At 32.5% G+C, this 57,671-nt stretch carries 49 protein-coding genes (2 of these 49 cut by a window edge); 18 read left to right on the top strand and 31 right to left on the bottom strand.

Going from position 1 to position 57,671, the window contains the following annotated elements:
* A protein-coding gene (locus tag DK442_RS14215) for an ATP-binding protein (RefSeq protein ID WP_109436562.1) crosses the window boundary here: on the bottom strand, positions 1-2,107 show its 5' portion. Its footprint begins 602 nt before the window's first position; 2,107 of the gene's 2,709 nt are visible here — the first part of the coding sequence; its start codon is at positions 2,105-2,107; the stop codon falls past the left edge of the window.
* 259 nt (positions 2,108-2,366) lie between these two features.
* On the opposite strand from DK442_RS14215, the gene DK442_RS14210 reads away from it, so the two are divergent.
* Positions 2,367-4,004 carry an ABC-F family ATP-binding cassette domain-containing protein gene (locus tag DK442_RS14210; RefSeq protein WP_109436561.1) on the top strand — a complete coding sequence of 546 codons (1,638 nt, stop codon included), beginning with the start codon at positions 2,367-2,369 and terminating at the stop codon, positions 4,002-4,004.
* Between the two features lie 329 nt (positions 4,005-4,333).
* Here the strand turns inward: DK442_RS14210 and DK442_RS14205 are convergent, their stop codons facing one another.
* Positions 4,334-5,227, bottom strand: coding sequence for a PD40 domain-containing protein (locus DK442_RS14205; protein WP_160114188.1), 894 nt, complete (start codon positions 5,225-5,227; stop codon positions 4,334-4,336).
* Positions 5,228-5,373: 146 nt separating this feature from the next.
* Entirely contained in the window at positions 5,374-6,003 is a 630-nt protein-coding gene (locus tag DK442_RS14200) for a GyrI-like domain-containing protein (RefSeq protein ID WP_109436559.1), read from the bottom strand.
* A gap of 173 nt (positions 6,004-6,176) precedes the next feature.
* Here DK442_RS14200 and DK442_RS14195 point away from each other — a divergent pair, with 173 nt between their 5' ends.
* Positions 6,177-6,587 carry a hypothetical protein gene (locus DK442_RS14195; protein WP_109436558.1) on the top strand — a complete coding sequence of 137 codons (411 nt, stop codon included), beginning with the start codon at positions 6,177-6,179 and terminating at the stop codon, positions 6,585-6,587.
* A gap of 73 nt (positions 6,588-6,660) precedes the next feature.
* Here the strand turns inward: DK442_RS14195 and DK442_RS14190 are convergent, their stop codons facing one another.
* The 10 genes from DK442_RS14190 to DK442_RS14145 form a co-directional block, all read right to left on the bottom strand.
* Positions 6,661-7,215 (bottom strand): STM3941 family protein, encoded by a 555-nt coding sequence (locus tag DK442_RS14190; protein WP_109436557.1) that lies wholly within the window; start codon positions 7,213-7,215, stop codon positions 6,661-6,663.
* A 59-nt stretch (positions 7,216-7,274) separates the two neighbouring features.
* Complete coding sequence (locus tag DK442_RS14185) at positions 7,275-8,027, bottom strand: hypothetical protein (RefSeq protein ID WP_109436556.1); 753 nt, start codon at positions 8,025-8,027, stop codon at positions 7,275-7,277.
* Between the two features lie 169 nt (positions 8,028-8,196).
* On the bottom strand, positions 8,197-8,871 hold the full coding sequence (locus DK442_RS14180) for a hypothetical protein (protein WP_109436555.1): 675 nt from the start codon (positions 8,869-8,871) through the stop codon (positions 8,197-8,199).
* Positions 8,872-8,947: 76 nt separating this feature from the next.
* Positions 8,948-9,523: a Crp/Fnr family transcriptional regulator gene (locus DK442_RS14175; RefSeq protein ID WP_109436554.1), complete on the bottom strand. Its 576-nt coding sequence runs from the start codon at positions 9,521-9,523 to the stop codon at positions 8,948-8,950.
* 75 nt (positions 9,524-9,598) lie between these two features.
* Entirely contained in the window at positions 9,599-10,717 is a 1,119-nt protein-coding gene (locus DK442_RS14170) for a DUF418 domain-containing protein (protein ID WP_235010961.1), read from the bottom strand.
* A 224-nt stretch (positions 10,718-10,941) separates the two neighbouring features.
* Positions 10,942-11,484, bottom strand: coding sequence for a GNAT family N-acetyltransferase (locus DK442_RS14165; RefSeq protein WP_160114187.1), 543 nt, complete (start codon positions 11,482-11,484; stop codon positions 10,942-10,944).
* A 10-nt stretch (positions 11,485-11,494) separates the two neighbouring features.
* A complete protein-coding gene (locus DK442_RS14160; protein WP_109436551.1) occupies positions 11,495-12,175 on the bottom strand; it encodes a mutarotase in 681 nt (226 codons plus the stop codon).
* Positions 12,176-12,276: 101 nt separating this feature from the next.
* Positions 12,277-13,221 (bottom strand): hypothetical protein, encoded by a 945-nt coding sequence (locus DK442_RS14155; RefSeq protein ID WP_160114186.1) that lies wholly within the window; start codon positions 13,219-13,221, stop codon positions 12,277-12,279.
* A gap of 18 nt (positions 13,222-13,239) precedes the next feature.
* Positions 13,240-13,980 carry a DUF6503 family protein gene (locus tag DK442_RS14150; RefSeq protein WP_160114185.1) on the bottom strand — a complete coding sequence of 247 codons (741 nt, stop codon included), beginning with the start codon at positions 13,978-13,980 and terminating at the stop codon, positions 13,240-13,242.
* Between the two features lie 388 nt (positions 13,981-14,368).
* Positions 14,369-17,671 carry a chondroitinase-B domain-containing protein gene (locus tag DK442_RS14145; RefSeq protein ID WP_109436548.1) on the bottom strand — a complete coding sequence of 1,101 codons (3,303 nt, stop codon included), beginning with the start codon at positions 17,669-17,671 and terminating at the stop codon, positions 14,369-14,371.
* A 352-nt stretch (positions 17,672-18,023) separates the two neighbouring features.
* On the opposite strand from DK442_RS14145, the gene DK442_RS14140 reads away from it, so the two are divergent.
* Positions 18,024-18,386 (top strand): hypothetical protein, encoded by a 363-nt coding sequence (locus DK442_RS14140; protein WP_109436547.1) that lies wholly within the window; start codon positions 18,024-18,026, stop codon positions 18,384-18,386.
* Positions 18,387-18,395: 9 nt separating this feature from the next.
* Here DK442_RS14140 and DK442_RS14135 read toward each other — a convergent pair whose 3' ends face one another.
* From DK442_RS14135 to DK442_RS14075, 13 genes are all read right to left on the bottom strand, one after another.
* On the bottom strand, positions 18,396-19,289 hold the full coding sequence (locus DK442_RS14135) for a hydroxypyruvate isomerase family protein (protein WP_109436546.1): 894 nt from the start codon (positions 19,287-19,289) through the stop codon (positions 18,396-18,398).
* 70 nt (positions 19,290-19,359) lie between these two features.
* The gene (locus DK442_RS14130) at positions 19,360-20,250 is read right to left on the bottom strand and encodes a carbohydrate kinase (RefSeq protein ID WP_109436545.1); all 891 of its coding nucleotides are present in this window, start codon (positions 20,248-20,250) and stop codon (positions 19,360-19,362) included.
* 192 nt (positions 20,251-20,442) lie between these two features.
* A complete protein-coding gene (gene argH, locus DK442_RS14125; RefSeq protein WP_109436544.1) occupies positions 20,443-21,720 on the bottom strand; it encodes an argininosuccinate lyase in 1,278 nt (425 codons plus the stop codon).
* A 106-nt stretch (positions 21,721-21,826) separates the two neighbouring features.
* On the bottom strand, positions 21,827-22,891 hold the full coding sequence (locus DK442_RS14120; protein ID WP_109436543.1) for a M20 family metallo-hydrolase: 1,065 nt from the start codon (positions 22,889-22,891) through the stop codon (positions 21,827-21,829).
* A 3-nt stretch (positions 22,892-22,894) separates the two neighbouring features.
* On the bottom strand, positions 22,895-23,677 hold the full coding sequence (gene argB, locus DK442_RS14115; protein WP_109436700.1) for an acetylglutamate kinase: 783 nt from the start codon (positions 23,675-23,677) through the stop codon (positions 22,895-22,897).
* A gap of 46 nt (positions 23,678-23,723) precedes the next feature.
* On the bottom strand, positions 23,724-24,671 hold the full coding sequence (locus DK442_RS14110; RefSeq protein WP_109436542.1) for an N-acetylornithine carbamoyltransferase: 948 nt from the start codon (positions 24,669-24,671) through the stop codon (positions 23,724-23,726).
* Entirely contained in the window at positions 24,664-25,452 is a 789-nt protein-coding gene (gene proB / locus DK442_RS14105; RefSeq protein ID WP_109436541.1) for a glutamate 5-kinase, read from the bottom strand. Before proB ends, DK442_RS14110 begins: the two co-directional genes overlap by 8 nt.
* A complete protein-coding gene (locus DK442_RS14100; protein WP_109436540.1) occupies positions 25,436-26,635 on the bottom strand; it encodes a glutamate-5-semialdehyde dehydrogenase in 1,200 nt (399 codons plus the stop codon). Before DK442_RS14100 ends, proB begins: the two co-directional genes overlap by 17 nt.
* Positions 26,632-27,777, bottom strand: coding sequence for an aspartate aminotransferase family protein (locus DK442_RS14095; RefSeq protein ID WP_109436539.1), 1,146 nt, complete (start codon positions 27,775-27,777; stop codon positions 26,632-26,634). The genes DK442_RS14100 and DK442_RS14095 overlap by 4 nt, the downstream gene beginning before the upstream one ends.
* Before the next feature lie 5 nt (positions 27,778-27,782).
* Positions 27,783-28,577, bottom strand: a complete 795-nt coding sequence (gene proC, locus DK442_RS14090; protein WP_109436538.1) for a pyrroline-5-carboxylate reductase — start codon at positions 28,575-28,577, stop codon at positions 27,783-27,785.
* Positions 28,578-28,579: 2 nt separating this feature from the next.
* Positions 28,580-29,557 carry an N-acetyl-gamma-glutamyl-phosphate reductase gene (gene argC / locus DK442_RS14085; protein WP_109436537.1) on the bottom strand — a complete coding sequence of 326 codons (978 nt, stop codon included), beginning with the start codon at positions 29,555-29,557 and terminating at the stop codon, positions 28,580-28,582.
* Entirely contained in the window at positions 29,554-30,744 is a 1,191-nt protein-coding gene (locus DK442_RS14080; RefSeq protein WP_109436536.1) for an argininosuccinate synthase, read from the bottom strand. Before DK442_RS14080 ends, argC begins: the two co-directional genes overlap by 4 nt.
* Positions 30,732-31,373: a GNAT family N-acetyltransferase gene (locus tag DK442_RS14075; protein WP_109436699.1), complete on the bottom strand. Its 642-nt coding sequence runs from the start codon at positions 31,371-31,373 to the stop codon at positions 30,732-30,734. Before DK442_RS14075 ends, DK442_RS14080 begins: the two co-directional genes overlap by 13 nt.
* A gap of 719 nt (positions 31,374-32,092) precedes the next feature.
* On the opposite strand from DK442_RS14075, the gene DK442_RS14070 reads away from it, so the two are divergent.
* The 15 genes from DK442_RS14070 to DK442_RS14000 all read left to right on the top strand — a co-directional run bounded on the left by DK442_RS14070 (position 32,093) and on the right by DK442_RS14000 (position 52,561).
* The gene (locus DK442_RS14070; protein WP_109436535.1) at positions 32,093-33,370 is read left to right on the top strand and encodes a polysaccharide lyase family 7 protein; all 1,278 of its coding nucleotides are present in this window, start codon (positions 32,093-32,095) and stop codon (positions 33,368-33,370) included.
* 166 nt (positions 33,371-33,536) lie between these two features.
* Positions 33,537-34,253: a FadR/GntR family transcriptional regulator gene (locus tag DK442_RS14065; protein WP_109436698.1), complete on the top strand. Its 717-nt coding sequence runs from the start codon at positions 33,537-33,539 to the stop codon at positions 34,251-34,253.
* Positions 34,254-34,498: 245 nt separating this feature from the next.
* Positions 34,499-36,835 (top strand): polysaccharide lyase 6 family protein, encoded by a 2,337-nt coding sequence (locus DK442_RS14060; protein ID WP_109436534.1) that lies wholly within the window; start codon positions 34,499-34,501, stop codon positions 36,833-36,835.
* 2 nt (positions 36,836-36,837) lie between these two features.
* Positions 36,838-39,111, top strand: a complete 2,274-nt coding sequence (locus tag DK442_RS14055; RefSeq protein WP_109436533.1) for a heparinase II/III family protein — start codon at positions 36,838-36,840, stop codon at positions 39,109-39,111.
* A 24-nt stretch (positions 39,112-39,135) separates the two neighbouring features.
* Positions 39,136-39,483 (top strand): cupin domain-containing protein, encoded by a 348-nt coding sequence (locus DK442_RS14050; protein WP_109436532.1) that lies wholly within the window; start codon positions 39,136-39,138, stop codon positions 39,481-39,483.
* A 477-nt stretch (positions 39,484-39,960) separates the two neighbouring features.
* A complete protein-coding gene (locus DK442_RS14045) occupies positions 39,961-43,086 on the top strand; it encodes a TonB-dependent receptor (RefSeq protein WP_109436531.1) in 3,126 nt (1,041 codons plus the stop codon).
* A 19-nt stretch (positions 43,087-43,105) separates the two neighbouring features.
* Positions 43,106-44,548 (top strand): RagB/SusD family nutrient uptake outer membrane protein, encoded by a 1,443-nt coding sequence (locus DK442_RS14040; protein WP_109436697.1) that lies wholly within the window; start codon positions 43,106-43,108, stop codon positions 44,546-44,548.
* Positions 44,549-44,566: 18 nt separating this feature from the next.
* Positions 44,567-45,571, top strand: a complete 1,005-nt coding sequence (locus DK442_RS14035) for a PKD domain-containing protein (RefSeq protein WP_200825113.1) — start codon at positions 44,567-44,569, stop codon at positions 45,569-45,571.
* A gap of 8 nt (positions 45,572-45,579) precedes the next feature.
* The gene (locus DK442_RS14030; RefSeq protein ID WP_109436529.1) at positions 45,580-46,476 is read left to right on the top strand and encodes a polysaccharide lyase family 7 protein; all 897 of its coding nucleotides are present in this window, start codon (positions 45,580-45,582) and stop codon (positions 46,474-46,476) included.
* A gap of 3 nt (positions 46,477-46,479) precedes the next feature.
* Positions 46,480-47,448 carry a polysaccharide lyase family 7 protein gene (locus tag DK442_RS14025; protein ID WP_109436528.1) on the top strand — a complete coding sequence of 323 codons (969 nt, stop codon included), beginning with the start codon at positions 46,480-46,482 and terminating at the stop codon, positions 47,446-47,448.
* 249 nt (positions 47,449-47,697) lie between these two features.
* The gene (locus DK442_RS14020; RefSeq protein ID WP_109436527.1) at positions 47,698-48,405 is read left to right on the top strand and encodes a FadR/GntR family transcriptional regulator; all 708 of its coding nucleotides are present in this window, start codon (positions 47,698-47,700) and stop codon (positions 48,403-48,405) included.
* A gap of 244 nt (positions 48,406-48,649) precedes the next feature.
* Entirely contained in the window at positions 48,650-49,951 is a 1,302-nt protein-coding gene (locus DK442_RS14015; RefSeq protein ID WP_109436526.1) for an MFS transporter, read from the top strand.
* Between the two features lie 45 nt (positions 49,952-49,996).
* Positions 49,997-50,758, top strand: coding sequence for an SDR family NAD(P)-dependent oxidoreductase (locus tag DK442_RS14010; protein WP_109436525.1), 762 nt, complete (start codon positions 49,997-49,999; stop codon positions 50,756-50,758).
* A 118-nt stretch (positions 50,759-50,876) separates the two neighbouring features.
* Positions 50,877-51,881, top strand: a complete 1,005-nt coding sequence (locus tag DK442_RS14005) for a sugar kinase (RefSeq protein WP_109436524.1) — start codon at positions 50,877-50,879, stop codon at positions 51,879-51,881.
* The gene (locus tag DK442_RS14000) at positions 51,881-52,561 is read left to right on the top strand and encodes a bifunctional 4-hydroxy-2-oxoglutarate aldolase/2-dehydro-3-deoxy-phosphogluconate aldolase (protein ID WP_109436523.1); all 681 of its coding nucleotides are present in this window, start codon (positions 51,881-51,883) and stop codon (positions 52,559-52,561) included. Before DK442_RS14005 ends, DK442_RS14000 begins: the two co-directional genes overlap by 1 nt.
* Positions 52,562-52,639: 78 nt before the next feature.
* On the opposite strand, the gene DK442_RS13995 is transcribed toward DK442_RS14000, so the two are convergent.
* The 5 genes from DK442_RS13995 to ilvN form a co-directional block, all read right to left on the bottom strand.
* Positions 52,640-53,215, bottom strand: coding sequence for an outer membrane beta-barrel protein (locus DK442_RS13995; RefSeq protein ID WP_109436522.1), 576 nt, complete (start codon positions 53,213-53,215; stop codon positions 52,640-52,642).
* 218 nt (positions 53,216-53,433) lie between these two features.
* Positions 53,434-54,009, bottom strand: a complete 576-nt coding sequence (locus tag DK442_RS13990; RefSeq protein WP_109436521.1) for a hypothetical protein — start codon at positions 54,007-54,009, stop codon at positions 53,434-53,436.
* Between the two features lie 168 nt (positions 54,010-54,177).
* The gene (gene ilvA / locus DK442_RS13985; protein WP_109436520.1) at positions 54,178-55,443 is read right to left on the bottom strand and encodes a threonine ammonia-lyase IlvA; all 1,266 of its coding nucleotides are present in this window, start codon (positions 55,441-55,443) and stop codon (positions 54,178-54,180) included.
* A 107-nt stretch (positions 55,444-55,550) separates the two neighbouring features.
* Positions 55,551-57,026 carry a ketol-acid reductoisomerase gene (ilvC, locus tag DK442_RS13980; protein WP_109436519.1) on the bottom strand — a complete coding sequence of 492 codons (1,476 nt, stop codon included), beginning with the start codon at positions 57,024-57,026 and terminating at the stop codon, positions 55,551-55,553.
* Positions 57,027-57,166: 140 nt separating this feature from the next.
* A protein-coding gene (gene ilvN, locus DK442_RS13975) for an acetolactate synthase small subunit (RefSeq protein ID WP_109436518.1) crosses the window boundary here: on the bottom strand, positions 57,167-57,671 show its 3' portion. 29 nt of this gene lie beyond the right edge of the window; 505 of the gene's 534 nt are visible here — the last part of the coding sequence; its start codon lies beyond the right edge, outside the window; the stop codon is at positions 57,167-57,169.

The raw sequence follows: 57,671 nt of genomic DNA, 5'->3' as shown, positions 1-57,671 counted from the left end.
CACGTTCTTTATGCTCTCCTGTTATAGAAGCTTTGATCAGTTTTAATTCTTGATTTTTGATTAGAGAAGTTACTTTTTGTTGATTTATCTCTTCTTGCTTATCACGTAGTTTATGTTGTGCTCTTAGTTTTTGGAAGTATACATATAGTAAAACAATGATGGGGATCAAAATGATGATAAATGCGATTAAGATTGTTTTCTTTACAGCACGTTGCCGGGCTATTTCATTTTCTTTAAGCGATTGTTCTTTTCTAAGCGATAATATCTCATTTTCTTTAACCAACTGTTCTTTTCTAAGGGATAATATTTCATTTTCCTTGAGCAATTGTGTCTGTTTTAGCGATAGTACTTCATTTTTTAATGTTTCTAACACATCACCCTCATTAATAATCGGATTGTAGGTTCCCTTTCCTAGTTTAGCAAGATCTGTAAGTGTATTGGTTCCTGGTTGTTTTTTTGTGGTGTAGTGTAGTGTTGATAGATAAACTCCTTTATCTACTTGTTTCTGGATTTCGTTTTTAAACTCAGTACTCGCTTCAAAAGCCCCGTCAGATAAAATAACAATCCTATTGCTCCCTTTTTCAATAAAACTATCTAAACTCTCCTTATAAGCAAGCATTAACCCTGATTTTGCACTTGTTTTTTTATTAGTATTTGTAGTAAACGTTAACCCAGAAATTATCTGTCTTAGTGTTTTTTTATCATAATCTGTACCTGTTTTTATTATTTTATTTACTGCTATAGCGGTATAGGTAACTATGGTGAGTTGATCTTCTGGTTGTAATGTTTCAATGAGACCAATTACAGTACTTTTTAGCTTATCTAACTTTCTTTTTTCTTTTTTTGATGTAGATAAATCTATAAGCACCACTAGGTTATTAGTGACTTCTTTTTTTGGTGTAGTCCCTTTTTGTTTGGTTACAAGATCTTCTCTACTGGTTATCTTGGTTGGAAGATTTTCTCTACTGGTTACCTTTTTTCCATTAATAAAGACATTTCCTTTAATATGCAAACCATCTTCATCCCATCGCATTACAGCAGCATATTCTTCTTCTGGTATAGCCGTTGGAAAACATACTCTAAAAGGCGTTAATTCTTTAACAATGTGCAACATAGGGACCTTAGGATTAAAATCATTATATTTTCTTAATAAAATGCTATTAAACCTATCTATCATTCTTATCTCATACCCTAATCCTTTATACCCCTCACAATCAATACCCCCCATTTTTGTTATTGGTTCATGTTTTTCTTTAAGATAATTTATTGATTGATTAATAATATCATCACTCCAACTTTTTATATTGTTGCAGCGAAGTTTTACACCAAGATGATGCTCTTCAAAAAAAACTTCTAATTCCTCATATTGCTTATCTTTAAATGTATTATGAGTTCTTATACTTTTTTTATAGATGTTTATAAACTTTTGAAGCTGTTTCTTATCTTTTTTACGTACTGAATGAATCATACCTTGAGCTGAGGATATAATATCTTTAGTTAGTTGTAAAACTATTGGCAATTCTTCTTCTCCGAATATTTTTTGTGTTGTTTGTCTAAATTGGTAATTTATTAGAATCAGCTCTTTGTACTTTAATTCGTATTTTGTTAGTAAGCCATAGGAGTTTTCGAATGTTAAAGACTCAAAAAACAACATTTTATTATTTGATAATTTAACTAATTGGTTTTCTAAATCTTTTAATTCATTAAACTTACTCTGATATGTATTGATTACTTCTTTTAATATCCTACTAACTTCTGAAGGGTTCTTTTTTCTAAATTCACCTAATTGTATAAATTCTTGTTGTAGTTTTCCCGGAGACCAATCCCATTTTTCATATCTATTTATTATTGGTAAAGGTTCATGAGCATTTTTTATTTCAATCAGATCATCATTATCTATATGTCCTTCAATATAATTATCTGCGTTTGTCTTAATATACCCATTCAATTCATCTAACTCTTCAATTACTTCTAAAAGGTATTCATTACAATGATTCACATAATCAATATGCTGATTAATGAGTTTTCTATCCTCATCGGTGGGTTTTACCTGACTAAAGCAAACATTGCAAAGAATAAAAAGTACATATATTATCTTCTTAGTCATATTCTTGATATCCGATTTTTTAATAGAGGAAATATTGTCATAAAATTACAACAAAAAAATTCTGTCTAATACCCTATAAATAGGGTGAGATTTATAATAGCCATTATATTTTATTTTGTATTACTATTTCTTCAAAAAAAAATGTATCCTGCATGGATAATGGGTTAATGTATAGTATCAACTCTCAAACACTAAAACCCAAATATTTCCTTTGTCATCACTCGCTTTTTTTTAGTTTTGCATCTTTAAAGAAAATGATATGATTTCTGTAGATAATATCGCTGTAGAGTTTAGTGGTGCAACCTTGTTTAACAATGTTTCTTTTGTCATTAATGAAAATGATAAGATTGCTCTCATGGGTAAAAATGGTGCTGGTAAATCTACTATGATGAAGATCATTGCCGGAGTACAAAATGCTACCAAAGGGAATATACGATATCCAAAAGAAGCTGTTATTGCCTATCTACCTCAACATCTTTTAACCGATGACAACTGTACTGTATTCGAAGAAGCGTCTAAAGCTTTTGGACATATCGCTGCGATGCAACAAGAGATGGATCAACTTAATACTGCACTCGAGACTCGAACCGATTATGAATCAGAAGAGTATATGAATATTATCCAAAAGGTAACTGACCTAGGCGAAAAATTCTATGCTATAGAAGAAGTAAATTATGACGCAGAAATCGAAAAAGCCCTACAAGGTTTAGGGTTTAAAAGAGAAGATTTCACAAGACCCACCAGCGAGTTTAGTGGTGGTTGGCGTATGCGCATCGAACTTGCTAAAATCTTATTGCAAAAACCAGATTTAATCCTCCTTGACGAACCTACTAATCATGTTGATATTGAATCTGTAATCTGGCTTGAAGATTTCTTGATTAATAAAGCAAAAGCAGTGATTGTAATTTCACATGATAAGGCTTTTATAGATAATATCACTAATCGTACGATCGAAGTTACTATGGGTAGGATCTATGATTACAAGGCCAACTACTCACACTATCTTCAATTACGAGAAGATCGACGAGCACATCAAATTAAAGCGTATCAGGAACAACAAAAATTTATTGCCGACACTAAAGATTTTATAGAACGATTTAAAGGCACTTACTCTAAAACTAATCAAGTCAATTCGCGAGAGCGCATGCTTGAAAAATTGCAAATTATAGAGATTGATGAAATTGACAATTCTGCTTTAAAATTACGTTTCCCTCCTTCAATGAGATCAGGAGATTATCCTGTTCTGGCAAAAGGTTTATCAAAAAGCTACGGAGAACATATTGTATTTAAAGATGCAGACCTATCAATATCCAGAGGAGAAAAAGTGTCTTTTGTAGGTCGTAATGGTGAAGGAAAATCAACTATGATCAAAGCCATAATGGGTGAAATAGATTTTGAAGGAGAATGTGCTTTAGGTCATAATGCCAAAGTTGGATATTTTGCTCAAAATCAAGCTTCACTGCTAGATCCTGGTCTTACTGTTTTTCAAACAGTAGATGAAGTGGCTCAAGGAGATATCAGAACACAAATTAAAAATATATTAGGGCAGTTTATGTTTAGTGGAGATGATATTGATAAAAAAGTATCGGTACTTTCTGGTGGAGAAAAGACTCGACTGGCTATGGTAAAACTTTTACTGGAACCTGTAAATGTCCTTATACTTGATGAACCAACCAACCATTTGGATATTAGATCAAAAGATGTATTAAAAGAAGCTCTTTTAGCATTTGATGGCACACTAATATTAGTTTCTCACGATCGTGATTTCTTACAAGGATTATCCCAAAAAGTATTTGAATTTAAAGACAAAAGAGTAATCGAACATTTTGAAACTATAGATGAATTCTTAATCAGAAATAGAATCGAAAACTTAAAACAAATTGATTTAAAATCATAAAACGCCATTACACTTGTAGTGAAGTAATCTGTTAGCAATGAAAAAAATTATCTTCTTACTATAGTAATGACGTTTTGATTCTAGTTGGCTAATTTTAAAACATCTTGACACCACTTTTTAAAATTGTGACACTCAAAATAACGCTAAAAGCCTAAATCTTACTATTGTATGGGACAAAAATTTCATCATTAACCCCATAAAGAAGTTATGATTTATTATCGCTAACTTTTCGACAAAATGTGTTTGATCTAGTCTCTATGTATCACTTTGAGTATTTTTTTATGTTTTAACTCATAAAATATATCAAGATGTTTTATTCATTTTTAATTCTATAAATTAGATTTTGATTTCTTTCTCAATACTTCTATAAAATCTGTTTTTACCCAATAAATATCTCCATCTTTTCCAAAGAAAAAATATTTACCATCCGGAGAAACGTAAGGCCCATAACCAGTTATAGGGTTTTTAGTAAAATAGCTTTGGTTTAATTTAAGGGGCAAGGACCATTTTCCTTGATCATTTTTAAAACTTATATGAAATGGATTTGACCAATGTAAAGGCTTAAAAATGATATAGTCATCATTTGGTGAAATAAAAAACTCTGCACAAGGGTTAATTCTATACGGAAGTAATTTTGGTTTTGAGTACTTTCCATTTTTAAACTTTGAAGAATATGCATTGTAAAGATGCCTATCGTAAAAATAAAAAGTATTGTTTTTAGTAAGCTGAGCTAAACCAAAACCTTTTTTAGCTTTTATATTTGGAATTATTGAATCAACTTCAGACCAAGTATTATTTTCTTTTTCTGAAAAGACGATACGAGCAATCGCTCCATTATGTATAGGTTGTTCCATAAATATTTTTTTTCCATCTGCACTAAATAAAGGATAACCTATAATTTTGTTATCAGTGAATTTGGCAATTTTAGGAGTAGACCATTTTCCATTTTCAAATATGGAGTGCATCAATTTTGGTTTAAAGTAATTGTTTCCTCCATCAGGATGTCTCCCAAAAAAACATTCTTTCCCATCTGGAGAAAAAGTAATTTTTTCTTCCCATCGATTTTTTAATGAAATTATGCCTTCTGCAAAAAGAACTGCCGCATCTGCAGGAGGTGGTTCGCTATCAAAATAATTAATTTGGGGTTGTTGTTGGGCACATATATTATAGCTGAAAAACATAAAACAACAAATGATAAGAATACAAGATGCTTTTTTTTTCATGACCATGTGAAATGTGATGATTGATATACAAAAATAAAATCTTATACCTTATTTTTCAACCACTTACATCCAAAATCATATAACAAATCACCTAAATCTATGGACCAATATATCATATGTCACCAAGAGTAAAACAAAATAATCAGCTATAAAAATGCTACTTTAAAACGTAATACCGTTTTTAATTTTTCTGCGGCAACTCTTCTAAAATCTGTTAAGTAAATTTCTCGATGTACTTTAGAAAGTCTTGTAAGACCTTTCTTTTGAGCAAAAGTCTCCATGATTCTAAAGCTTTTATGTTCATTATCATAACTCCCTATATGCATCATTTGTATACATTTCCCCTCCTTTATACACTCAAATTTTATATGGTCAAATAATCGATGAGGTTTTTTGTTTTTTGTTTGTATCATCATTTTTTGTACAAATTCTTCTTCAACAAAATCAGGCTGCCTAATCATCAATGTAAAAATCAAATCATTCTTATCTAATGTACCATCATAAGTTTTCTTTGCCTCCTCATTAATATCCCAGACGCCTTCAAGGGGATATACTGTATAATCTACATATCCATTGATTTCGGGTTCTTTTTTTAGATTCATTTTAATGGCATACGACAAAGAATATAAAACACTAATATATTCTGAAAAAATATCACTATTAGGATTTCCTTCTCCTTTAATAGTTAGAAATTTAAATTCGGGGATATCAATAACTTCAGGTTCATTTTTAGGGAGGTAGACTATTTTTTCCCTTTTTCTCCATTCCTGTTTCATAACGAATTGTTTTATAATAAAAAATAAAGGTAAAGAGTAAGTATGACAACCCTATGTCAAGTATATAAATTTCCTTCTCAAAACTAACAATTATTTGATCATAAGATAATTTTGGTTTATCATTCCTCTATTCGTCTCATTGTATTTTTAAAGTAACTTAAAACCTAAATATTATGAGAAAAATTATTTCCTTATTCGTAATCACCTTGATGTTATCCTGTAGTGTAGAAGAAAATAGTACCCCAGAAGAAAAAAACAGTTCACTTAAATCTTCGTGCCCAGGAGAACTTAATGGGGTTGTAGGTCTATGTGGATTTGATCGACATGGCGATCCTATTGAATATAATGTTTGGCTTACTAATGTAGGTCAAATTAGTGGATTTCCTACATGGGAAATCAGCACTAGTGAAATAGAAATTGTAAGTACAAGCAGATACTCATGTAAAGTAAAACTTAGAAGACCAGAAGGACAGGTACAGCATTATAATACTATTGGGACCGTAGATGTATCATATAATGGTAATTGTGTTAAGTCAAAACCTATTAATATTACCAATTGTAGAGACTATTCATATACGGATTAATGCAACAAAATAAATCTACACTAAAAAAGGGTATTTGAACATAAAGATTCAAGTATCCTTTTTTAATACCATATCAGATATTATTGTGATCTTCTATTTTTTTTCGTTTTTTAAGTTCACTACTAATCAATTTTTCTAAATCATCATACTTTATTTTTAAAGAATTGGATGTTATTGATAATGGAGAGCCATACATTTTATGATTGGCTTTCAATGCTCGTTTAGACAGCATATTTTTTCCACGTTCAATATATTTATCTGGTTGATCTGTTAGTAACATTAAAATTTTGGTCGAAGCAATTTGTACAGTCTCAATTCCTGTGATATCGTTCCACTCTATTAACCCGACACTTGTTGCATTGGTATGGTCTGTGATTCCATTTTGGTCAATTATCAAACCCATTTTATTATCAAAAAGTTTTTTAACAGCAAATCCCAAACAAAGTCCAAAAAATCCAACAGCTACAATCCCAATAATTCTAACAATTTCTGAATTACGAAAAAATCCTGACGCAAACAAACCAGGACTCATTATGAACAACACCCCTAATATTACAAATACTAATGCTCCAATTAATAATAGAAATATTTTTTTCTTACTTAATTCTATTTCGATTTTATCTTTCATATGCTAAAAATAAATATGGTAAAAGAGAATTGGCTTATTTATATTTTGTCAAGAATTATTCATTGATAATTGTTTTGTGCCCAAGTTATTGCATTTCTTATAGCGTGAACTAATCTTTGATGCACCATATCCAAATCATATTGGTAAGGCCCATCATGATTTCCTTTAGATAAATTAGTAAGGTTAGCTGAAAGGCTTTTTAATTGACCAATCATTTTTATTGGTGCATTAATTGAATCAGATTTCACTTCTGCAAGGGTGCTTATCGATTCATCAATCAAATCAATAGCACTTTGAAGATCTACTTTGGTATTTTGTGATAGTTTGATTGGTGCCCTTCCTTCAACATTTTTTCTTGACTCACCAAGTGTCTTTTCATGTTTCATGAACTTTTCTCTTGCTTCCAAAACTTTTTCAATTTCTACTCGAATTATTGGATCAAGTTTCAATTTAGGATCTTTAAGTAGATTATGCATTGATGGTACTTTTAAAATTGTACCATTCTTAATATCGTTAACATTTTCGATTTCATTATATATTGACAAAATCGAAGAATAATGTCTGTTTCCATAATATGTCCTGCATAAATACCACAAAGTTTCTCCTGATTTAAAAACATGGGTTGGTATAGTATCTTTTACTATCGGTTCATTAGTAACCTCAGGTTTTTGAAGGTTCTTTTGTACATCATCAGATAGACTATCATTAACTACTTCAATTTCTTTATTTAGTTTGTCATCTTCAACAGGTTTTTCACTCTTACATGAAAAGAAGATCAGACTAACTGCAGTCAAATACATTATTTTTCTCATGTTTTTTTTATTACAGTTTTAGAAATACCTGAAAAACAAAATGATAGATCAACAATATGTTTAAAATCGATACTAAGTCAAATATAAATATTTTGTTTTATATACTGGGTAGACGAATAAAAGCTTAGCATAAACCTTCAAATCTAAAACTATACTCCCTAACCTTCTTTTATTTTCTTGAAGATAACAATTGCCTTATGCTTGCCAAATGAGAAAACAAAACAATAGGTACAATTACTGCTGGAAGCCATATAAAAGGGAAGTAAGTTACTCCTATATTTGGTTGGTCAAATGCCATCATTTGTAAAGGAGTTTGGGCACTTAACACTGCTATCGTTAGAATGTTTATGAGTAACCCTAAACAGATAAAATTCCAAATCAAAAGTCCTTTGTTACCCATCCATTTTTTTATAAAAACCAAATAATATATAATCGGAGCAGAAATCCCTGAAAGAATATCAAAATTTAATCCTTCAAATGTCATGAGATCAGGTATTAATCCTTCTACAAAAATGTAGAAAAGAATAATCTCTACCGGAATTCTTATCGTATGTAATAATGTAAGCCATTTTAAATTAAGATTATCAGAAAACCTTCTCCCTTTACGAGTAAAAAAAACGATCAGTACGAAAAAAATACCTGGTCCTAATAAAAATAGTAATCGAGGAGGAATTGCATTCGCGTTTTTATAAAACCCTGATATTCCCAGAATGCTCAGAACGACCATCCACAAAATAATTCCTATAATTATTTTTTTATTTTTGGAAGCTTTAAAAAAGCTCCATAAAGTAATTACTGTTGTTAAAACAAAACCTATTATTATAAAATTTGATATATCTGCCATTTGTTATGTATTTATAAATGTAAATTTCTGATGAAATCAATACATATTACTTGACAAAAGGCAAGAAATGGAACGATTATATTTTTTTTCTTAATCTGCTTAATGTACTATCTGTAACTCCTAGATAGGATGCAATATATTTCAGCGGAGAATATTGTAAAATTTGTGGTTTTGCAGTTAACAAATTTTGATAGCGCTCTTCTGCTGTCCGATTAATCATTCCATAATTGCGTTTTTTTGAAGCCATAAATTCTTTAACTAAAATGGCACGCCCAAAATCCCTAAAGGCCGGTTTGTCATGAAAAAGAGTATTTAATTCTTCATAAGATATAGAAAAACCATAGCAGTCGGTAATTGCATGGATATTGGCTTCAGAACGTACACGATTAAAAAAAGAAGTAACTTCGAATACAATATTATCTTCCGTGAAAAAATCAGTTGTTATTTCATTCCCTTCTAAATCAAATAAAAAAGTACGCATCAATCCTTTTTCCAAATAAAAATAGTCATCATTTGTTTGATTCTCTCGAAGAAGAAACTCTCCTTTTTTCAATTTAATTGGATGAAAGGTATTAGCAATTTCCTGAGCCTCGTTCCTTGCTATAGGAACTATACTAAGTATAAATTTTATGAGTAGATCTCTGGTATTCATTTAATATATAACAATTAACGGTTTGTATATAATGTAAATAATACTACATTTTACGCTTATCGTAGAACCTGATTTTTATGTTTTATTAGATACATTATTTTTCTTTATTGGTAATAACTCTTTATAAGTTAAGCATCTCCAAATCCATTCTAATGGTCCAAATCGGTAATAATTTAACCAAACCTTACTCAATATTAGCTGAAAAATAAAAACCACAATCGCAGTTAATATCGCTACTGAAGGGCTTAACGTCTCATACAGTTTAAATCCAATCGATGAAAATAGAATTAAACCTATAAGGCTTTGCATAAGGTAATTTGTAAGAGCCATTCTACCCACATATTTTAATGGGGATAAAATAAATTTCCATTTGGTATTATACCAAAGCCAACCAATACCCCACAGATAAAATAAGCCCATTGCAATATCTGAAAGCACCATTAATTTTATGAATACAGGTCGAAAAGTCGTTGTAGAATACATCTCATAATCTGGAAGTACAAATAAAAATAAAACTCTGTAAATATTGGTCACAACTGCAATTATCAACATTGGTTTTTTTATTTGTTGTATGAATATATCTAAAGAATCATAAATTTTGTTTTTGCCCAGATAAAGTCCCAGAAGAAACATTGAAATAGCAACTGGCGCTAAAAACCCAAATAACATAGGTATGTTTGACAGATACTCTAGTAACCTCATTTGTAGGCCTTCAAGATAAGTTCCATTTTTTATTATTTGATTGACTGTTTCTCCTGTATACTCACTCAAATAAATTTCTGGTTTAAAATTTAAAAGGTTGAATAGATATTCAAAAAGTTGGTCATAAAAGGGAAAAAATAGAAAAATTACAGATAGAATAAGAATTAATTGGTTTGACTTTTTCAACATAAGTGTGGTTAAAAGCCCTAGTAATGCATACAGATTTAACACATCCCCCGACCATAAAAATACAATATGTAAAACGCCAAAAAGAAAAAGTATAAACATTCTTCTTGCAAAAAATGAAAATGAGAGTTTATTTTTCTTCAACATTTTTAAGGCTTGCATTGAAATTCCTAATCCAAAAAGCAATGAGAAAATAGGAAAGAATTTTGTGTAAAAAAACAGTTGTAAGATTTTATTGGAAATTTGGTCGATACCTGAAGTCCATTGCTTCGCAAATTCATCTTGATTAAGAAAAGTTGAATTCATTATTACAATATTGACAACAAAAATTCCGAGAATTGCGAATCCTCGGAAAACATCTAATACATCAATTCTTTTTTTTACTTTGATGGGTTGTTCGTTCAATTTTGATAAAGTTTTGTATTGTATCTAATAGAAACATAAATCTGATTCGGTTTATTTCTACTATAATTGTTTACAATTATACGTTAAAAAAACTTCTTCAAGATATAAATCTACGTATTACAGATTCACATAAATTTTTCCTTAAAAACGGGTTTTGTCAATTTCCATCGATGTACTTTTAATTCAAAGTTCCATCCGGAAGGCTTGGATACATAACATTTTTCAAATTGGAAGCCTAGTTTTACCAAGGTTTTATTAGGAGCACTATTTAAATAATATGGTTCACTTATAAGATTTTTTATTTCTAGGTTCTTAAAGAAATAAGGTATCGATCTTTTAACCATTTGACTACCCAAACCTTTCTGTCTTCTATCCGAATTCCAAATGTGCAAATGCATATGTGCTTCTTTTCTGAATTTTATACTATTCACATAACAATGCCCATAAGGTTCCCCATCTATTAGCCCTATCATAAACAAGGCAGATTTTTGTTCGTATGGAAGGCTAATTTGTTTTTCTATATACTCACCTAGATTCGCATAGATATATAATTCTTCCCTTTTTATACCCATAGATTCTAAATGGGATGTAGAAATAGTACTCCAATACTGCACTATATGTTGAATATCTTTTTTCTCAATTTCTTTAACTGCGAATAGATTTTCCATATTTCTTAAATCAGATCTCAAATTTATATAAAACCTTAGTGCTCTTTTTAGTTTGGTACCAATCATTATATACCAGTTCGTAGGTATCAATTTCGAAAGATCCAAAATCAACATCTCTGTATTTTTGTAATACTTTAATGAATTCTTTTGGATCTGTAATTTCTGATTTAAATCGTACTATTGTAGCATGTGCTGTTCTTATTTTATATCGAGTATCTATAGAATGTTCTAAGGTTGTTTTCTTAAAATTTGACCTCAAGTTCATTCTCGTAGTGTCCAAACTATTATTTTTAGTAAACCCTTTTAACATAATACAGGAACTAGAAGCAGTAATCCCTTTAAAAGTAATGTTATCTCTTAATGTTGTTTGAAGACTATCTGTTATCTGGTCTATATATTTTGAAATATCTATAGCGTTGATATCAAACCCTTGATAGCAGGAGATTATTGACATCACCGTAACATGTATATCTGTAGACGGATAATAATATTGGTTAGGATCTATATGTTTAAGTTCTTCAATAAATTCCGAAATTAATCTTTTGACCTTATTATTAGGTCGTACCAATAAAGTGATTCCTCTTCTTAAATCAGATGTTGATTCGATTAACGGATCAATATTAAATTCATTTTGATTGAACTTTGCTAAAGATTCTGACCACAAATTATCATAATGAATATTCAATTCCATTCTTATTTTTTAATACCAGATGTTAGCTAAGATATGAAGGTATAAAATTAGGTGACATATCGTTTATGATCAATGTTTCCTTCTTTATGACATTTCTAATACTATAATTTTATACTTCTAATGATTATTTTTTCTAAACTATCGATTGGTTTTATCGTTTTTTCCTTTTGATTGATTCCGCTTTTAATTTGAGAATTAACAATGAAGTGATAATATCCATTTCCAATTTCTCCTGTAGTACTTGAATCAAATTCTTCTCCAGAGTCTAAAACTTCTACTTTTGCTATTTCTGAAATATCTTCATTAAAATAAAACTTAGAGACCTTAGAGCTTTGATGTCCTATAAAATAATTATCATAAATAGCCAATCCATCAATCCCTTTAGTATCAATATTAGTAGTATTGAGTAATGTGATCATCTTGCTTTGCAACTCTATTTTTAGGATTCCCTCGTCTGTAGCTACAAACAGGCAGTTAAGAGGATTGTAATAAACAATTCCGTTAGGAAACGTATACTTTTCCAGATCAATAAAGATATCTAATGTGTCTGTATTTTTATCTATTTTATAAATTTTACCATTCATTGTCTCAGTAGCGTATACATCTCCATTTGTTGCTACTGTAATATCATTAAAAAATGATCTTGTTTCCCCTTTTTCAATAGTGTATGTTTTTTTAATCTTCTGATTCACTATATCAAAGGCCATAATAGCAGTTTCCCAATTTTTAACATTAGATTGATTTACTATAGGTGCAGCTGCCATATTGATCCATAATATTTTATTAGATACCTTCATCTCCATACCTATTGGACTTAATCTTCCGAATGATTCTTGACCTATCATATCGCGAATTTTTCCTTTTGAAGTAATTCCAATTACTTTCTGCCTATAAATACTACCAATATAAATCATATTCGTTTCAGTATTAAATGCAGTACCTTCTGGTATAAGATCTTTTTCTTTTAGAATGTAATCTCTCTTGTTTACATTACAACCAAACAAAAGAAACAGTATCATTAATACTATTATACAAGGATATTTCATGTGTTTATTATACATATTCTAATCCATAATTGTTTTCACAATAATATCTGAACCCAAGTAAGCATTATCAGAATATTCATGCCAATGTCTTATTCTGGGGATATTTATGTTTTTTATTTCGATATTTCCATCAAAATATAATCGTTCTCCTTTGGTAGTATCATCTGGAAAAATAACTTCTATTCCTTTAAGTTCATAATCCATTTTAGAAATAAAGACATACCAGTGTTTTGAAAATAGTTTTTCTTTTAATTTTATTTCTATTTTAAAACAATCAATTTTATTAAAGGTTTCTATACTCACCTTACCTATACTTTCTATCGTTTCAGAAGTAAGGCTCATTGGTAATCCATACATAATCCTATAAAAATCTTGGTATCCTTTATTTCTTTTAGGATTCAGTCTATATTTTTCGATTAATTCTTCATCTATATCTTTTATCCCATCCAATGCTACTTGAGCATTTCCTTTGTCATCAATACTATACTCTGCAAGGTGCGTATCTCTATTTCTTATCAATTTAAACGCATTGGTGGCATTATTTATACTTACTATCGAATATCTCCCGGGGTTTGATAATCTAGGCTCCTGAATATGAATTTTTAAATCTATCGTATCCCATGAAGCATTGGGGTCATGTTTAGTAATACTTTGCTCAATTATACTTTGACCAGATAAGCTTTCCTCTTTAACTTTGCATGAAAGTAATACTATGGGTATACACAATACATAGATGATGCTTTTTGTCTTTCTGAGCATATCGAAAATTTTAGAATAGAAAAATAGAATACATAAAACTAACAAAATTCCCTCAATCATTGTTATTTCAGATATCATAAAGAAAACCTAATTAACTCATTTTTAGCAAGTGATACTTTACTTTAAATTACAATCAATTTACATTGATCAGCATTGATGTATTTATTTTTCTACAAATTCATTTTGAATAGGTTCTCCCCTTTCGGTCCATTTATCATTTGTATAATAATTTAAAAATTGATTAGGTAAACCCTCTTCATTAAAAGGGCTTCAAGCGCAATTCTCTTTTTGATTGCATGTAAATGGGTTAAATACAAAAACCCCAATTGTAATTGAGGTTTTTTGTAATCTTAAACATGAATTATTATTTGTAATAGAAAAGATTATATCATCTTTTCACTACCACTTTCCTAGTGATATTCGATACATTATCTCCGGTTATTTTAATAATATAGATACCTTGTTTTAGGTTACTCATTGGTATTACTTCCTTATCATTATCTACTTTGTACTCATACATGATCTGCCCGGTCAAATTAAAAATAATAACTTTATCATATCCTTTTGTAATTCCTTTTACTTGCAGCATATCTTTTACTGGCAAAGGATATAGCATTATTTCTTGGTTATTATTAAGAGTTAACACTTCACCTAAAGATCGATTAACTGCATTAGTAGCTGTTATCATAAGCTTTGGTTGGTAGGAAATAGTAGAGTTTTCTCTAGAGGCAAATTTAACATATGTCTTACTTGCATCTCCTCCATTTGATCTCACATGAATTGAGATTTGATTTAAACTATTCAAAACACCATCATTAACAAGGTCTGTAATATCATACACGCTTGGTTCTCCAACTACATATCCACCAGTTTTAGTATCTAAAAGCTTTGATATTCCTGGAGTTTGACTATATGTTACATTTGAATTAAAATCATCAGATTCATATACATGAGTTGTTAAATCTGAAGCTGTACTTCCCACTTGAACAGGAGTTAACATTAATTTTGCAGAAGTTATGTTTCCGCTAAGCGCAGAAATATCAAATTTGAATAATGCTCTTCTTTTGTAATCATCAGAATTAGGTTCTTTTACCCAAAGATCAGTACTCGTATTATAATTTACAGCATCAAAACTTCCTCCTCTTATATACGTATCTATAGTTGGAATTAAAGTAGATTCGGTTACAGTTCCTGCGCTCATTTCTTTTCCCCAGATTTCAACCTCAGTTAAACTATTCCAGTTGTTCCCTGATGAATTCCCTTTTCCAATAATTCTAACGTATCTTGCTTGCCCACTCAAGGCAAAATCTTCCAGATCATTAGAATTGCCACTACTTGATTGATTTGATATGAGGGTTGCAAAATTGGTTCCATCCTCTGATATAGCAATATCAAAAGTTGTAGTTCTTTGATCTCCTTTAAAAAATGCTATTTTAATTGTATTAATATCATACACAATTCCCAAATCATATGTTATTGTTTCTCCTATACCTTGGGCAGACCATCTTGTGCTTAAATCTTTATCTAAAGTTTTTTCTGGACCATTACCAGATTGAAAAGTACTTGCGTTTACACTAGAAACGTTTAATAACATATCATTACCGGTGCCTGGATTCGTTCCACTTTGTGAAACACTAATTGTTTTGGTTATTGCTCCTCCTGTGATTGTTATTATTCCTGTTCTGGAATTTGTAGTGGCATTAGCATTTACATGTACTGTAACTGTTGCGTTATTACTTCCTGATGACGGCGATGTACTTAACCAATTCTGGTTATCAGAAACTGTCCAATTGAGGTTAGAATTAATAGTAAATGTACTATTAGCTATAGATGAGTCAAAAGAAATCGTAGAATTAGAAACAGTTAACTCACCTTGTTGTTGAGCCACTCCATTTTGAGTTATATTTATAGTTCTTGTTATTGATCCTCCTGATACTGTAACAACTCCTGTACGTGCTGTTGTTTCTGTATTTTCAGTTACCTTAATTTCTACTGTACCATTATTTGATCCATTATTAGGGCTAATTGATATCCAGTTTTGATTATCAGAAACTGACCAATTTACATTAGACATTATTGATAAGCTTTTACTATCCGCAACAGCGGTAAAATCACTAATTGTACCTAAAGTAAGCGTGTTAGTTGGTGGATTGGGATCTTCACCAGCATTTGGTCCAACATCACTAGGTGTTAAAGGCTTATATCTTACAGAGGCAGTACTAAAATGATCTGCACCAGCATTACTGGTACCTGGCCTGGGTTGTCCTTCTATATCTTCATCAATATTTAAGCCCGCAATAGCACAACTAATGGTTGGTGAAGAATCTGTAGATCTCCATGCAGTACCGTCAAAGGTTAAACCTGGGTTTATTTCATTAACCTGATTAGCGGCAAATGTTGATCCATCACTAGTAAGATTTGCGCTACCTGTTGGATACATAATATTATTAAAGAATTTTACTTCTCCTCCCTGATCATTACCATTGATATAACTAATCATACTATTTGTTGATCCAGTCACAATATTATTGGCAATAGTAATATCTTTTAACTTTACATTATAAGGGTTTCTTCCTGGTTTATCATAACCAATCTCAATACCATATGTATTATTTACGAGAGTGTTGTATGCAATAGTGACACGCTCTGCTCTAAAATGTTTAGTAAGATTTGTACTGTTTCCATCTATCGCATCACCTTGGGTTAATGCAATTGGAGCATTCCAAATAGTTCCTTTTAACCCTTCCATATAGTTATTTACAATAACATGATCGGTACCGTATATACGTATTCCTCCAGTATGTATTGTGGATGATTCAAAAGTTCCATTAGGTTTATTATCTCCAAAGAAATAATTCCCTTCTGCTCTGTTTCTATTGCCATGTCTAAATGATAATGTTCCATAACTTTTTCTAAAAGTATTATGTCTAATAATGTTATCACATGATTTTACAGACACTATTTCTGGGTCCCCATCACAATCTTCGAATAAATTGTGTTCTACAATAGTAAATCCGCTAGATTTTGACATTTGACTCCAACCAATACGTATAGATTCTTGTTCATTTTTAGCTCTTGGTGAATTGTTCTTAAAATAATTATGATCTATTCTATCATACTGGGATTGTCTAGAATCACTTTCATCCTGATTACTCGTCCCATCTATGGTAATATAATGTCCGGGAGTTGTCTTATTTTGAAAAATATTATGATCTATCCTATTATGGTGGCTTGTATGTTGAAAAGTATAGTCATTATAAATACCACCAATAAAAACCCATTTTATAGGTACAGTAGTTTTTAATTCGAAAACATTTCTCGTTATTCGAATATTATTAGATCCTTCGAGTTTTACAAGCGTATTTTCGCCTTCACAATCAAAAACAAACCCTTCTAAAACAATATGTTCACACCGTTTTAAAGAAAAAACCGATTCTTTGGTAAATGTTACTCCACCGACCGTTTCTGCTTTGATAATAATTGGATTTCCCGGAGTTCCTTTTGCATCAGAAAAACGCGCTTCGAAGTCTCTATATGTTCCATTCGGAATTATAAAAACTGAACCGGCAGAAGCAGAATTAACCAGGTCTCTAAGTTCTTTATCATCACTTACAGTAGTTTGTGCATAAGTACTCAGATAACAACATGTACATAAAAAAAGTAATAGTTTGGAATACGTAAAAGTTTTCATTTTGAAGATTGAATTTGTGTAAAATCAGTTAAAATTAAATTGGTTGACCAATTTAATTCTTATAAAGATAAAACATTATATCAACTAGAAAGGCAAAATGTTAAAAAAATAAACAATTTCTAAAACAAACAGCTATATATTGAATAATTGATATTAATCTATTTTTATTTACTTCATAATACTATTCGATTTATTGATCCTGTATCACTTACATAAACTGAGTTTTATATCCGAAAAAGCAATCAAACAATCTATATACTTATGATAACAAAGAAAATTATGACCTTGATTCGTTTGTGATAAATCATAATTTTTTATTAGATTTCAACTCCAAAATAAGAAACTAGCCTCCATGAGTAATAATAGACAATCTACCAAATATGCTATTTATGCAGTTGCTGTTTTATCGGCTGCTCTAATTAACGGGTTCATTTTAAAATATGTAAAGAGACATATTGATCAACAAGGGTATCTTCTTGTTCTGATAGACATGTTAGTTGTCGTACTAATTTTTGCGCCCGCTTTTGCTTTGGTAACGAGTTATGCAAAAAAATTGTCAAAAGTGTATTTAAAAACTTCCAAAAAACTATCGAGTAGAAATAATGGAATGTTGCTTGGCTTTATTGTCGCCATAATTATTCTATTTATTCTTTATGCTAACCTTAGGCATAACATCAATGTTATTAATGACTTAAAAGCATTAATTTCAGGATAATATATTCTTTTAGACATCACAAATCATAATTCCTTCTTGTAGAGCACTTAATTTATCATCATAAGTCGGGATAAATTCCTGAGCTACATACCCTTTAAAACCAGTGGTTAATACAGCTTGCATTATGGCTGGGTAATTAAGTTCCTGACTCCTATTAATCTCATTGCGGCCAGGGACTCCACCCGTATGATAATGCGCAATATATTCAGTATACTTTCTTATCGTTGCAATAATATCGCCCTCCATAATTTGCATATGATAGATATCGTAGAGTAATTTAAAATTAGATGACCCTATTTTATCAACTAAACCAACTCCCCATGGAGTCAAATCACATTGATAATCTTTATGGTCCACTTTGCTATTTAGCAATTCCATAATAAGGGTAACATTATTTTTTTCGGCATGTTTAACTAACACATCCAAACCTTTAGCACACTGTTCCCAACCCTCTTCATCAGAAATACCATTTCGATTACCAGAGAAAACGATAACTTGTTTTATACCTGCATTAGAAGCTTCTGAAATTAGGGTAAGATATTGTTTTTGTAGTGCTTCATGATTTTTAGGGTCATTAAAGCCGTCTGTTATACTTGCAAATGTATCAGTTGCCAGAGAACATTCTAATCCAGCCTCTCTTACTATTTTCCATTCATCCGGCTTTAATAAATCAATTGCCTTAAGCCCCATTTCCTTTCCTTTTCTTGCAAATTCCTGTAAAGGAATATCTTGGTAACACCACCTGCATGCCGAATGATTTATGTTTCCTTTTAAATCTTCTTGAATGTTAGTTTTTTGGTCTTCTACACAATTTGCAACTATTGATCCGCTTAACCCTATAGCCCCAATACTTAGTGATATATTTTTAACTGCTTGTCTACGATTGATTTTATCTCTTGCCATGACTAAAAGAATGATGATATGATCTTATTAAAGATAATAATTTATAATAATAAATATTCTGATTATTGATTTAATACTTTACTTGGCTTCTAACAAAATTTCTGATTTCACTGGTGCTAAAAACAGGATTAGCTCCTTCTCTAGCTGCTACCATAGCACCTACAGCACATGCATTATCAATCGCCACCTGAGGGGTTTCTTGCTGAAGTAGTCCCGAAATTAAAGTAGCCAAAAAAGAATCCCCGGCACCTACAGTATCTACAACTTTTATTTTATATCCTTCATTATGGTAAAATGTGCCTTTATACCATAATATTGCTCCTTTTCCTCCTTTGGTTATACAAATTTGATCTGTATCACAATGTTTTGCAACAGCTTTGATTTTATTTTCAATAAATTTCTCCTCGATTTTGAATATCGTACAAATTTCATCCAATTCCTCATCATTGAGTTTTATGAAATCCGTATTTTTCATTAATTCCAATAACAATTCAGCATCATAATGCGGAGGTCTGAGATTAACATCCAAAATCTTAAATTTAGCTTTGTCTAGAGCTCTTAGCAATGTAGCTCTTGATGTTTCATTTCTACTTGCCAAACTGCCAAAAATAATAGCATCAGATTGCGCTACTACTTGTATAACCTCTTCTGTATATTCAATAAAGTCCCAAGCCACAGGGTGGTTAATGTTATAAGTAGCTGTGTTTTCTTCATCCAGAGTTACTTCAACCTCTCCTGTTTTATATTGATGATCAATCTGAAATGTATCTAATGGTAATTGTCTTTCTGCAACATACTTCATGATGTCCTTACCCAAATCATCATCTCCAACTCTTGAAACAACGCAGGAATCTATACCCATAGATTTTAATCGTAAGGCTACATTAAGAGGAGCTCCTCCTATTTTTTTATGCTTTGGAAAAATATCCCAAAGTACTTCTCCAAAACAAGTGATTTTCATTAGATATTGGTTTTAATTTATATATCTGCCTGCTCTTTTTAATATACTTATTATGAAATTTTGGATAATTAATACGACTGATTATACACAATGTATTATTTGTGTGTATTGAAAACAACCCTCAGTGGTTAACAACTCCTCTGAGGGTCTAGGCCGAAGCGATAAAATTAAACTAACTCAACTTACACTCAATTAAACTTGCTTCAGCTTCTCTTCAATTTTATTAAGACACAGGTTATTAATACTACCTATGTGACTATGTTTTGTATTCTTTTCTGGTTTATAATCTCCATTTTCGATATCTAAACCGATTTTCACATATGCATCTCTAAATGACATTCCCTGCATTACCAATTCATTTAATGTATCTACACTAAAAAGGTAGTCATATTTATTATCATTAAGAATATTTTTATTTAAAGTAACATTTTTTAATGCATATATCGCCATTTCTAAAGAAGCTTTTAAATCCTGGATAGCAGGCACAACTCCTTCTTTAAGTAACTGTAAATCGCGGTGATATCCGCTAGGTAAATTGTTTGTCAATAGACTTAACTCATATGGTAATGCTTGAATTTTATTGCATTTCCCTCTAATCAATTCGAAAACATCAGGATTCTTTTTATGAGGCATAATACTAGATCCTGTAGTAAATTCTGAAGGTATACTCATAAAATCAAAATTCTGACTCATATACAAACATACATCCATTGCCAACTTTGATAAAGTTCCTGCAACACTGCTCATTGCAAAAGCAGTTGATTTCTCTGATTTACCTCTACTCATTTGAGCAGCTACTACATTATACTTTAATGTTTCGAATTCTAGTTCTTTGGTTGTAAACTCTCTATCTATAGGAAATGAGCTACCATATCCTGCCGCACTACCCAGCGGGTTTTGATCGACCACTTTGAGAGCAGCGTTCACAAAATGAAGATCATCTATAAAACTTTCTGCATATGCAGAAAACCATAACCCAAAAGAAGATGGCATTGCGATCTGTAAATGTGTGTATCCTGGTAAAAGAACATCCTTATATTTTTCTGCTGTGGTTAGCAGGTTAGACGATAATTCTTTGACTTGTGATTTAATTTGTAGCAATTCATCCTTTAAATACAAATGCATTGCTACTAAAACCTGATCATTACGTGATCTTGCCGTATGGATTCGTTTACCAGCATCTCCTATTCTTTTGGTTAGTTCAAACTCTATCTTAGAATGAACATCCTCAAACTGATCTTCTATTAGAAACACACCCTCTTCTATCTCCTTTGCAAGTGCATCTAACTCTTTCTCTATCCCGGCAATATCATCATCAGAGAGTAAACCTATTTTATGCAACATTTTGGCGTGTGCCAATGTAGCCCTTACATCATATTTGGCGATTACCAAATCCAGTTGTCTATCGTTACCTACGGTAAACATATCTATTTTCTGGTCTGTTAGTAATCCTTTATCCCAAAGCTTCATAACCTTATTATAATTTTTATTCCTTAATGCATTTCCAATACATATTGAAGCTACATTTTAAATTATTATTTTAAATTTAACAAATTAAGTATAGAATCATAATTTTCTATACAATTCCTTCTAAAACCTTTATATATAGTTCTACTCCTTCTTTAATCTCATTCACATAAATAAATTCATTAGCAGAATGCGATCGTGTTGAATCTCCCGGCCCTAGTTTTAAAGATGGGCAGCTTAATACTGATTGATCTGATAATGTTGGTGATCCATATGTTGTTCTTCCTAGTGCTATGCCTGATTTTACCACTGGATGATCTACAGGTATCGATGAAGATCCTAGATGTAATGATCTTGGACGAACCTCAACCTGTTCTGGCATTGCCCGTTTTACAAGTTCCAAAATCTCTTCATTTTTATACTTATCATTTACTCTGATATCCACTACCAGATCACAACTCGCTGGTACTACATTATGTTGATTTCCTGCATTTATTTGTGTTACAGTCATCTTTACTTTTCCCAAAGCTTCTGAATTTTTATCAAATACATAGGTTTCAAACCATTGTATAACCTGCAAGGCATTATAAATAGCATTATCGTCATTTGGATGTGCTGCATGACTTGCCGTTCCTTTTACTGATACATCTAAAACCAATAATCCTTTTTCTGCGACTGCCAATTGCATCAAAGTAGGTTCTCCTACAATCCCAAATTCTACATTCTTTAGATATTTTAATACGCTTTTTAACCCCAATGGTCCGCTACTCTCTTCTTCTGCTGAGGCCACGATCACAAAATTGTATTTTAAACCATCCTTCTTATAAAAGTAAGTAAATGTGGCTAGTAATGACACCAAACATCCACCAGCATCATTACTCCCTAATCCATATAATTTTCCATCTTCTACAAAAGCCTTAAAAGGGTCATTAGTATAATTTCCATTAGGTTTTACCGTATCATGATGTGAGTTTAATAAAATAGTAGGCTTTGATTCATCAAAATGAGCATTATAAGCCCAGATATTATTATTCTCTCTTTCGAAAGGAATATCATTTTTGACAAACCAATGTTCTATCAACTTAGCCGTCTTATCCTCTTCTGAAGAAAAAGATGGGGTTTCTATTAGGTTATGCAAAAGCTCTATTGCCTGATTTGTTAGTTGTTCTACCATTGTTTATAGACTCAAAGTCGTATGTTTAGTTGTATTATCTTTTATAAAATCTGCATTTGCTATATGTACCTTACTCACTTTCTTTTGTAATGCTTCAAAACAGTTTTGAAGTTTAGGCAACATACCATCTGCAATCACCTGAGCATCCCGTAATTCGTTATATTTTTCTAAGTTTATATGTTCGATTACAGAATCTTTATCTTTTATATTTTCTAGAACACCCTTTAATTCAAAGCAATAAAACAATGAAACTTCATAATGAGGGCTCATCGCAGAAGCAATTTCAGATGCTATTGTATCAGCATTTGTATTAAACAATTGCCCATTTGAATCATGTGTTACTGCACAAAAAACTGGAGTTATTTTTTGATTCAAAAAGCCTTTTATTATTGTATCATTCACTTCTACTACATCTCCAACATACCCGTAATCTATAAACTGAACTGGTCTTTTCTCTGCTCTAATCACATTAGCATCTGCTCCTGTTAATCCCATAGCATTACAGTTATACTTTTGTAATCCTGAAACAATTCTTTTATTTAACAATCCAGCATATGTCATCACAACAATATCTAAGTTTTCTGCTGATGTAATTCTTCGTCCATCAATCATTTCTGTCTTTACTCCAAGCTTAGCAGCAAGTTGTGTCGCTGACTTCCCTCCTCCATGAACCAGAATCTTAGGTTCTTTTATCTTTGAAAAATTCTCTAGAAAGGATTGCAAAGCAACCTCATCTTCTATTATATTTCCACCAATTTTGGCAACCAGTAACTTCTGTTTTTCCATATCTACCTTTTTAAGTTTTTGCAAAAAATGCAAAGGCTTAAAGTTTTCAATTATTTTGTAAAATCTTCTTTAACACCAATTGTGCTGCATATGTTCTATTGTTTGCTTGTTCAATAACAATAGAATTCTCACTGTCGATGACATCATCATCAACAACAACATTCCTTCTTACAGGTAAACAGTGCATAAATTTAGCATCATTGGTCAGGTTCATCTTCTCTTGAGAAATTTTCCATGAAGGATCATCTGTCAATGTTTTACCATAATCCTCATAAGCGCTCCAATTCTTGACATAAACAAAATCTGCATCTTTTAGTGCATTCTCTTGATTGTAATCAATGGGCACCTCTTTAGTAATCTGACTGGCTAACTCAAATCCCACAGGATGGGTAATTACAAAATTTGCGTCCATTCTTTGCATCATCTCTACAAAAGAATTAGCAACTGCCTGTGGTAAGGCTTTTGGATGCGGTGCCCATGATAGTACAACTTTGGGTTTATCTATTTTTTTATGTTCTGTTATCGTTATTGCATCTGTTAATGCTTGTAATGGATGCCCTGTAGCGCTTTCCATATTAATTACAGGAATAGAGGCATATTGTATAAAACTTTTAAGGACCTTCTCGCTATAGTCATCTTCTCTATTTTCTAACTTTGCAAAGGCACGTATTGCCAATACATCACAGTATTGAGAAACGACTTGTGCTGCTTCTTTAACATGTTCTGAATTACCCTGATCCATAACAGTACCATCACCATACTCTAAAGACCATCCTTCTCCTGTAAAGTTCATAACAATTACATTCATCCCCAGGTTTAAAGCTGCTTTTTGCGTACTCAAGCGCGTACGAAGACTAGGATTAAAAAATAAAAGTCCAATAGTTTTATCCACTCCCAAAGTTTTATTCGACATTGGAGTTTTCTTCATTTCTATAGCTTCACTTACCCAATCAGGTAGTGAATCTATATCTTCTATAGAAAAATAATTATTCATTATATACTGCTTTAACTATTTTGGTAAATAAAGTTTTATTTTGGATTGCATTGATTACAAAATTATCTTTCAATCCATTGATAACCCAAGTTTCTATATCTGCATTTTGAGCTATTCTTGCCGCTTCTATTTTCGATTTCATACCTCCCGTACCATGACTAGAAATCTCTGCAACAATTTCATTTTCTAACATCTCAATATCATTTACTTCATCAATTGTTTGATAAGTATTATTTTCTACCGATTCTTTAGTGCATATTCCATTCGTATTTGTTGCAATAACCAACAGATCTGCATTAAGTAAAGAAGCTGTCAATGCGGCTAGTTTATCATTATCACCAAATTGAATCTCATCGGTGGCTACAGTATCATTCTCATTAATGATCGGGATATAATTATTGGCAACTAATACATTAATTGTATTTATAATATTCTTTTTGGATTGCTCTCTTTCAAAATCTGAATAGGACAACAAACATTGAGAGGTTAGCAATCCAAGATCCCTAAAGCTTTCCTGAAATATTCGCATTAAATGTGGTTGCCCTATAGACGCTAAGGCTTGTTTTACGTCTATTGCTACTCCATTACTCTCCAGATTTACAAATTGTTTGGCTACAGCAATTGCTCCAGAACTCACAATAACAAATTCATATGTATCCTGAAGTGCCACTATTTGTCGACCTATATCTTCAATCTTTCCTCTAGAAATATGATCTGTTCCTTTGGTTAAGACATTTGATCCTACCTTGAGTACAATTCTTTTTTTATCTCGTCTGCCCATCTCCATGTATATACCATTTATTAGTTACCAAATGTTGTAAACCGATCGGGCCTCTTTGATGTAATTTATCTGTACTTATAGCTAGTTCTCCTCCAAGGCCTAATTGGAAACCATCAGTGAATCGAGTAGATGCATTATGATATACGGCTGCACAATCGACTGAAGACATAAATACTTCTGCCGCAGATTTATCCTTGGTGATTATAGCTGCAGAGTGTCCCCCACTAAATCTATTGATTTTGGAAATTGCTTCGGGAATGTTTTCGGTCTCTCCAATAACAATTTTGTAATCCAAAAATTCTTCAAACCAAACTGTATTTTTTTGTATTGGCTTTACTTCTTCATATTGAGATAGAGATTCATCCCCTAAAATTTCTACATTATATCCATGAAGTGTTGCAATAAGGTTTTTTACAAAATCTTCTTTATTAGGAAGGTTTTTATCTATTAAAACTTTATCTACAGCATTACAGGCAGAAATCTTATCTGTTTTTCCATTAATGATATTATCCAACGCTAATGCTTTATCGGCTTCTTTGTGTACATATACAAAGTTATTACCTCTACCACTTACAATGACCGGGCAGGATGCATGAGCTTTTACAAATTCAATTAATTTTTCTCCCCCGCGAGGAACAATTAAATCTACTTTTTGCGTTGGTTTTTCTAGAAATACCTGTGTTTTCTGTCTATCATAATTCAAATATTCGACCCAATCTGTTGTAATATCATTTTCTAAAAGTGCCTGGTGCCAAAGTTTTACAATAGCCAGATTAGAATGTAATGATTCTTTTCCTCCTTTAAGTAATATTTTATTACCAGATTTGAAAGCAATTCCAGCTGCTTCTATAGTCACATCAGGTCTAGATTCATAGATAATCAATACCGTCCCAAAAGAAGCAGTTTTATTAAATATTTCCATCCCGTTATCATGATGAAACCTAAATCGCTCTACACCCACTGGGTCCTCCTGACCTGCCAATTGTTGAAGCGAGGTAATCATACCGTCAATTTTATGCTCATCAACCTTAAGTCGGTCCCTCATCGCCAGATCATTACCAGAATACCCGTCCATATCTCTAATATTCGCCTGAATAATCGATGTTCTATTTTGATCTACAAGAATTGCCATTTTCTCTAAAACCAAATTTCTTTGTGATATGTTTAATGTTATACTACTCATAACCCAACTTTTTCTTCAACCAAAACATTTTGTAAAGCTTTAATGAATTGGTCAATTTCTTTTTTACCTATAGTTAATGGAGGAAGTATTCTTAATAGCTTTTTATTCATTGCTCCTCCTGTAAAAATATGTTCATCATAGATCATTTTTTTTCTCAGTTCACTAACTTCAAAATCGAACTCTAATCCCAGCATTAATCCTTTTCCTTTTACTTTTTGTAATCCCGGAATCTGCTGTACTTGTGATAAGAAATATTCTCCGGTTAACCTGGTATTATCTATTAGGTTTTCGGTTTCGATTACTTCTAGAACTGATAATGCTGCAATACAAGCGAGATGATTCCCTCCAAAAGTAGTTCCTAACATTCCGTAGTTTGGTTCTATATGTGGTGCGATCATAATTCCTCCTATAGGGAAACCATTTCCCATACCTTTTGCTATAGAAATAATATCAGGAGTAATCCCATGGTATTGATGCGCAAAGAATTTTCCACTTCGTCCAAATCCCGATTGGACTTCATCTAAAATCAAAACCGCTCCAAATTCATGACATAAAGTTTCTAATGCCGTGAAGAATTCTGTTGTCCCTTCATCTAATCCTCCCACTCCTTGAATAGGTTCAACAATAACAGCACAAACATCACCTTTTTCTAATTCAGTCTTTACCAACTCAATTTCGTTTAACGGTAAAAAGGCGACGTCTTGCTGAGCATTTAAGGGCGAAATAATTTTAGTATTATCTGTTGTTGCAACTGCTGCTGAAGTTCTTCCGTGAAAACCATTATTAAAAGCAATAACTCTTGATTTTCCTGTATAAAAAGAGGCTAATTTCAGCGCATTTTCATTTGCTTCTGCTCCAGAATTACAAAGAAATAACTGATACTCGTCGTATCCAGACAACTCCCCTAGTTTTTTTGCTAATCTTGATTGCAAACTATTTTGAACTGCATTAGAATAAAAGCCTATTTTTTCTATTTGTTCTTTAAGTTTTTTTACATAATGAGGGTGAGAATGCCCAATCGAAATGACGGCGTGACCCCCATACATATCTAAGTACTCAATTCCGTTTTTATCGACTACGATACAGTCATAAGCATTAATTGGTTCTACATCATAAAGGGGATATACATCAAATAGTTTCATCTTCTTTATTTTATGGTATTAATTTTCTCATAAGAAGCCATTACTCCTTTTATTACAGAGGAACTTAACCCCTGGTGCTCCATTTCATTTAACCCTTCTATTGTACACCCTTGAGGTGTTGTCACTTTATCGATCTCTCGCTCGGGGTGGGTACCATTTTCTGCTACTAATGTTGCTGCTCCTATAGCAGTTTGTACTGCTATAATTTGCGCTTCATGAGGATGGAATCCCATTTGAATTCCCCCTTGGATCATAGCTCTTAGAAACCTTAAAAAGAATGCAATACCGCTCGCTCCTAAAACTGTTGCAGCCTGCATTAATCGTTCTTCGATAATTAAGGTTTCTCCTATAGTATCAAACATTTTTTTCACTATCTCTAATTCTTCTTTTACATCATCATTTGCTGCAATACATGTCATAGAAAGTTTCTTTGCTGCACCAGTATTTGGCATAACCCTAACTACTTTATTGCTTGGAACAATCTCATTAATTTCTGTAATAGATGTCCCTGTTACAGTCGAAATCAATATTTGGTCTGTAGTCACTATATCTTTGATTTCTTCTAATACCGCATCTAATTGCCTAGGTTGTACACAAAGAATTACCCATTTCACATTTTCTATAGACTCCGCTATATTTTGTGAAGTTGATACTCCTAATTTATCTTCAACTTCTTTTAGGTTATACCTGGACTTATCAACTACGGTAATATTCTTAGCTTCAAACAAATCGCTACCAGCTAATCCTGATATGATTGATTTACCTAAATTTCCGCCTCCTATGATCGTTATTTTATTCATCTTTAAAATGCGCTTGCTTTTAATTCTAATCCTGTTTTTTCTTCTAATCCAAACATCAAATTCATGTTATGAATAGCCTGCCCAGAAGCTCCTTTTATCAAATTATCAATCACTGATGTAATCAATAACATTCCATCTTTCTTGCATACATGCAGAATACATTTATTTGTATTTACCACTTGTTTTAAATGAATCTCTTCATCAGAAATTACCGTGAATTTTGCGTCAGAATAAAATGATTTATACAGTGTTTTAGCATCGGATTCACTTCCATCATATCTTGTATATATTGTGGCATAAATCCCTTTACTGAAATTCCCTCTATTCGGAATAAAAAATAAAGGAAAGTCAAAATCGGTTTGCAACTGCTTCAGACTTTGCTCAATCTCATCCAGATGCTGATGAGTAAACACTTTATAGCTAGAGAAATTATTATCTCTCCAACTAAAATGGGTTGTTCCTCCTGGCATTACTCCTGCCCCTGTGCTCCCAGTGGTAGCATTTATATGTACCGCATCAGTAAGTTTCCCCTCAGAAACCAAAGGAAGTAATGCCAACTGGATAGCCGTAGCAAAACATCCTGGATTAGCAATATTCTTTGAAGATTTAATCTTTTCCTTTTGTAACTCAGGTAAGCCATACACAAAATCTCTTCCTAAGAATTGTTTATCTTTTGTTAATCTAAAGTCATTACCCAGATCAATCACTTTTGTGGTTGAAGAAAATGTATGTGTTTCTAAAAATGATCTAGACCTTCCGTGACCAAGGCATAAAAACAATACGTCTACATCTGGATGTATTGTATCTGTAAATTCCAGATCTAATTCTCCAATCAAATCAGGATGTTGTTTATAAATTGAAATACCTGCATTGGTTGTACTATATACAAAGTCTAATTTCACCTCAGGATGATGCACCAATAATCTTAGTAATTCTCCTGCTGTATATCCTGATCCTCCTATAATCCCTACCTGTATCATAATTCATTTGGATTTACATTATGATATATTTTATTGGCATTACCATAAATTTTGATAAAACCTTTGGCATCATCAGACGTCCATGAATTATTCATTTCTCCATATTGCCCAAAATCTGATTTCATCATATCATAATCAGATTCTATACCCTCTAAAATAAAATGGTAAGGTTTTAACTTCACCTTTACATCTCCTGTTACTGATTTTTGAGCATCTTCCATAAATACTTCAATATTTCTCATCACAGGATCCAAATAATTCCCTTCATGCAATAACATTCCATACCAATTAGCCAATTGTTCTTTCCAATACTGTTGCCATTTGGTTAATACATGTTTTTCTAATAAATGATGCGCTTTTATAATAATCATTGGTGCAGCGGCTTCAAACCCAACCCTTCCTTTAATTCCAATTATAGTATCACCGACATGGATATCTCTTCCGATAGCAAATGCACTTGCTAACTCTTCCAGTTTTTGAATATTTTTTACGGGAGTATCTTGTACTCCATCAAGCCCGGTAAGTTCGCCTTTTTCAAAATGAAGGGTAATTGTTTCTTCTTTTTCCTTTTTTAATTGGCTTGGATATGCTGTATCAGGTAATGCACTATGAGATGTTAATGTTTCTTTTCCTCCTACACTAGTCCCCCATATTCCTTTGTTAATAGAGTATTGTGCCTTTTCCCAGCTATAGTGCACTCCATGTTTTTCCAGATAGGTTACTTCTTCTTGTCTAGAAAGTTTTAGATCTCTTATCGGAGTAATAATTTCAATCTCTGGAGCTAATGTTTGAAAAATCACATCAAATCTGATTTGATCATTTCCTGCCCCTGTACTTCCGTGAGCAATGTATTTTGCTCCTACCTTTTTTGCATAGTTAATTACTTCTATAGCCTGAAAAATTCGTTCAGCACTAACTGACAAAGGATAGGTGTTATTTTTTAATACATTTCCAAAAATCAAATACTTAATTGCTTTATTATAAAAATCATCCAATATTGTTTTATTAACATGATCCTTACTACCTAGCTCGTATGCTCTCTTCTCGGTTTCTTCTAATTCTTTTTCTGAAAAACCTCCTGTATTTACCAAGATGGTATGTACTTCAAGATTTTTCTCATGAATAAGGTATTTTACGCAGTATGAAGTATCTAAACCTCCGCTATATGCTAATACTACTTTTTCCATACTAATAATTGTTTATTATTTTCAAGCATAGATTGCTTGATTTTTTTTAATCTTTTTAATACTTTTTTATTGAACCATTTTTCTTTTTTCTTAACTTTTTGTGTAGGATCGTATAGCATTCCTGTACATAAACACATTTTGTGATCCTTAGATGTTAAAATTTCAAAATTGGTACATGTTTTACACCCGGCCCAAAACTTTGGATCATCTGTCAGTTCTGAAAATGTAACAGGTTTATAACCTAAGTCTGAATTTATCTTCATTACTGCCAGTCCTGTAGTAATTCCAAACACCTTTGCTGTTGGGTATTTATTTAAAGAATGATTAAATGTAAACTCTTTGATTTTTTTAGCTAACCCTCTATTTCTAAAATCAGGATGAACTATTAACCCAGAATGTGCTACATATTTTTCATGTCCCCAAACCTCGATATAGCAAAATCCAGCAAATTGGTCTCCGGATAATGCTATAATTGCATTACCATTTTGCATTTTGGTTTGCACATACTCTGGCGTACGTCTAGCAATACCTGTCCCTCTGACTTTGGCAGATTCTGATATTACTTCACATATTTCTTGTGCGTATCTAAGATGGCTTTCGCCAGCAATTATGATATCTACTTTTTTCATAAACGAATTACGCTTATTAAAGAAGCTTTGAAATTGAATACTAGTTGATTGTTTTGAATCCGGATAAAACTGAAGTAACCATGAAGTTATATCTCCCAAAAAAATAAATATACTTATAAAAGTAATTCTTAGAATTTGGATTTCATTAAATGGATTCGATGTTTATAGGGGAAGTAGGACGCACCTACTTCAGAAGAAAATTAGACCCCCAAGGGGCGACGAAAGCGGCGTACAGGAATAATTGTATTATCCAATATGTTCAATAACTGAACTCTAACTTCTGTAAAAATGTAATTTGCCGTTTTCATAATAGTAACTCTAAATCGTCGGCCGTAGCCCCTTTCGTTAACTAGATAATGCAATAATACATAAAAACTAAATATCGATTGCAAAACAATTCACAAAATTTAATAAAAATGTCATTTTGATAAAATTACGCCTCTTGATTTAGAGATTTGATAAATATTTTTCTTGATTTATAAAAAGTAAGGCTTACTTAGCAATAGCTATATATCATTTCTACAAATTCCTATGTATACTATAAAATTCAAAAAGCATACTTCTTACCATCCTTTACATAAACTTTGTAATTCTTATTTTTTTAACAATAAAAATGATAAATATATTATTTTAATTAGTTTTTTTTAAGAATTTATCTTAAATTGGTCAACCAAATTGGTCGACCAATTTTATCAACACATAAATTCAACAACAAAACGATGAAAACTACTAAATTATTTTGCCATCTCTTGGCAATTGTATCTATTGGATTGTTATCCAATTGTACTACCGAAACAGAATCTTTAGACGATCCTAGTCTAATTGAACAACAGAACACCTTAAAGGCATTAACTGAATTATCAGTTTCATCTGTCTCTGCAAATGGAGATGACGGTAATGTTCCTGCCAATACTTTAGATGGAAATTTGAACACCAGATGGTCTTCAAATGGAGCAACAGGAAAATACATCACTTACGATTTAGGTTCTTCAAAGAAAATCTCTAGTGTAAAATTAGCCTGGTATAAAGGGAATCAACGAAAAGCATTTTTTAAAATTAGGGTTGGAAACTCTACTTCAAGTCTATCTACTGTTGTCGATAAAAAATCAAGTGGAAGTAGTGGATCTACAACTCAACTAGAAACCTATAATTTTAGCGAAGTAAGCGCCCGATATGTCCGTATATCTTGTTTTGGCAACTCTAGTAATAGTTGGAATAGTCTCACAGAAACCGAAATTTATGGTAATACTGACGGTGGCAACCCTCCACCTCCACCATCAGGAAATACGCCATACGATCTTCTTGGTCTTCAAAATTGGAAATTGAATGGCTTATCAGGATCTCCATCTAATAATGATTATGTAGATGCAATCCCAAACTTAAGTAATTATACTAATAACAATTGGTTTTTTGTAGAAAACAATTGGGCAATATTTCAGGTATGGGCAGGTAGCGACACATCTTCTGGTTCTGGTAATCCAAGAATGGAACTTAGAGAATTAACCGCTAATGGTAACAACAATATTTTCTGGGATGGTACAACCAGCAAAGAACATAGAATGAAATGGAAGGTTAGAGTGGACCGTTTACCCAGTTCTGGAAAAGTTTGTTTTGGACAAATTCATGATAAAACTGATTTTTTTGATGATGTAATTAGAGTACAATGTCAAGGAAGTGCCAACCAAACCAGCGGAAGTGTAAAATTAAGAATTAATGGTTATGTAACCGAAGAACTCGAAGGCGGTGGTAAAACTGTAGGCAATTTTAACTTAGGAGAAGAACTGTATTTCGAATTAACATATAAAAATAGTATAGTAAAACTATATGAACTAAATAGTAGTGGTAATCGAGTAAATACCATATTCACTTCTCAGAGCGCGCCAGCCAAACAAAATTACTTTAAAGCAGGAAATTATTTGCAATCCATGAAAGGAAAAAGCTATAAAAGTTCTGACTATGGTAGGGTAGCAATCAATAAGTTAGAGGTGTTTCATTAATACCTAAAAAAGTACACATCGTAAACAAAGCTATCCAGTGATTTTCTGAATAGCTTTGTTTTTTTAGAAAAATCCAGTCTTTTTAGATTTATATTAATAATTTTAGTGTTACGTTTTTGAAAATATGTTTAAAAACATATTCATCAATCAGCTAATTAAAATTGATATGAAGTTAAATGGACTAGAAAAGATTGAAAAATTACCAGAAGACAAAGAAAATGTCGAAGAGGTAATTATTTCTAAAATCAGGGAACTTATTGTTTCTAAACATTTAGAACCTGGAGACAGGCTTCCCGCAGAAAGAGACCTCGCTGAACGATTTGGTGTAAGCCGTAATCAATTGCGACAAGCTATTCAAAAATTAGAATTTTATGGACTTGTCAAAAAATATCCTCAGAGTGGTACTCGTATTTCAAACATTGGAGTAACCGCATTAAACGGAATGATGTCAGATATCTTGCAACTACAAAATCCTGATTTCAAATCTTTGGTAGAAACCCGAATAATTTTAGAAAAAAACGCAGTACGTCTAGCCGCTACCAGAAGGACAGAATCACAAATTCACCAAATAAAAAAAGCGCATGAAGCGTATAGTGAAAAAGCGATACAAGGACTTGATGCCATAGAAGAAGATCTAATGTTTCATATAAAATTAGCTGAAGCAAGTAATAATAGCGTGATCAATTCTCTAATGCTTATTATAACTCCCGAAATTATTGCTCATTTTGTAAAAAATAAAATATGCGATAAGGAGGAGAATTTTCTTTTGATTAAAGAGCATCAGGCTATAGTAGATGCTATTGAAGAAAAAAATGCGGATAAAGCAGTTGCCAGTTTAAATGACCACTTTAAAGAACTTTATAAGTATTGTAATAAACAGTAGTTCACTCTTATTCATTCAAAAAAACATTAATTGAAGCAGGTTTTTATAAAAACCTAAACTTCATAATATCATCATGCTGTTTATTCATTATTATGTAATAGACAATTTTATTGGATTTTCTTTAAAGAAAATGTATAGTCTTAAAAGGTTTTTTAAAGATTTCTTTAAAAAATAGAGATACTTTCTTTGAATATTAATTTATATGTTTATTTTTGGTTAACCAAACTGGTAAACCAAATTCATTCATGGAAAGAAAAGTATTTTATCTTATACTTATTTTAATTTCGTTATACTCTTGTAATAATCAAACGAAAAAAGAATACGTTAGCACAATTGAAACTATTGATGCCTTTAACGAAGCGGTTAAAGCTGCACAACCAGGAGATTCTATAATATTAGCTAAAGGCATATGGAAAGATGCCGAACTATTATTCGAAGCTAAAGGAACCAAAGAGTTACCAATTACATTGACGGTAGAAGAAAAAGGAGCTACAACATTTGAAGGAGCTTCTTATTTACGTATCGCAGGAGAACACCTTATAGTTAGTGGCTTAGTATTTAAAAATGGCTTTACCCCTACTTCTGAGGTTATTTCTTTCAAAAAGGACAAAGATAACTTTGCTTCAAATTGTCGATTAACAGAATGTGTGATCGATAATTATAGTAATCCAGAACGAAGAGAACAAGATTATTGGATTGGTATTTATGGAAAAAACAATCGCATTGATCACAACCATATCGAAGGAAAAAGTAACCTTGGAGTTACAATGGCTGTCCGCTTAAATTCAGAACAATTTATTGAAAATCATCATCAAATTGATCATAATTATTTTGGTCCCAGACAAACTTTAGGATCAAATGGAGGTGAAACATTAAGAATAGGAACAAGTCACCATTCTTTAAGCAATTCAAATACTATTGTAGAACATAATTATTTTGATCGCTGCAGTGGTGAATTAGAAATAATCTCAAGTAAATCATGTCAAAACACTTATCGCAATAATGTGTTTTTTGAATGCAGAGGAACTTTAACCATGCGTCATGGTAATGAAACCAATGTAAATAATAATGTTTTTATTGGAAATGGTGTCCCAAGCACTGGGGGAATACGTGTAATTAACGGAAAACAAACCGTAGAAAACAACTATGCTATTGGACTCACAGGGTATCGTTTTGGTGGAGCATTGGTGGTTATGAACGGAGTACCAAATTCTCCTTTAAATCGGTATTTTCAGGTTACTGATGCAAAAATCAAAAATAATACATTCATCAACTGTGATTATATTCAATTATGTGCTGGTAGTGATGCAGAGAGAAGCGCAACTCCGATAAACTCAGTTATGGAAAATAACATTTTTTACAACCCAGAAAAGAATGATACATTCACAGTTTATGATGATATTAATGGAATTCGTTTTAATAATAATATCATAAGTCCAAATACAAAACCTATTACTAACAAAGGATTTATTCAACAAAAATTAGAGTTATCAAATAACACTGCCGGATTATTAGTTCCTTCGCAAAAAGACCTTACTGCCGGTGCTGTAATCAAAGGGGAAATCCCTACTAAAGAAAGTACAGGAACTTCCTGGTATCCCAAAATAGATAAAGTAGCAGAGTTTAATTCTGGTAAAAACATTCAAGTATCTCCTGGGATCAATACACTATTTGATGCCATAAAAAATTCTGCTCCCGGAGACATCATAGAACTTACTTCTCCTAATGAATATTTAGTTACAAAAACCATTGATATCAATCACCCTGTCACAGTAAAATCTGCTTCAGGAAAATCCATAATTACTTTTGAGAAAAAATCACTTTTTGACATTTTAAACGGAGGGAGTCTTCAATTAAAAAATTTGATCTTTGATGGAAAAGAAGCTCCGGACTATTCTGGTAATTCTGTAATAAGAACAAGTAAATATTCTATGAACAAGAATTACAAATTGATTGTAGATAATTGTGATTTTAAAAACCTAAACATTAATCATTCTTATGATGTGGTAAAGGTTTCTAAAAACACAATGGCAGATATAATTCGAATTGAAAATTCAACTTTTAACAATATATCAGGTAATGTGCTTTCATTAGATAAAGAAATTGGAGAAAACGGAATCTTTAATGCTGAATTTGTAGTCTTAAAAAACAATATCTTCTCTAACATCGACGGGGCAATACTTAATCTTGTAAGAGACGGACGAGATGAGAGTACTTTTGGACCTTTTCTGACCTTTGATCATAATATTGTTGACAATGTAGGTAACGGGAAAAGAAATAAAAACAAGAAAGCTATCTCTTTAATCGGAGTCCAAAATGCTAACATTAAGAATAGCATCTTTAATAACAGTAAAGGAATTCAAATGCATTTGGTCGTAGGTGGACCAATAGCAAAAGTACATCACACAAACTTTTTTAATTCAGAAAAAGTTACTGTTACAGGTGATCAGAAATACGAGGTTAGCTCTATTTGGTCTTTAGATCCAAAATTTGAAAATGACACCACATACAAATTGGAAGAAAATTCAAGTCTTAAAGAAAAAGCAGATGATGGACAAAATCTTGGCGTCATTAATAAATAGGTATGCAAAAATTAATCCCACACTTGTCAATAAGAATTTTACAACAGTTTTTTGTTGTCTTCGCTATCATGTTCTGTTTGCATGGCTATGCTCAAGAACATCCTAATCTTATTTTAACAAAAAAAGGAGTAACCGATATTCGAAAACACTTAGGGCAAATCCCTATTTTTGATCAAACATTAGCTGCCACCAAAAAAGAAGTTGATGCAGAAATCGCTTCAGGTATTCACGTCCCTATTCCCAAAGACATGGCAGGGGGTTATACTCATGACAGGCATAAAAAAAATTGGTTAATACTCCAAAAAGCAGGTATCCTTTATCAGCTTCTTGAAGATGAAAAATACGCTATTTACGTACATGATGTCCTTAAAGCCTATGCAGCAATGTATCCTACACTTCCACTGCACCCTCAGACAAGATCATATGCTCGAGGGAAAATATTTTGGCAATGTTTAAATGACGCTAATTGGTTGGTCTTTGTAAGTCAGGCTTATGATTGCATCTATACATATTTATCAAAACAAGAACGCGAATATTTAGAGAAAAATTTATTCGTACCATATGCAAATTTCCTTTCAGAAGGGAGTCCTCAATTTTTTAATCGCATCCACAACCATAGTACCTGGGGAAATGTAGCCGTTGGTATGATTGGTCTTGTAATGAATAATGAAAAACTAATTAATAATGCTTTATATGGATTAAAGAGTGACAACATTGATCCTAACCAAAAAGATAACGACGGTGGTTTTATTAAAGCTAAAGGTCAAAAAACAGGGTTTTTAGCAAATTTAGATGAACCTTTTTCTCCAGATGGATATTACACAGAAGGTCCCTATTATCAACGTTATGCCATGTATCCTTTTATGGTATTTGCAGAAGCATTACAAAATGTAAAGCCAGAATTAAAAATTTTCGAATATAAAGATGGTGTATTAATAAAAGCAGTGTATGCATTACTAAATTTAACCAAAACCAATGGTGAATTCTTCCCACTAAATGATGGTCAAAAAGGAATGTCATATTATTCTAGAGAGCTAGTATCCGCAGTAGATATTGCATATCATTTTGGCGGAAACGATGCCTCATTATTAAGTATTGCTAAAAAACAAAACAAAGTTCAATTAGATGACACTGGTCTTGCTGTTGCTTTAGGAATCCAACAAGGAAAAACGACTGAGTTTATAAAAAAATCAATAGAACTCAGAGATGGTTCTGATGGCTCAGAAGGTAGTGTGGGGATTTTACGCTCAAAGGATCAACATTTAGAATTACTCATGAAATATACTGCGCAAGGTCTAAGTCATGGTCATTATGACAAATTATCTTTTTCCTATTACAACAAGGACACAGAAATATTTCAGGATTATGGTCTGGCAAGGTTTGTAAATATTGAACAAAAAAATGGAGGAGGATATCTTAAGGAAAATAAAACATGGGCTAAGCAAACTATTGCTCATAATACTATTATTCAAGATGAAACATCTCACTTTGGAGGTAAATTTGAAATAGGCAGTAAACATCATTCAGAAAAGTATCTTTTTGATAGTTCAAATCCAAAATTACAAGTGGTAAGTGCAAAAGATCAAAACGCCTATCCAGGTACAAAATTACATAGGACTATGATTATGCTGGAGGATGAAGATTTTGAAAAGCCAATACTCATTGATGTTATGCAGTTTGACTCTAACACAATACATCAATTTGATCTACCCTTTTACTACAATGGACAAATTATAGATACAAATTTTGAATATATCACCCCAAGTAGCCTTGAGGTATTGGGAAGTAAAAATGGATATCAACATTTATGGTTAGAAGGAAAAAAAGAATTTCAAAATGATGAAACCACTCAAGTCACCTGGTTATCAAAAAACACATTTTATACATTATCCACTATAACCAAGGCAAAAGATGAATTTTTATTTGTCAGAATTGGTGCCAATGATCCTAAATTTAATTTACGTAGAGACCCTTCTTTTATTGTAAGAAAACCTAAAACTAAAAACGGAGCTTTTATTAGTGTTATCGAAACGCATGGTCTATATGACCCTGTTACTGAAATAGCAAATAATGCATATAGTAATATTAAAGGAATTACTAAGTTTTCAATTCAAAATGAAAAATACATAGCCTGGGCGATCATTACCAAAAAAGGGAACACACACACCTTTATTTTATGCACTTCTGACACAAATAAAAAGAGCACACATAATTTGAGTCTAAATGGTAAAACCTATACATGGTCTGGCCCCTACTCATATACTAAAGAAAATTAATTTTTACATCTTAATAATTATCAAATGAAAAGTTTTGGATCAAGCAAAGAATTTATCATCGGAAAAGAAATTGAATGGGAAACTGTTGGTGAAGGAGTACAACGCCAAATTATGGGATATGACGACAAGATTATGCTAGTCAATGTAAAATTTGACAAAGGAGGAATTGGTGTTATGCATAAACATTATCATTCTCAAGTTACTTATGTAAAGAGTGGAGAGTTTGAAGTTACCATTGGTAACGAAACCAAAATATTAAAAAGTGGGGATTCTTTTTATATACCTCCAAATGTAATGCACGGTGCGATTTGTTTAGAATCTGGTTTCCTTATTGATGTATTTAGTCCTATACGAGAAGATTTTATGGAGTAAGTGTTATTATTAAATTCATATTTATCACTTCAAAAAGAGAATATCTCAACCATTTTATATGTCAAATAAAGAATCTCAAAAATTTTAACATTAAATATTGTAATAATTTTTTGTTTAACATTAAAATAACATATATTTGGTAAACCAAATTGGTTTTCCAGTTTGGTTTACCAAAAAAAACATCAAATCTTTTACTCATTTTCAAATCACAAACAACATGAAACTAATTGATTACTAGAAAACAAAAAAAGGACAGGTGCACACCTATCCTTTTAGAAATTACTTCTTTCGGAGGGAAGTAATACTTAACACGCATGCACTTTATAGATCACATGCTTAACAAAAATACGAAATTTCGTTTACACTGTTATGATATGTGATTAATTAAAAGGGAGAATAAGAAATACTCATTTATTCTTCATTAGGATATCTACATAAGATATCAAACTAAATTGTAAGGAACATAACATAATCAAAATGAATTTTAAAGGTAAATTAGTATTTATTATCCTGATTGTTTTTCAAATTTCTTTGTTTGCACAGGATGGTAATTATACCGTTACAGGAACAGTCACAGATTTAAAAGTACAAACTCCTCTACCTGGGGTAAATATTATTATCAAAGGGACACAAAAAGGAGTTTCAACTGATTTTGATGGTAAATACTCAATCAAAGTCAAAGAAGGAGATATTCTCGAATTCTTATATGTAGGCTTTAAAACAAAAAGTGTCGTAATAACTGGACAAACAGTTATAGATATTCAATTAGACGAAGATGCTGCAGAGCTAGAGCAAGTTGTAGTAATTGGATATGGTACCCAGAAGAAATCTTTACTAACCGGAGCAATTTCAAAAGTTGTTAATGAAGATTTGGATCAAATAGCGGTATCCAGGGTAGATGAAGCCTTAATTGGTCAAGTTTCTGGGGTAAACATCAGAAATTCTGAGGGTGAAGCTGGTTCTGCACCCACAATTCGTATACGTGGTATTGGATCAATATCTTCAAATAACGGACCTTTAGTCGTAGTTGATGGTGCTGTTGTTGATTCTGATTTTTTAACCAACATTGATATGAACAACGTAGAATCTTTTGAAGTATTAAAAGATGCTGCGTCTGCTGCCATTTTTGGTTCTAGAGGTTCTAATGGTGTAATTCAAATTACAACCAAACAAGGTAAAGAGGGTAAAGCAAAATTTACGTATAATACCTTTACAGGAATTAAGAAAGGTCGACGAAGTGATGCATATGACATTGATTTTGAAGGCGAACTGGAGCGAGAGAGGCAAATAACAGGTGGACTTTCTTTAGGAAGTCAATTCAGACAATTGATAAATGCCGAAAACGACTGGCAAGACATCGTTATAGATGGAGGTATAATCCAAAGTCATAGTTTTAGCATAAGAGGAGGTACTAAAAAAACAAAATACAATGTTAACTTAAGTTATGTTTCTGATGATGGTGTATTGTTAACAGATAGTTTTGAAAGATACCAAGCACAACTTAAGCTTAGTACAGAAGTAACCGATAAACTAAAAATAGGAGCGAGTTTCTCTCCTTCTTACTCAAAACGAAGACGATTTAGTGCAACTGGTGTTTACGATGTTATAAGACAACCTTCTTGGGTACCTACTCGTTTGGATGAGAGTAACATCGGTTTTGTGAATCGTGTTAGAGATGGAGGTAGATATGCTGATGCACAGATTGGAGACTATGCATTACAAAGAATGTTTGACGATTTCGAATACCCTACTGGAGCAACAAGTATTTTTGATAGTGCTGGTAATTTTCAAGGAGTCCCTGTGGGTAGTGGTGTAGATATTAGTAATACAAGTAATACCAATCCATTGGCAAAATTACTTGAACGTGAACGTTTTGAAAATAGGTATAATTTTTATGGTAACCTATACGCAGATTATAAATTCACAGATGACTTAAGTTTTAAATCAACATTCACTGCTACTTATGAAAACAGAATAAGCACAGACTACCGCGGTGTTAATTCATCAAGAAATGGTGCTGCCGCAGCAAACTCCTCATATGATACACGTAGCAGATATGCTTTAATTTCTGATAATATAATAAGCTATAACAAAACAATAGGAAAACATGCGATCAATGCGATTGCTGGTGTTTCTTTAGAAAATAGATTTTTTGAAGAGTCTCAAATAGAGACCAGTGGATTTACTTCAGATTTGATCCCAAATGTTGGTGGAGGTTCTATTATTAATGATGCAACTGCATTTGAATATGAAAACTTTTTAAATGGTTTCTTAGCCAGAGTTATTTATTCTTATGACGATAAATATTTGTTTAACGCCAGTATTAGACGAGATGGTAGTTCTGTTTTTGGACGAGACGTAAAATACGGTAACTTCCCCGCAGTATCCGCTGGTTGGGTGGTTTCAAACGAACAATTCATGGATAATGCAGACTGGGTTAATCAACTTAAATTCAGAGTTAGTTATGGTATTACAGGTACTAATGCCCTTGATACCGGTTCTTTCTTAACCGACAACTACCCTTCTCTAGCCTTATTAGAAGGATCTAGTGCTGTTGTTGATGGTACTATAACCAATGGCTTCAATCCAGCTAATATTCCTAACGCTTTATTACAATGGGAACAATCAGAAGAAATTAATCCAGGGGTTGACTTTGGTTTCTTTAACAATGCAATTTCTGGTTCATTTGATTACTATAAAAGAACCAGTGATGAATTACTTTTGGATAATCCAGTAGCTGGAACCACAGGGTTTACTTCTGCACTTGTGAATCTTGGTACCGTTGAAAATGAAGGATTTGAAGTAGAATTACGTGCACGATTAGTTAGTACAGAAAAATTCAGATGGGATGCGACCGTAATAGGTTCATTTAATGAAAATACTTTGGTTGATTTTGGTGATTCAAACGGTCAAGTAGTGAATACTAATGACGGTAGTAGATTAGTTGAATGGATCAACTTAGTAGGTCAGCCTATTTCATCTTTTTATGGTTATGTATATGATAGGGATATTGATTTTGAATTTCTAAACGATCCTTTTAGACAAGTAGGTAACAGAACTCAATTCGCTTATGCAAAAGATTTGAACGGTGATGGTTTAATAGACGAAGATGATAAAACTATTTTAGGTGATCCTTATCCAGATGTGGTTTGGAGTCTTAGCAACAATTTTAGATATGGAAATATGGATTTTAGTTTCTTATTTCAAGGTAGTCATGGAGCCAAGACTTATAACTTAGGAGATCAATATGTTTTTGACTTTTTTAATAGTAATACTGTAGATTTTGATAGAGCTAGCACACCTGATCAAGAGTTTTTGGTGCAGCGTATATTTACAGACCAATTGGTGCAGAATGCAGGTTATCTAGCTTTGCGTACGGTAAGTTTGGGATACAATTTTCCTAAAGATGTTACTTCTAAATTGAATTTGACCAGTCTTAGATTGTATGCTACCGGTCAAAACCTATTATTCATCACAGCTGATGATTATACAGGTTGGAACCCAGAACATGTGCGTGAATTAACGCCTTTAACCTTTGGTTATCAAAGAGGTGGTACGCCAATACAACAAACAATAACCTTAGGAGTAAATGTTGAATTTTAACATACCAAAAACAAAAGTTATGAAACTAACAAAAATATATTCATTGTTTTGCCTGACCCTTTTATTTTGGTCATGCGATTTAGATCCAGTGCCAACTTCCGCTGGTATTGTTGATGAGTTTTTTAGAAATGATGACGAAATAACGGCGGGGATCATAAATATCTATGATGCTTTGCAAGGAAGCAACCCTCTCGAAGGTGACGGTGGTTTTAACAACCCACATTTAGCTATTCAAATAGAATATCAAATGGCTGAGACCTTAAGCGATAATTCAAGAACGAAAAGTGGATCCCCGCAAGGTTTCGATTTTGAAACCTTTACGGTTACTCCACAAACAGCAGCAGTAACTACATATTACCGAAGTATGTACAGAATTATCTTTTCTGCTAATGTCGTTTTGGAGAACCTAGAAAACGCCTCCAGTGAAAACGCAAACAGGTTTGAAGCAGAAGCACGTTTTTTAAGAGCTTATGCTTATTTTAATTTGGTACGTTTTTATGGTGATGTTCCCTTAGTTGACAGAGTCCTTGAATCTGCTGTGGCAGAAGATATAGAAACTTCTTTTACCAGGGTTGATGAAAATCTAATTTATGATTTAATTATCAGTGATCTTCAGTTTGCTGTAGACAGTGATTTGGATAATAGCTTTAGGACAAGAGCATCAAAGGCTGCAGCTCAAACCTTTCTTGCCAAAGTATATCTTACCTTAGGAACTAATTATTTAGAAGCGCAACGCTTGTTGGAAGCTGTAATTGATAGCGGTGACTATAGTCTTGAACCTAATTTCCTTGATATTTTTTATACCGAAGCTAATGAGGAGACAATATTTTCAATTGGTTTTGATGATACTATAGTTGATGATAGTCAAGGTTTTTCTGCAGAATTTTTAGACGCTGTAGGTCGTGGTACAGGTTCAAATTATGCAACAGCTGAACTCGTAGCAGCTTTCAGTACTTTTGGAGGTAATAGAGGGCAATTTACTTTTAGAGAAGATCCAGGAAATCCAGGTTTATTCCAAACAGTAAAATACTTACCAATAGCTGACGCAGATGTAGGTGTAACATCCGCCCCTGCTAATCCAAGAATCGCTGGTAATGACTGGATTGTCACACGATATGCAGATGTATTGTTACTGCATGTTGAAGCTATTCTTGCAGGTGGTCAAGAAACTAGTGCTCCTGCAGCAATTACATCTTTTCAAGCGGTTAGAGAAAGAGCAGGCATAACTGATCCTATCACAAGTATAACCAAGCAAGCATTGATGGACGAAAGACGTGTAGAATTAGCTTTTGAAAATCATCGTTTTTTAGACTTAAAACGTTTTAAAGTAGCGCAAGAAGTCTTATCTGCCTTTTCAGAAGCAAACAGTTTTGACTTTCAAGCTACTGATTTATTGTTACCTATTCCGGGTGCAGAAATTGCTATTAGCCAAGGGGTATTAACACAAAACGATGGGTATTAAAAAATTAAACATAACGTTATGAGAAAAATAGTTTTAAACAACGGATTGATATCAAAAACTAGTATGGCTATGCTTTTAGTTTTTGTAACGGTATTTGTCTCTTGTGATTTTATAGACGAATTACCAGAGGAAAACTCTATTGCAGATGAGACACCACCAAATGCATTCTTTACCTTTACAAATGGTGTAGAAATTGAAACCTTTACACAAGTTACTTTTGCAAACCAATCAAATAATGCAACCAGTTATAACTGGGATTTGGGAGATGGAAATACTTCGACTGAAATAGATCCGCAGAATACCTATCCAGGAGAAGGTTCTTACACAGTTACATTAACTGTTACAGATGCATTAAATCAAACTTCTACCTATTCAGAAACAATAGAATTAATTGAACCCGATGTGCCAGCTGTTCCAGATCCAGTATTATTAAATGCTGATTTTGACAGGCTTCCTAAATCTTCAGGTTCTGATTGTACTTGTTCTGGATGGATCAATACAAGCATTGGAGAACAAGGTGAATCCAGCAGCGGTAATGGTTCTGATGTTATCAAGTTTGATAACGCTGAACCTGACCACGCATATCAAGAGTTTGCGGTTACTCCAAATGCCGATTACAGAATTGAAATCCCTTTACGTTTCGAATCAGATCAAGCCGGAAGTTTACCAAGTCAGTTAGAAATAAGAGTTTTGGCAGGAGAAGGTTATGTAAGTAGTTACACACCTACTTACTTCACAGATACCGCCGCAATTCCACAAAATGGTTTTGGATACACGTCTGTAGCTCAAATTGAAGACGCTGATAATAATTTATTAATTGAGGTTATAGATAATCCTAATGATTCTGACTACCGTATTTTTGCTTTCACCTTTAATTCTGGAGCCAATGACAGTGTTGCCCTCTTCATAAGAGGTATTGGTAATTCTGGACCAGAAGATCCTGCCGATTTTGCTATGTATGGATATTCTAGTGGAGATGAAGAAATACGAGTTGATTCTGTTACTATTACAGCTGTTAATTAATTTGTAAAATGAAAAACATTCAAAAAAACATATTACCTTTTTTAGTAATAGTATTTCTATCTGTTAATGCTACTTGTCAATCTCAGACAAGTAGTATTACAGATTCGAATGTTAAAAAAGAAAAAAAGAAAAAACGCAAAAAGAAATACAAACTCCCAAAGATTGATTTAAGTCACTGGAAAGTGACTTTACCTGTTGGAAAACCAGATGAAGTAAGTCCCCCAGAAATATTAGATTATGCAAATAATGACGTCCTTAAAAAGTATATGTATAATGACTCTACTAGTGGAGCCTTAGTTTTCTACGCTTTTCCAGGATCTCAAACCGCAAATACTAAATATTCCAGATCAGAATTACGTGAACAAATGGTGCCTGGAGATAATAGTGTAAACTGGACATTCGAACAAGGAGGAAAAATGCGAGGGCGATTAAAAATGGGGGAAATCTCCCGAGACAAAAACGGAAAATATCATAAAACCATAATCATGCAGATTCATGGTAGACTAACCAATGAACAACGTGATTTAATCGGTCAAAAAGATAATAACGCTCCTCCAATATTAAAAATATATTGGAAAAATGGAAAAGTTAGAGTTAAAACCAAAGTATTAAAAAATCCAAATGCATCAAATACAGAAATTCTAAGAACTGATGCCTGGACAGATGATAAAGGATATACTTTTAAGGAAGAAGTAGGATTTAAAAAATTCACATTAGAAGTAAAAGTTACAAAAGGAAAAATGGTCATCTCGTTAAACGACAACGAATTTGCCGTTTATAAAGATATAAATATCAAGAGATGGGGCGTTTTTGAAAACTATTTTAAAGCCGGAAACTATTTAGGCACTAAAGACAAAAATGGTTTTGCAAAAGTGATGTATTATGAATTAAATGTTAGCCACTAAATCATGAATAAGAAAAAAAACATATCAAAGTACTTCCCAAAAAAATTGATAATTAATAAAATCTGGAGTATACAATTATTATTAGGATTATTTCTTTTAATATCTAATACTAGTTGCCAAAAAGATAATTCAGACACAGAAACCCCTCAAAATGAGACTATAAGTACTGATGAGAATGATAATACAGATCAAAATAATCCAGTCTCTGATAATTTCAAATTACCAGAAATTGATTTGAATCACTGGAAAGTTACCTTGCCTATAGGAAATCCAACTGAAGTAAAACCACCAGCTATTTTAGCATATGCGACCAATGAAACATTAAAACCTTTTATTTATAATGACTCTATAGATGGATCTTTAGTTTTTTATACATATCCAAGTTCATCTACCGCAAATTCTTCTTATTCAAGAACAGAATTAAGAGAACAAATGGTTCCCGGAAGCAATAACACAAATTGGACATTTGCTCAAGGAGGACGAATGAAAGGTACTTTGGCAATGAATGAAATCACAAAAGATAATGATGGTAAATACCATAGAGCTATCATTATGCAAATTCATGGTAGACTAACAGATGCGCAAAGAGATTTGATAGGAGAAGATGATAATAACGCCCCTCCTATTCTTAAAATATACTGGAATCAAGGAAAAGTTCGTGTAAAAACAAAAATTCTTAAAGATCAAAATGTCTCTGAGACAGAGATACTAAAAACAGATGCGTGGACAGATGACGAGGGGCATACATTTAAAGAAGAAGTAGGGTTTGAAAAATTCACCCTGGAGGTAAAAGTATCAGAAGGAAGAATGGAAATTATACTTAATGAAAATGAGACTGTGGTATATGATGATATAAATATCCAAAAATGGGGAATTTTTGAAAATTATTTTAAAGCAGGAAATTATTTAATAACCAGAGATGAAGGATCTAATGCAAAAGTTAAATATTATAACCTTGAAGTATTTCATTAAATAATAATAAATACGTGATCCCTATCTATTATAAACCAAAAAAAATAAAAATTTAGATTTGAATTAGTATTGTTTTAGGATTTTGTTAGCCCTATATTGTATAGGGTTGACAGACTCCAGTAGTACCAAAAAAGACTATTCTAAATAATTAATTCATGTCTCTTTGATATATTTTTATTATACCGAATAATTTCATAAATTTGGCAAACCAATCTGGTTAACCAATTTTATCTAATACACATTTTAACTATGAAATTAGAAATACTAACAAAGAATGAGAACGAGGAAATCCAAAAGAAAATCATTTCTGATATAAGGGATTTGATTAATCATAAAAATTTGGAACCTGGAGATAAATTACCTTCAGAAAGAACCTTATCTGAAAAATTTGAAGTTAGTAGAAGTAACATTCGAGAAGCGATTCAAAAGTTAGAATTTTATGGTTTATTAAAATCTATACCACAAAGTGGAACTTTTGTCGCTAATATTGGAGTTATTGCCATGAATGGTATGATCGAAGATATTCTAAGATTAGATGATCCAGAATTTAAATCCTTAGTTGAAACACGTATTTTATTGGAATTAAAAACAGCAAGGTTGGCGGCTATCCGAAGAACAGATGATGACTTAAAGCTCTTAAAAGAAGCATTAGATGCATATTCTAATAAAGTACTCAAAGGCGAAGATGCTGTTCAGGAAGATTTATTATTTCACTTAGCAATTGCTCGAGCAAGTAGAAATAGTACCATGAATACTTTTATGTTAATCATTACTCCAGAGATCATTACCAATTTTGAAAAGTATCATGTATGTGATACAAATCAGGCTTTTTCAGGAATTCAAGAACACACAGATATTTATGAAGCTATTAAAAACCAAGATCCAAAATTAGCTAAAGAAAACATGAAAAAACACTTTAAGATATTATACCAATATTGTTATAATCTCAAAGACTAAATTTAAAATTAAGAACACAGAAGATAAAAGTGCACAATTTTATCTTCTTATAAAAATATTAGGAGGGAATCTTACTTAAACCATTTTACTACAAGTTTTTATAAGTACATAATATACTTACACCACTTCAAGATTTTGATGACTTTCAGTAAATGAAATGAGGATTAGTTTGCATTAATGTTTTTTAATAACTGCGTGTATCTAATACTAATTATTAAGATTCTCTTGAATTAAAAAAAACAATATGAAATTAAAAGGATTACGCTGGTGGGTTATAGGGTTAATAGCTTTAGCGACCGTTATCAATTATATTGACAGGCAATCATTAAATGTTCTTTGGCCACAAATATCAGAAGAATTATATCCAGATAAATCTATGGATGAACGAAAAGATATCTTTGGTTGGATATCATCAATTTTCTTATTCTCTTATGCTTTTGGTCAAGCAATTTTTGGAAAGATTTTCGATAAAATAGGTACACGTCTAGGATTTGCATTTTCAATAGGGTTTTGGTCTATAGCAACCGCATTACATGCTTTAGCAAAAGGTTTTCTTAGTTTTTCGATCTTTAGATCCATATTAGGTGTCGCTGAAGCTGGAAACTGGCCAGGCGCTGCTAAAGGAAATGCAGAATGGTTTCCATCCAAAGAACGCGCCTTTGCTCAAGGTATTTTTAACTCAGGTGCCGCTATCGGGGGTATCATTTCGATTCCTGCAATTGCTTTTATGACGATTCATTTTAGTTGGCAAATGATATTCATTATCGTTGGAATTATAGGACTACTATGGTTAGTTCCATGGATGCTAATAATGAAAGCACCACCAGAAAAACATCCATGGCTTACAGAAAAAGAACGAAAATATATTCTTGATAAATCAGAAAATATTGATCAAAATCAAGACGAAAATAAAAATGATGACTATAATCCCGTTACTGGCAAAATGTTATCTCATAAAGAGAGTTGGGGCGTAATGATAGCTTCTGCTGCAATTGACCCTATTTGGTGGCTATTTGTTTTTTGGATTCCAACATACCTTGTAGAAGTATATAATATGGATGTAAAGTCAATAGGAATTTATGGATGGGTTCCTTATGTCGGTGCAATGATTGGTGCATGGTTTGGAGGACTTCTAGCACAGAATCGTATTAAAGCAGGTTGGAATATTAATAAAACCAGAAAGTTTGTTATCACGCTGGGTTGTCTAATTATGTTGCCTTGTTTCTGGTTACTATCTGACCCTGGAAGCCCTGTTAATGCGGTACTCATTATGGCAGTTATTCTTTTTGGATTTCAAACAGCCATTGGAAACATTCAAACATTACCAAGTGACTTATTTGGTAAAAAGACAGTTGGAACCCTAGCTGGTTTATCTGGAATGTCAGCAAAATTTGCTGGTGTAGGTCTTACTGCATTAGTATCCACTTTAACAATGGGAGGAAATTACACCCCTGCATTTATAGTTGGAGCTGTTTTGACCTTAATAGTATTAGCGAGTGTATGGATCTTATGCCCTAAAATCGAACCATTAAAAGCAAAAAAATAAAACCAATTAGAAAAGTAATCAATTAAACAATAAACTTAAAAAAAAATGAAATTAAAAGGAAAAGTTGCTATAGTAACAGGAGCTACCGGTGGTATCGGTTACGAAGTTGCAAAAAGATTAGGTAATGATGGATGTACTGTAATTTTAAACGGTATAGAGGATGATAAAGGAGCTCAAAGAATAGAAGAACTTACTGCTCTTGGAATAACTGCAGAGTACTATGGATTTGATGTTACAAACGAAGATCTTGTAACTTCAAACATAAATGCAATTGGAGAAAAATATGGTAAAATTGATATCCTGGTAAATAATGCTGGTGGATTAGGCGGACGATCAAGATTTGAAGGAATGACAACAGAATTTTATCGGTCTGTAATGGCGTTAAACCTTGACTCAACATTTTTTGCCTCAAGAGCTGCTATTCCATTCCTTAAAAAAGGAGAAAATGCCTCTATCATTAACTACACATCAAATGCAGGATGGACTGCTGGAGGACCTGGAGCAGGAATTTATGGTACATCTAAAGCCGCAGTTAATGCAATAACCAGAGCTTTAGCAAAAGATCTGGCAGAGTATGGCATTAGAGTAAATGCAGTATCTCCTGGTACAATTGATACCCCATTCCATAAACAAATTAAATCAACAAAGCCTGAAGTTTTTGCATCGTGGAAAAACAATATTTTATTGGGAAGATTAGGTCAACCAGAAGATGTAGCTTCTGTTGTTTCTTTCTTAGCAAGTGATGATGCTGCTTTTATAACAGCTGAAACTATTCAAATTGGTGGAGGACAAGCGTTAGGAATTTAAATAATAGCATATTTAGCTAGCTATTATTTATCTTTATTAAAAGGAAATCGTACGATCATAAATAGAAACGTAAGTTTTTGGCAAATTTCCACTATTAACGACCTAAATTAATTTAACAATGAATAAAGTAGTAACCTTTGGAGAAGTTTTAATGCGTATAGCTCCTTTGGGAAATAAAAAATTAAAACAAACCAACCAACTAGAGTACTACTTTGGAGGTACAGAAGCGAATGTAGCTATATCGCTTTCACAATTAGGAAATCAGACACAACACGTGAGTGTTGTGTCTGATGATTTTATTGGTGATGCTGCAAAAGGTTTTTTACAAAAATTTGGAGTTAATACACACTCAATATACAGCTCTCAACACCCACTAGGATTATATTTCCTTGAGGTAGGAGCCGTTATGAGATCTAGTACTATTACATACAATAGAACACATTCTGCGTTTTCTAATATAGATCCCAAACAAATAGATTGGCACAAAGTTTTAGAAGATTGTCAATGGTTTCATTGGACAGGAATCACTCCTGCCCTATCTCTTAACGCGTATCAGGTGTTAAAGGATGGGTTAACCATTGCAAGCCAAAAAGGAATTCCTATTTCTGCAGATCCAGCATATAGAAGCGATTTATGGAACTACGGAAAAGATGCTAGAGAAGTATTAAATGAGTTGGTAAAATTATCTACTATATTTATAGGAGGACCTAATGAAATTAATGAATTATTAGATACAAAATTTTTGTATAAAAATGATGATTTTATAAAAGGTAGTAAACAACTAATTGAAAAACATCCTAACATTAAAAAAGTATTTGATAAAACCAGAAATTCAATAAACGCAAATTGGCATAAAATCCAAGCTAGAATGTGGAACGGTTCAGAGTTTTTAGAAACAAATGAACTAGAAATTACCCATGTTATAGATAGAATCGGAACAGGAGATGCCTATGCTGCAGGATTGATTCATGGTCTATTGCATTATGATGATACAAAGGCATTACAATTTGCAAACGCTGCTTGCGCAATTAAACATACAATAGAAGGCGATGCAAATTTGGCAACTGAGCGAGAAATTATAAATATTATTGAAGGTAATCTTTCTGGAAGAATTATAAGATAATGGCACAATATACAAGAATAGAAGTTGCAAAAGTGATGAAAGACACAGGGATTGTTCCCTTATTTTATCATTCAGATATAGAAATCGTAAAAAAAGTAATAAAATCCTGTTATGATGGTGGTGCAAGGGTATTTGAATTTACAAATAGAGGAGATCATGCTCAGGATATATTTTCTGATGTTTCTAAATGGGTATTTAAGGAACTTCCTGGTATGATTCTGGGTATTGGATCTATAGTGGATTCTGGCACAGCTTCTCTATTTATTCAGAAAGGGGCTAATTTTATAGTTTCTCCTATTCTTAATGCAGATATAGCAAAAGTATGTAACCGCCGAAAAATAGCCTGGTTACCTGGGTGTGGAACCCTCTCTGAAATTAATTATGCAGAAGAATTAGGAGCTGAGATTGTCAAAATCTTTCCTGCAGCACAAATAGGTGGTCCAGATTTTATCAAAAGTATTAAAGCGCCTTGTCCATGGTCTAGTATCATGCCTAGTGGCGGAGTTACACCAGAAAAAGAAAATCTATCCAACTGGTTTAAAGCAGGAGCACATTGTGTAGGTATGGGTTCTAAACTTATAACTAAAGATGCACATGGTGTTTTTGACTATGATCAAATCACTAAACTCACTGCCAAATCTATAACGATTGTAAAAGATTTGAGAAATCAGAATCTATAACTTTTGAGTATCTTTTAATACAAATAGAAAAAGACGATCTTTTCAGATCGTCTTTTTTAATACTATAAATGAATTGAATTAGTTTCCTCCAAAAGTAAATAATAGGCCAAGATTTATTGTAAAATCACTAACAGATTGTTCAAAGTTTCCTTCTCCTGTTTTACCTGCATTCAAATACGCAACATTCATATTAAGAACGCCATATTTAAAACCAATTGCAGGGCGAATTGCAAAGTTTGATGTACTTGCCGCTACTTCTACATCTCCTGTATTTCCTGTAGCTTCTACTTCTACTGATCCAATAGAAGTAATACCCAAACCTAAACTTCCATAAGGTCTAAACCCTTCCTTCTTAAAATAATACCGACCGTTTAAAAGATAACTGCTTAATGCAATAGCTCCAAAAGATACATTTTGCCCATTAATAGTTTCATCACCTCCTACTAAGAAGTCACCTTGCGCCAAAATAGATACGTCAATATCTTCGGTAACGCCATATCCTAATTCTAGATGTGCAGAAACCCCTCCATCGGTATAGTCTGCTATATCCCCAGTAGGAAGAGCATATCCAACACCAAAACCAAGTTTAACTTGCGCGTTTGCAGCAGTCATTCCTAATAATGCAACTGCAGCTAATAATAAAAATTTTCTCATAATTGAAATATTAATTAATTTATGTTGAATATCTTACTTACCAACTATCAGACCAAAAACGCATCACTGCAATACAAAACACTTACAAACCCATTTAACTCGATAAAAAACAACACTTTAAAATACTTAATTTTTATATAAATTTATTTCTAGACCGTATTTAAAACAAAAAAGACGACCTTTTCAGATCGTCTTTTTATATTATATATTTGATTGAATTAGTTTCCTCCAAAAGTAAATAAAAGACCAAGGTTTATTGTAAAATCGCTAACCGATTGTTCAAAATCTCCTTCTCCAGTTTTACCTGCGCTCAAATATGCTACATTCATATTAAGAACACCATACTTAAAACCAAGTGCTGGACGAATTGCAAAATTTGATGTACTTTCCGCCGCTTCTACATCTCCGGTAACGCCATTTGCTTCTATTTCTACAGAACCGATAGAAGTAAGACCTAAACCTAAACTACCATAAGGTCTAAATCCTTCTTTTCTAAAATAGTAACGACCATTTAAAAGATAACTACTTAGGGCAATAGCTCCAAAAGATACATTTTGACCATTAATAGTTTGATCACCTCCTACTAAGAAGTCTCCTTGTGCTAAAATAGATACATCAATATCTTCTGTAACACCATATCCCAATTCTAAATGGGCAGAAACCCCGCCATCAGTATAGTCTGCTATATCTCCAGTTGGAAGAGCATAACCAATACCAAAACCAAGCTTAACTTGTGCATTTGTAGCTGTAATTCCTAACAAAGCAATCGCAGCAAAGAGTAAAAATTTTTTCATAATTGATTAAGTTTTATCGTTTAAGTGCACGAATATACCGATAAAAAACACAAATTAACAAATTATTTTGAAAAAAATTAACATAATAACAACAAAAACCTAGAAATCAAGTATTTAACAACATAAGAGACAAGAATTGTTGTTGTTTTAGTGTAACGAAATAAGGTATTAAATAAGAAATTGAAACAAATCTGGTTTATCATTTAGATAATCTCCAAAGAAATTAAGCTCTTTCATTCTGGAGATTAAAGGCTCTAAATCCTTTTTGTCTTTTAATTCTATTCCAACCACAGCAGGGCCATTCTCTCTGCTTGATTTTTTTGAATATTCAAAATGTGTAATATCATCGTTAGGGCCTAATACTTCGCCTACAAATTGTTTTAGAGCACCCGCTCTTTGTGGAAAGCGAACAATAAAATAATGTTTTAAGTCTGCATATAATAGAGCTCTTTCTTTAATTTCGGCTGTACGCGTAATATCATTATTACTTCCACTTACAATACACACGACATTTTTACCCTTAATTTTGTCCTTATAAAACTCCAATGCAGCAAGAGTTAAAGCTCCAGCCGGTTCGACGACTATAGCATCTCTATTATACAGATCTAAGATAGTCTGACATACTAATCCTTCAGGTACTGTATACATATCGGACAAGTATTCTTTACAAATTTCAAAATTAAGATCTCCTACTTTTTGAACAGCGGCTCCATCAATAAATTTATCAATATCAAAAATCTCTGTATTCTTATTGTTTCGTATAGAAGATAACATAGATGGTGCCCCTTTAGGCTCTACTCCGATAATTTTTGTTTTTGGTGATAAAGCTTTCATAGCACCACATAATCCTGATGCCAAACCCCCTCCTCCAATAGCTACAAAAATATAATCTATAGTCACATCTGCTTGCTTAAAAATCTCGAGGCCGATTGTCCCTTGTCCTTCTATTGTTTTAGGATCTTCAAAGGGATGAACAAAAGTTTTCCCTTGAGACTTACAAGCTTCCATAGCAGCTTTAAATGAATCATCAAAAGTATCTCCTTCAAGAACAATTTTTACATAGTCTCCACCAAACATTTCTGTTTGAGCAATTTTTTGTTTTGGAGTTACCGAAGGCATATATATGGTACCTTCGATTCCCAAATGATTACATGCAAATGCAACTCCCTGAGCATGATTACCCGCACTAGCACATACCACTCCTTTTTCTAACTCTTCTTTGGTAAGTGAACTAATCTTATTAAAAGCTCCTCTAATTTTATAAGATCGAACTCTCTGGAGATCTTCTCTCTTTAATAAAACATTAGCTTCATATCTACGAGAATAACGAATACTATCCATTAGTGGAGTGACCATGGCTACTTCTTTGATTATAGAAGCTGCTTTCTGGATATCTTCTAATTCAGGAAAATATGTAGTAATGACAGAGTTCATACTTATAGGTTATTATTCATTAAAACTTTGTTAGCCTGGATCCATCGAAGGTTACACAATACACATCTCAAAACTTCAACAGACCCGGCCGAACAAAATTTAGTGAATTAGACTATCGGTTTCATTGCGGTCATAGACGCTCTAAGTCTAGCTCCAACAACTTCGATAGGGTGATTACGTAATGCCGCATTTACTTCTATTAACTTAGCATTATCTACACCATTATTTCTTCCTTCATCGTATTTTTTTCCGATTACATCGGTATCGATTTTCTTCATAAAATCGGTAAGTAATGGTTTACATGCATGATCAAAAAGATAACATCCATACTCTGCAGTATCAGAAATAACACGGTTCATTTCAAATAACTTTTTACGTGCAATAGTATTGGCAATAAGCGGAGTCTCATGTAAAGATTCATAGTATGCTGATTCTGCTATGATTCCAGAATCTGTCATAGCTTCAAAAGCCAACTCAACACCTGCTCTTACAAAAGCAACCATTAACACACCGTTATCATAGAATTCTTGTTCAGAAATCTCTACATCACCAGCAGGAGTTTTTTCGAATGCTGTCTCTCCTGTTGCGGCTCTCCATGATAATAAGTTTTTATCATCATTCGCCCAATCTTCCATCATTGTTTTAGAGAAATGACCAGAAATAATATCATCCATATGTTTTTGAAATAATGGACGCATAATCTCTTTTAATTCCTCAGATAATTCAAAAGCTTTCACTTTTGAAGGATTAGATAATCGATCCATCATATTGGTGATTCCACCGTATTTTAACCCTTCGGTAATGGTTTCCCATCCATATTGAATCAATTTAGAAGCATAACCTGTATCAATTCCTTTTTCTATCATTTTATCAAAACATAAAATTGACCCTGTCTGCAACAATCCACAAAGAATTGTTTGCTCGCCCATGAGGTCAGATTTTACTTCGGCAACAAATGAAGATTCTAATACTCCTGCTCTATCTCCTCCTGTTCCTACAGCGTATGCCTTTGCTTGTTCTAAACCATGTCCCTGAGGGTCATTCTCTGGGTGTACCGCAATTAATGTTGGCACCCCAAAACCTCTTTTATATTCTTCTCTTACTTCTGACCCTGGGCATTTAGGTGCTACCATAATTACAGTAAGATCCTCTCTTACCTGAGTACCTTCTTCTACAATATTAAAACCATGAGAATATGATAAAGTAGCTCCTTGTTTCATTAAAGGCATTACCGCATTTACTACTTGAGTATGCTGCTTATCTGGAGTAAGATTAATAACCACATCTGCATGAGGTACTAATTCTTCATAAGTTCCAACATTAAATCCATTATCAGATGCATTGATAAAAGATTGTCTTTTCTCCTTTATAGCTCCTTCACGAAGTGCATATGAAACATCTAAACCAGAATCTCTCATATTTAGTCCCTGATTAAGACCTTGGGCACCGCATCCAACGATAACCATCTTTTTTCCTTTTAGTGCATCAATTCCTCCTGAAAATTCTTCAGAATTCATGAATCTACATTTTCCTAATTGTGTTAATTGATCTCTTAATGATAGCGTATTAAAATAATTTGCCATTTCCTTCCTAATTTGTGATTTCCGTTCGGAAATTTGATTTAATTTTGATTTATAGTTGTTTCTCTTTTATGGTGTCCCCTTGCGGGACAGGCTATCCACTTTATCCCTGAAACAAGTTCAGGGGATGTCGTTTCTATCCCTTACACAGTCTCTGATCCAAAACTTTCTAATATTTTAGAAATATGCATTTTATCTTTTGTAACTGCAATTCTGCCAGAACGCACAAATTGCATCAGCCCAAAAGGTTCTAATTTGTGATACAAAGCTTCTACTTCTCTTCGTCTTCCTGTTTTCTCTAACACAAAAAACTCTGGAGTCACAGTAACAATATTAGCATTACTATTCTTAATTACATTCTGAATCTGGCGATCTTCAAACAATAACTTTGAAGCTACTTTAAACAATGCTGTCTCCTGATAAATAGTCTCTTCATCTTTATGATAAAATGCTTTTATAACTTCGATCTGCTTTTCGATTTGACCAATTAACTTTTTTACTTGTTCTTCGGTTATTTTCACCACTATAGTAAATCGAAACACATCTTTGATTTCTGAAGCAGAAGCTGTCATACTATCCAAATTGATGTGACGCTTCAGGAATATTGCCGATATCCTATTTAGCAATCCTATATTATTCTCGGTATAT

It is taken from the genome of Aquimarina sp. AU119 (assembly GCF_900312735.1).
Classification (GTDB): Bacteria; Bacteroidota; Bacteroidia; order Flavobacteriales; family Flavobacteriaceae; genus Aquimarina; species Aquimarina algiphila.
The sequence above is the reverse complement of the archived record's forward strand: the minus strand, read 5'-3'. Positions and strand labels throughout refer to the sequence as shown.

What these genes read in the sequence shown, in the direction of transcription:
- DK442_RS14060 (WP_109436534.1), top strand. Translation starts at nt 34,499, where the DNA reads ATGGAAAGAAAAGTATTTTATCTTATACTTATTTTAATTTCGTTATAC.
- argB (WP_109436700.1), bottom strand. Translation starts at nt 23,677, where the DNA reads ATGGAAAAACAGAAGTTACTGGTTGCCAAAATTGGTGGAAATATAATA.
- DK442_RS14160 (WP_109436551.1), bottom strand. Translation starts at nt 12,175, where the DNA reads ATGGAATTGAATATTCATTATGATAATTTGTGGTCAGAATCTTTAGCA.
- proC (WP_109436538.1), bottom strand. Translation starts at nt 28,577, where the DNA reads ATGAATAAAATAACGATCATAGGAGGCGGAAATTTAGGTAAATCAATC.
- DK442_RS14145 (WP_109436548.1), bottom strand. Translation starts at nt 17,671, where the DNA reads ATGAAAACTTTTACGTATTCCAAACTATTACTTTTTTTATGTACATGT.
- DK442_RS14015 (WP_109436526.1), top strand. Translation starts at nt 48,650, where the DNA reads ATGAAATTAAAAGGATTACGCTGGTGGGTTATAGGGTTAATAGCTTTA.
- DK442_RS14110 (WP_109436542.1), bottom strand. Translation starts at nt 24,671, where the DNA reads ATGAATAATTATTTTTCTATAGAAGATATAGATTCACTACCTGATTGG.
- DK442_RS14020 (WP_109436527.1), top strand. Translation starts at nt 47,698, where the DNA reads ATGAAATTAGAAATACTAACAAAGAATGAGAACGAGGAAATCCAAAAG.
- DK442_RS14030 (WP_109436529.1), top strand. Translation starts at nt 45,580, where the DNA reads ATGAAAAACATTCAAAAAAACATATTACCTTTTTTAGTAATAGTATTT.
- DK442_RS14065 (WP_109436698.1), top strand. Translation starts at nt 33,537, where the DNA reads ATGAAGTTAAATGGACTAGAAAAGATTGAAAAATTACCAGAAGACAAA.
- ilvC (WP_109436519.1), bottom strand. Translation starts at nt 57,026, where the DNA reads ATGGCAAATTATTTTAATACGCTATCATTAAGAGATCAATTAACACAA.
- DK442_RS14045 (WP_109436531.1), top strand. Translation starts at nt 39,961, where the DNA reads ATGAATTTTAAAGGTAAATTAGTATTTATTATCCTGATTGTTTTTCAA.
- DK442_RS14140 (WP_109436547.1), top strand. Translation starts at nt 18,024, where the DNA reads ATGAGTAATAATAGACAATCTACCAAATATGCTATTTATGCAGTTGCT.
- DK442_RS14040 (WP_109436697.1), top strand. Translation starts at nt 43,106, where the DNA reads ATGAAACTAACAAAAATATATTCATTGTTTTGCCTGACCCTTTTATTT.
- DK442_RS14100 (WP_109436540.1), bottom strand. Translation starts at nt 26,635, where the DNA reads ATGAGTAGTATAACATTAAACATATCACAAAGAAATTTGGTTTTAGAG.
- DK442_RS14080 (WP_109436536.1), bottom strand. Translation starts at nt 30,744, where the DNA reads ATGGAAAAAGTAGTATTAGCATATAGCGGAGGTTTAGATACTTCATAC.
- DK442_RS13995 (WP_109436522.1), bottom strand. Translation starts at nt 53,215, where the DNA reads ATGAGAAAATTTTTATTATTAGCTGCAGTTGCATTATTAGGAATGACT.
- DK442_RS14070 (WP_109436535.1), top strand. Translation starts at nt 32,093, where the DNA reads ATGAAAACTACTAAATTATTTTGCCATCTCTTGGCAATTGTATCTATT.
- DK442_RS14195 (WP_109436558.1), top strand. Translation starts at nt 6,177, where the DNA reads ATGAGAAAAATTATTTCCTTATTCGTAATCACCTTGATGTTATCCTGT.
- DK442_RS14150 (WP_160114185.1), bottom strand. Translation starts at nt 13,980, where the DNA reads ATGCTCAGAAAGACAAAAAGCATCATCTATGTATTGTGTATACCCATA.
- DK442_RS14000 (WP_109436523.1), top strand. Translation starts at nt 51,881, where the DNA reads ATGGCACAATATACAAGAATAGAAGTTGCAAAAGTGATGAAAGACACA.
- DK442_RS14165 (WP_160114187.1), bottom strand. Translation starts at nt 11,484, where the DNA reads ATGGAAAATCTATTCGCAGTTAAAGAAATTGAGAAAAAAGATATTCAA.
- DK442_RS14190 (WP_109436557.1), bottom strand. Translation starts at nt 7,215, where the DNA reads ATGAAAGATAAAATCGAAATAGAATTAAGTAAGAAAAAAATATTTCTA.
- DK442_RS14120 (WP_109436543.1), bottom strand. Translation starts at nt 22,891, where the DNA reads ATGGTAGAACAACTAACAAATCAGGCAATAGAGCTTTTGCATAACCTA.
- argC (WP_109436537.1), bottom strand. Translation starts at nt 29,557, where the DNA reads ATGATACAGGTAGGGATTATAGGAGGATCAGGATATACAGCAGGAGAA.
- DK442_RS14135 (WP_109436546.1), bottom strand. Translation starts at nt 19,289, where the DNA reads ATGGCAAGAGATAAAATCAATCGTAGACAAGCAGTTAAAAATATATCA.
- DK442_RS14055 (WP_109436533.1), top strand. Translation starts at nt 36,838, where the DNA reads ATGCAAAAATTAATCCCACACTTGTCAATAAGAATTTTACAACAGTTT.
- DK442_RS14130 (WP_109436545.1), bottom strand. Translation starts at nt 20,250, where the DNA reads ATGAAAATCACTTGTTTTGGAGAAGTACTTTGGGATATTTTTCCAAAG.
- DK442_RS14050 (WP_109436532.1), top strand. Translation starts at nt 39,136, where the DNA reads ATGAAAAGTTTTGGATCAAGCAAAGAATTTATCATCGGAAAAGAAATT.
- ilvA (WP_109436520.1), bottom strand. Translation starts at nt 55,443, where the DNA reads ATGAACTCTGTCATTACTACATATTTTCCTGAATTAGAAGATATCCAG.
- DK442_RS14200 (WP_109436559.1), bottom strand. Translation starts at nt 6,003, where the DNA reads ATGAAACAGGAATGGAGAAAAAGGGAAAAAATAGTCTACCTCCCTAAA.
- DK442_RS14185 (WP_109436556.1), bottom strand. Translation starts at nt 8,027, where the DNA reads ATGAGAAAAATAATGTATTTGACTGCAGTTAGTCTGATCTTCTTTTCA.
- proB (WP_109436541.1), bottom strand. Translation starts at nt 25,452, where the DNA reads ATGGGCAGACGAGATAAAAAAAGAATTGTACTCAAGGTAGGATCAAAT.
- DK442_RS14010 (WP_109436525.1), top strand. Translation starts at nt 49,997, where the DNA reads ATGAAATTAAAAGGAAAAGTTGCTATAGTAACAGGAGCTACCGGTGGT.
- DK442_RS14205 (WP_160114188.1), bottom strand. Translation starts at nt 5,227, where the DNA reads ATGAAAAAAAAAGCATCTTGTATTCTTATCATTTGTTGTTTTATGTTT.
- DK442_RS14095 (WP_109436539.1), bottom strand. Translation starts at nt 27,777, where the DNA reads ATGAAACTATTTGATGTATATCCCCTTTATGATGTAGAACCAATTAAT.
- DK442_RS13990 (WP_109436521.1), bottom strand. Translation starts at nt 54,009, where the DNA reads ATGAAAAAATTTTTACTCTTTGCTGCGATTGCTTTGTTAGGAATTACA.
- DK442_RS14075 (WP_109436699.1), bottom strand. Translation starts at nt 31,373, where the DNA reads ATGAAAAAAGTAGATATCATAATTGCTGGCGAAAGCCATCTTAGATAC.
- DK442_RS14005 (WP_109436524.1), top strand. Translation starts at nt 50,877, where the DNA reads ATGAATAAAGTAGTAACCTTTGGAGAAGTTTTAATGCGTATAGCTCCT.
- DK442_RS14025 (WP_109436528.1), top strand. Translation starts at nt 46,480, where the DNA reads ATGAATAAGAAAAAAAACATATCAAAGTACTTCCCAAAAAAATTGATA.
- DK442_RS14175 (WP_109436554.1), bottom strand. Translation starts at nt 9,523, where the DNA reads ATGAATACCAGAGATCTACTCATAAAATTTATACTTAGTATAGTTCCT.
- DK442_RS14155 (WP_160114186.1), bottom strand. Translation starts at nt 13,221, where the DNA reads ATGAAATATCCTTGTATAATAGTATTAATGATACTGTTTCTTTTGTTT.
- DK442_RS14180 (WP_109436555.1), bottom strand. Translation starts at nt 8,871, where the DNA reads ATGGCAGATATATCAAATTTTATAATAATAGGTTTTGTTTTAACAACA.
- argH (WP_109436544.1), bottom strand. Translation starts at nt 21,720, where the DNA reads ATGAAGCTTTGGGATAAAGGATTACTAACAGACCAGAAAATAGATATG.
- DK442_RS14210 (WP_109436561.1), top strand. Translation starts at nt 2,367, where the DNA reads ATGATTTCTGTAGATAATATCGCTGTAGAGTTTAGTGGTGCAACCTTG.
- DK442_RS14170 (WP_235010961.1), bottom strand. Translation starts at nt 10,717, where the DNA reads ATGAATTCAACTTTTCTTAATCAAGATGAATTTGCGAAGCAATGGACT.
- DK442_RS14035 (WP_200825113.1), top strand. Translation starts at nt 44,567, where the DNA reads ATGAGAAAAATAGTTTTAAACAACGGATTGATATCAAAAACTAGTATG.